Genomic DNA, 56,680 nt, shown 5'->3' on the forward strand with positions numbered 1-56,680 from the left:
CGCCCACGACAGGACCGCCTTCCGCCATTCAGGAATGCAAATCATCAACCCCTCCTTTTCAGGTACGACAAGTCTCGTCCGGCCGGGCTGCATGGCCCGCCGGTTGGTATCGCGCCGCCGCACGAAGGCGCGGCGCATGACGATGCACGCAAGGCCGCCGCGATGCCGGTCAGGCAGATGCGGCACATGCCGCGGCGGCAGACGAGCGCGCTCCCGCAGCGCCGTCATGCGGCACGGCGCCGTCGGAACGATCGAAACGGAAAGTAGCTTGTCGCTACGGTTCGCCGCTACACGGCGTGGTGACGAGGCAGGCACGCGACCTGCGTCGCGCCTGCATTCAGCGAAAAATCGGGAAACGGCAGTCCGGCTGGCCCCGCGGATAGGCGTCTCATGGTGTGGTCTCCATACGTACGCTTGATTCGTTATCGTGATGCGTCGTTTGTCGAGACTATGATCGGACCATTCCCACAAGTAAATGGATGCAGAGTTCCAAACGGATGAAACCGCGCGATCCTAACGTTCATACGGTATTTGACAGATTTTCAAACAGCCTTCATTTTATTTGCTCAGACAAATACACGGACCGTGGAACACGCGTTTGAACGACGGACGACAATCCGCGCCGAGCCAGGCCAGCCGGCCCTCGGCGGCCCGCACGCATGTTGCGGCGCACCTCATACGTCGATGATCGCGAGCGTGCCGTGGCTGCCGGGCAGCACCGCGTGGCGCGTGCCGGCGCGCGCGAGATACATCTGCCCGGCGCCGACCACGACCGTTTCCGCGTCGACCTCGAGCCTCAGCGTGCCGTCGAGCACCAGCAGCCCCTCGTTGTAGTCGTGCACTTCCGCTTCGTAAGGCTGCGCATCCATGCGCAGCACCTTGATCCGGGCCGGCCCGACTTCGCCGACGATCGTGGATTTCCATGCGGCGGCCTGCGCGTCCGCCACGGACTTGAAATCGATCAAAGACATGCGCCCCGCTCCGTATCACCGTGAAAGGCACGCATTATCGCGAGCGCCACGCGTGCCGTCCCGGTACGGCGCGAGGGACGGCAGGCAGCACAGTCGGCCCGCCCGTCGAGCGGCAACGCGCTCGCGGCCCGATTCGCGGAAAACCATCCGGATTATTCGCATCATTCAAATAAAACGCCAAATCGTTGAGCGATATCACCGCAATTCCCGCAAATCCGGCGCCAGTCCAGCCCAGCCTTTCCATCAGAATGCATTTCGATCTGCCGATTGCTAATATGGCGGTCCCGCGATCCCGCACTACCCTGCCGTTCGACATGACGCCCGTTCGCCATGCCGTCCCCGGTCCCGGCCGCTTCGCAGCGGCGGCGGCGCCGGGCACGCGCGGCGCCCGCCGTCGCGCCGGGCGGCCGTGCCATCCGTGAGCATGCAACCGATCCTTTCCGTCTCCGACCTCTCCAAGACTTACGCGTCCGGCTTCCAGGCGCTGAAGCACGTGACCCTCGACATCCGCCCCGGCGAGATCTTCGCGCTGCTCGGGCCGAACGGCGCCGGCAAGACGACGCTGATCGGCTCGATCTGCGGCATCGTCACGCCGACCGAAGGCCGCGTGACGGTCGGCGGCCACGACATCCGCGATCAATACCGCGCGGCCCGCGAAATGATCGGCCTCGTGCCGCAGGAGCTGACCACCGACGCGTTCGAAACCGTCTGGGCCACCGTGTCGTTCAGCCGCGGCCTGTTCGGCAAGGCGCCCGATCCCGCGTACATCGAGAAGACGCTGAAGGCGCTGTCGCTGTGGGACAAGCGCGACAACAAGCTGATGACGCTGTCGGGCGGCATGAAGCGCCGCGTGATGATCGCGAAGGCGCTGTCGCATGAGCCGCGCATCCTGTTCCTCGACGAACCCACGGCCGGCGTCGACGTCGAACTGCGCCGCGACATGTGGAAGCTCGTCGATTCGCTGCGCGAAAGCGGCGTGACGATCCTGCTGACCACGCACTACATCGAGGAAGCCGAAGAGATGGCCGACCGGATCGGCATCATCCTCGGTGGCGAGCTCGTGCTCGTCGAGGAAAAGCGCGAACTGATGCGCAAGCTCGGCAAGAAGCAGCTGACCGTGCAACTCGAGCAGCCGCTCGCGGAGGTGCCGCCCGCGCTCGCGCCGTTCGGTCTCGAACGCGCGGAAGACGGCGCCGCGCTCGTCTATACGTACGACTCGCAGCGCGACGACGCGAGCATCGCGAAGCTGATCAACGCGCTCGGCTCGGCCGGCATCGGCTTTCGCGACCTGCACACGACGCAGAGCTCGCTGGAGGACATTTTCGTCAGCCTGATCGACAACCGCCGCAACGGCGTGCAAGGAGCCTGACCCATGAACTGGCATGGAATCCGCGCGATCTACCGCGCAGAAATGGCCCGCACGCGCCGCACGCTGATGCAGAGCATCATCGCGCCGGTGATCTCGACGTCGCTGTATTTCGTCGTGTTCGGCTCCGCGATCGGCTCGCGCATCAGCGACGTGAACGGCATCGGCTACGGGTCGTTCATCGTGCCGGGCCTCGTGATGCTGTCGCTGCTGTCGCAGAGCATCTCGAACGCGTCGTTCGGCATCTACTTCCCGCGCTTCACCGGCACGATCTACGAGATCCTGTCCGCGCCCGTGTCGTACTGGGAGATCGTGATCGCGTACGTCGGCGCGGCCGCATCGAAGTCGATCCTGCTCGGCGTGATCATCCTCGCCACGGCCGGCCTGTTCGTGCCGCTGCACATCCTGCATCCGTTCTGGATGGTGCTGTTCCTGGTGCTGACGGCCGTCACGTTCAGCCTGTTCGGCTTCGTGATCGGCATCTGGGCCGACAGCTTCGAGAAACTGCAGCTCGTGCCGCTGCTGATCATCACGCCGCTCACCTTCTTGGGCGGCAGCTTCTACTCGGTCGACATGCTGCCGCCCGCGTGGCGCGTCGTCACGCTGTTCAACCCGATCGTCTACCTGATCAGCGGCTTTCGCTGGTCGTTCTACGGGATCGCCGACGTGCACGTGTGGATCAGCCTCGCCGCGACCGCACTGTTCCTCGTGATCCTGCTCGCGATCGTCGCGTGGATGTTCCGCACCGGCTACAAGCTGAAGAATTGACGCGAGCGGGCGTCGCGCGCCGCCCGCCGATGACGCATTTGGGCAAGCAGGCGGCGCTTTTCCTCCGATGCGGCAGTTTGTGGTCGCGTCTACTGAATACGAAGCATCGGGGCCCTGGAGCATGCGCTGCGCGGCCCCTTTTTCATTTCAGAGGACGCCATGCCCGCCGCCACCGCTCCCGCCTCCGCCGCCGCCCGGCTCGAACGCCTGCCGTTCTCCGGCTATCACAAGCGCATCTTCTTCATCATCGCGATCGCGTTCTTCTTCGATTCGGTCGACCTCGGCACGATGACGTTCGTGCTCGGCTCGATTCGCAAGGAGTTCGGGTTGTCGACCGCGGCCGCCGGCCTCGTCGCGAGCGCGAGCTTCTTCGGGATGGTGCTCGGCGCGGCCGTCGCCGGCCTGCTCGCCGACCGTTTCGGCCGTCGGCCGGTGTTCCAGTGGAGCATGGTGCTGTGGGGCGCCGCGTCGTACCTGTGCTCGACCGCGCAGAGCGTCGACGCGTTGATCGTCTATCGCGTGTTGCTCGGCATCGGGATGGGGATGGAGTTTCCGGTCGCGCAGACGCTGCTGTCCGAATTCGTGCCGACCGAGAAACGCGGCCGCCTGATCGCGCTGATGGACGGCTTCTGGCCGCTCGGCTTCATCACGGCCGGCATCGTCGCGTATTTCGTGCTGCCGCAGTTCGGCTGGCGCACCGTGTTCGCGCTGCTCGCGATTCCGGCCGCGTTCGTGCTCGTCGTACGCCGCATCGTGCCGGAATCGCCGCGCTGGCTCGAACATGCGGGCCGGCACGCGGAAGCCGACACGGTGATGCACTCGATCGAGGCGAAGGTGATGCGCTCGGCCGGCGTCACGACGCTGCCGCCGCCGTCGCGGCTCGCCGAGCCGGCCGCCGCACGCGGTCGCGGCGCGCTGCGCGAGATCTGGAGCGGCGTGTACCGTCGCCGCACGGTGATGGTGTGGCTGCTGTGGTTCTTCGCGCTGCTCGGCTTCTACGGCCTCACGTCGTGGCTCGGCGCGCTGCTGCAGCAGGCCGGCTTCGAAGTCACGAAATCGGTGTTCTACACGGTGCTGATCTCGCTCGGCGGCGTGCCGGGCTTCCTGTGCGCCGCGTGGCTCGTCGAACGCTGGGGCCGCAAGCCGACCTGCATCGCATCGCTGATCGGCGGCGGTGCGATGGCGTACGCATACGGCCAGAGCGCGCTGTACGGCGGCAGCACGACGCTGCTGATCGTCACGGGCCTCGCGATGCAGTTCTTCCTGTTCGGGATGTGGGCGGCGCTGTACACGTACACGCCCGAGCTGTACGGCACCGGCGCACGCGCGACCGGTTCGGGCTTCGCGTCGGCGATCGGTCGCGTCGGTTCGCTGATCGGGCCTTACGTGGTCGGCGTCGTGTTGCCGGTGTTCGGCCAGGGCGGCGTGTTCACGCTCGGCGCGCTGTCGTTCGTCGCGGCGGCCATCGCCGTGTGGACACTGGGAATCGAGACGAAGGGCCTCGCGCTGGAGCAACTGGCGGCAGGCGACGACGCGGGCGGCAACGGCCGGTATCCGGCGACGGCGGCGGACAAGGCGTCCTGATCACCGGCCTGGCCCGCGTACACGCTGCTGCTGTCGTCGGACATCCTGATGCGTTTCGGCGACGAGGAAACGGACGACCCGCTGCCGGCGATCGTCGATTCGATCGCACGCTCGGCCTACCTGCCGTCGCTCACGCACCTGGCGAGCGCGCTGGATCCACGCGCTCGATCTCGACATCGCCCTGCCGATGCACGGCCCGGTGATCGCGCACGACATCCCGCGCGTGCTCGCCGGCGCGCTCGCTCATCGCGAAGCCGCGCCGCGTAAGCCGCGGCGGCGGTCTTCCGGCGGCGCGACGGCCGGGGCCGGGGCCGGTCAGGCGCCGGCGACGATGAACTCTTCGGCCGCCTTGCGCTGAACTGCGGCCATCACCGCCAGTTCGCGCTTGCTGCGCGCGTCGCCGGACACGACGCCCGTCGCGTGCTTGGCCTTCGCACCCAGCGGGAAAAAGACGAACGACGCGCCGGCCGGGGCCGCCGGCTCCGCACGCAGGCGTTTGTTCAGGATCTTCAGGTACTTCTTCTTCGAGACTTCCTTAGCAGCCATGGCGCCCTCCGCGTAAACGTGGTGTGGACCAGCATACCAGTTTTGCCGAGGCGCTCCGTGACAGCGGCCGCGCGGATCGATCTGCTCTAAAATGGACCACGCTTACGCGACCTGCCGCACCGCCCGCGGCCGCATGTCCTCATCGGAGCGCTTCCATGCATGTCGAGTTGTTCGCGCAGCATCACGCTTGCCCCGGCTGGCAGGGCGACATGGCCCGACGCATTACCGCATTCGACTGGTCGGCCACCGGGCTGGGCCCGATCGACGGCTGGTCCGCCAGCCTCGTCGCGGCAGTCCGCGCCGTGCTTGCCTCGCCGCTGCCGCTGGTGATGCTGTGGGGCCGCCCCGGCTACATGATCTACAACGACGCGTATGCCGGGTTCGCCGGCGGCCGCCATCCGTATCTGCTCGGCCAGCCGGTCGAACTCGGCTGGCCCGAAGTCGCCGATTTCAACCGCAACGTGATGAACACCTGTCTCGCCGGCGGCACGCTGTCCTATCGCGACAAGGCGCTCGTGCTGCTGCGCAGCGGCCGCCCCGAAGACGTGTGGATGGATCTGCACTACAGCCCGCTGCCCGACGACGACGGCGCGCCGGGCGGCGTGCTCGCCGTCGTCGTCGAGACCACCGAGCGCGTGCTCGCCACGCGCCATCGCGATCGCGCGGAAGCGGCGCTGCAGGCATCCAATGCCGAGCTGCGCAACCTGACCGAAACGCTCGAACAGCGCGTGACCGACGCGATCGCCGAGCGCGCGGCGATCGAGGAACAGTTGCGTCACGCGCAGAAGATGGAAGCGATCGGCAGCCTGACCGGCGGCATCGCGCACGACTTCAACAACGTGCTGCAGGTGATCAGCGGCAACCTGCAGATCCTCTCCGTCGAACTCGGCGCGCATGCGAGCGCGCAGCCACGGATCGAGAACGCGAACAACGCCGTGCGGCGCGGCGCGCAACTGGCGTCGCACCTGCTCGCGTTCGCGCGACGCCAGCCGCTTGCGCCGACCACGCTGAACCCGTGCCGGCTGATCGACGGCATGCACGAGATGCTGCACCACGCGCTCGGCGAAGCGGTGCGAATCGTCCCCGCGCTGTCGCCCGACGTGGGCAACGTACTCGCCGACCGGCACCAGCTCGAAAACGCACTGCTGAACCTCGCGATCAACGCGCGCGATGCGATGCGCGGCGGCGGCACGCTGACGATCGCCGCATACAACAGCACGCAGCCCGGCCCCGCGGCCGGCACGCGCCGCGCGCCGATGCCGCCCGGCGAATACGTGACGTTCGAGATCGCCGACACGGGTGTCGGCATGACGGCCGACGTGCTCGAACGCGTCTTCGAACCCTTCTTCACGACCAAGCCGGACGGCGAAGGCACCGGGCTCGGGCTCAGCATGGTGTTCGGCTTCGTCAAGCAGAGCGGCGGCCACGTGTCGATCGACAGCACGCCCGGCCAGGGCACCACCGTGCGCCTCACGTTTCCGCGCTGCCACGAGGCGGCCGACGAGCCTGCCCGCACGCCGCAGCACGACGCGATGCGCGGCCGCGAAACGATCCTCGTCGTCGAGGACGATGCGGATGTCCGGCTGACGGTGGTCGACATGCTCGCGCAGCTCGGCTACAAGGTCATCACGGCGTCCGACGGCGAAGCCGCGCTGCGCGTGCTCGACAGCGAGACGCCGATCGATCTGCTGTTTACCGACGTGATCATGCCGGGCCGCGTGAAGGGCGGCGAACTCGGACGCCGCGCCGCGCTGCGCAAGCCGCCGTTGCCGGTGCTGTTCACCTCGGGCTACACACGCGACGAGATCTTCCATGCGGGGCGGCTCGACCCCGGCGTGATGCTGCTTGGCAAACCTTACCGGCGCGACGAACTCGCCGCGCGGATCCGCAGCGTGCTCGATGCGCAGGCCGACGCGGCCTGACGCATTGCCGACACGGCGCCCCTCGCCATTCCGATCGCCGCTGAATTTTTTTACCCGCGATGTCGATTCGCGTCGCCGTCGCGCGTCGTGTTGTCGTAACCGACCGTTTTGCCGTCGCACCGCCGGCAAACGTCCTATTCACGTTCAAGGAGATACGACAATGCGCGTCATGGTCATCGTCAAAGCCACCGCCGATTCGGAATCCGGCCAAATGCCCGACACCGAAATCATGGCCGAAATGGGCCGCTTCAATGAAGAACTCGTGAAAGCCGGCATCCTGCTTGCCGCCGACGGATTGCGCCCGAGCAGCCACGGCAAACGCGTGCACTTTTCCGGCAAGAGCCGCGCCGTCATCGACGGCCCGTTCGCCGAAACGAAGGAACTCGTCGCCGGCTACTGGCTGTGGCAAGTGAAATCGATGGAAGAAGCGGTCGAATGGGTGAAGCGCTGCCCGAACCCGATGCCCGGCGACTCCGACATCGAGATCCGCCCGCTGTTCGAGGCGGAAGATTTCGGCGACGCATTCACGCCGGAGTTGCAGGAGCAGGAGGCGCGGATGCGTGCGAAGGTCGACGCCCGGCAGAAGTCCTGAACCGCAAGCGCGCGGCGCACGCGAATCTCGCACGCGCCCGGACGAGCCCGTTGACGAAGCCCTGCCGAATAACGTATCGTTTTGTCACGTTACTCGGCAGGGCTTCGTCATGCATTCCCGTTTCGACCGTTTCCGCTCGACCGCGCTCGGCGCCCAGCTCGAAGCGCTGATCGAGCAGCCCGAGCGCTATCTCGAGTTCGCGGCGCTGTCGCGCGTCGGCGTCGCCGCGATCGGCGCGATCCAGGACGAGATCGCACGCAAATTCCCCGAAGTCGAAGCCGACACGACGGCCCGCCAGTTCTGCGGCGCAATGGTCGCCGACGTGATGCGTCGCCACGGCCATGAGGTCGTGCAGGCGCGCGGGCGGCTCGGCGGCGCGCTGTTCAGCTACGGCGCGGTGTTCGCCGCGCACCCGCAGCGGCTGCCGTTCGCCGACGTCGTCGCCGCGCTGGCCCGCATGCCCGCCCGGCTCGCCGCCCGTGCCGCGCATGTACCGGCGGCGCTGGCCACGCGCCGCCCGGCCGGCACCGGCTTCTCGCTCGTCGAACATGCGTGCCACCTGCGCGATCTCGATGCGGTGTTCGCCGCACGCATCGACGCCGTGCGCACGGCCGAGCTGCCCGTGATCGAATCCGTCGACGGCACCGCGCTCGCCGCGCAACGCGACTATCTCGCGCAGCCGCTCGATCTCGCCGTCGTGGCGTTCCGCAGCGGCCGCGCCGCGCTGTGCGCCACCGCGGCCGCGCTGGACCCATCGCAACTCGCACGCTGCGGGCTGCGCGACGGCATTCGCCGGATGTCGCTCGACGAACTCGTGCGCGAGTTGCTCGACCACGACCGCACGCACCTGCTCGAGCTCGACGAACTGCTCGCCGAACTCGAATTGCCGCCGCTTCCTTCCGCACACGCCGCATGATCCAGCCCACGCCCGTCGTCTTCATTCACGGCTTCATCGGCACGTTCGACGTGCGCGGATGGCACGGCCCGCATCTGTGCCCCGACCTGCTCGGCTACGGCGCGCATCGCGCCACGCCGCCCGACGCGATCTCGCTTGCCGCACAGGTCGAGCACGTGCGGCAAACCGTCGAGATGCACGTCGGCATGCAGCCGGTCGATGTCGTCGGCCATTCGGTCGGCGGCGCGATCGGGATGCTGTTCGCGCATGCGCACCCCGAACGCGTGCGGCGCATCGTCAACGTCGAAGGCAATTTCACGCTCGACGATGCGTTCTGGTCCGCATCGGTCGGGCGCATGACGCCCGACGAAGCCGACGCGATGCTCGACGGCCTGCGCGCGGCGCCGCTCGACTGGCTGCGCGGCGCGATCAACGCACCGTCGCCGAGTCAGCTCGACGACGCACGCCGCTGGCTCGCGCATCAGCCGGCATCGACGCTGCGCGCGATGGGCCGCTCGGTGGTCGAGACGACCGGCGACGCGGGTTACCTGCCGGCGCTCGCGCAAGTGTTCGAGCGTCATCCGGTCTGGCTGATCGCCGGCGAACGCTCGCGCGCGGGCTGGCACGTGCCCGAATACGCGCTCGCCCGCTGCGCCGGCTTCGACACGATCGCCGGCTGCGGCCACCTGATCGCGGCCGAGCGGCCCGATGCGTTGCGCGCCGCCCTCGCGCGCATCGTATGCAAGCCGGCCGCCTGACAACCCGTAGGATTCACCGAAATATGGTTGAAAGGCGCGGTTGCTAGAGTCGTCGCAACAGGGTTTTCCCGGCATCCGGCCGGACTGGGTCGACACATGCAAGGATCGATGCGCCTGGCACGTACCTTCTGGCTGCTTCTGCTGCTCGCCGTCACGCCCCCTGCGTTCGCATTCCATGCGCGGGTCGTCGCGATCCCGAGCGCCGCGATGAGCGAGACGCTCAAGGCCACCATCGTGCTGCCCGACGATTACGCGCGCGACAACCACGGCGAACGCTACCCCGTCGTGTATCTGCTGCACGGCTCGGGCGGCGACCATACCGACTGGACGTCGAACACGCACATCGCCGCGCTGGCCGACCGCTACCGCGTGATCCTCGTGATGCCCGACGGCGGACATGAAAGCTGGTACATCGACAGCCCGTTCGATTCGGGCAGCCGCTACGAGACCTTCATCGGCGACGAAGTCGTGTCCTACGTCGACCTGCATTTCCGCACGATCGCGACCCAGCACGCGCGCGCGATCACCGGGCTCAGCATGGGCGGCTTCGGCGCGCTGCGCATCGCGCTCGACCGGCCCGACACCTTCGGCGCGGTCGGCAGCATCAGCGGCGCGGTCGATCCGCGCTGCTGCACGGAGGAGCCGGGGATCGCCCACGTGTTCGGCGATCCCGACCGCCATCCGTCGTTCTGGAACCGCAACGTGATCGTCGAAAGCGCGCGGTCATTCGTGCGCGCGCATCTCGACCTGACGATCGATTGCGGCCGCGACGATGCCTTCGTCGGCTCGAACCGCACGCTGCACGAACGGCTCGTCGCGCTCGGCGTGCCGCACGACTATGCGGAGCGGCCAGGCGGCCATACGTGGGATTACTGGGCGAATGCGATCCGCTATCAGATGCGGTTCTTCGCGACGTCGTTCCAGCATCGCGGCTACGCGTTCGTGCCACGCCCGCCGCGCCGGGCATGACGCGCGCGGGCCGAGGCGCGGCTATCGCCCGAGACGGCAAAGCCTGACGTCGAAAGTCGAAACGGGATGACGAACCGGCATGCCGCGCAGCGCGCCCGGCAAGAAGATGAACGCGCGTCGCCCGACGCGCGCGGCAAACGAAAGCGGCGAGCCGGTCAGTTGTCGTGCGCGGTGTCCGCGCCGACGACGCGATCGAAGAATTCCTGTGCACGCGCCAGCTCGTCGAGCGCGCGATCGAGACGCGACATCGCGCGTGCGTATTCGGCCGACGAGCCGTCGTCGTCGCTTTCGCCGCGCACCGCGCGAAACGCCTGATCGACGTTGCGCGTCGCTTCGACGAAGCGTTGTGCGGCCCGTGCTTCCGGCGAACAGATGTGGGTCGACATCGACACTCCTCCCTCAGGATTGCAGTGTGAAGCACGCCGACGCTCAGTGTGCGTGGTACGCATGTCGGCGGCGTGAACCACGACCCGTCGCGTGTCGACGCATCGGCCGCCGCGCCGCGCGCTTCGTGCCGATTGTCCCTCCGCGCTCGCCGATCCGCTACGGCGAGATTGCAACAAATTCTTGCGCGAACGGCTACGCGCGTGGCGTCACGCGCGCCCGACGCGCGGATGCGCCAGCCCCGCGAACGCGGCCGCCTCGCCCGGCGACAGGTCGAACAGATCGCCGGTGAGATCGCGCGGATGCTCGGCCGCCGGCCGGTTGCGCAGGCGCGCGACGTGGGTGGGCGGCACATACGCGGCCGCCGTTTCGAGCGGCGGCACGTCGAACAGATCGCGCGTGACGCCGCGCACGGCTTCCGTCGGCGAACGGCCGCGCAAGCGCGCGACCAGCTCGACGAAGCGATCGAAATCGCCCGCGCGCGTGGCCTTGTTCACTTCCGCGAGATCGCGCGCCTTCAGCACGCACGGCTGCGCGAGCCGCACGAAATACGGTGCTTCGAGCTCGACCGACAGCGCGAGCGGATAGCTCTTGCCCGTCTGCTCCTTCGCCCGCCCGATGCAGTCGACCACGGCCGCCCCTTGCGCGGCGCCCAGCGGCTTGCCGGTGCTCACGCTGCGCAGGTGGTCGGGAAACACGCGCAACTGCGTGCCGACCGTCAGCGCGGTGGACGACGCGCACACGAGTGCGTAGTGCTGCTCGCGACGCCGGCCCGACGGCAACGTCGAGCGGCTGGCGATGAACGTATGCGGCGGCAACGGCCGCACCTGGCCGCTTGCGTCGACCCAAGCATTCCACAGCAGCGCGTCCTTGCGCTCGCCCGCGCGCGGACGCGACGCGACCGGCGAAAACAGCGCGAGCAGCGAACCCGTGCGATGCGCGGCGACTTGCGCGCTGCTGCCGAGCGGCTGGTTGATGCCCCACAGAAAACGCCCGCCCCCGAGCCGGCGCTCCCATTCCTTGCGGAGCACGACGGTCGGCAGTTCCTCGCCGGACTCGGTACCGATCTTGGTCCAGCAGAACGTGGGAGGGAGGTGTTTCAGTGTCATCAACTTTCTCGGGATACAGCCTCGCTGGTGACAGCAAGCCCATTCAACAGCCGTAACTGTATAGGTATAATGCATCGCATGGAAGCCCCGGACCAAGATTTTCCCGTTCAAGACCTGTTGCGCCGCCTGCTGGCAGATACACGCTCGTCCAGCGAAATCGCGCGACTTTCCGGGGTCAGCCAGCCCACCGTGTCGCGCCTTCGGCTGTCGAACGGGCGCCGGCTGCGCCGCAGCGCGCCATTCAACAAGCTATGCAGTTTCTACGGTGTCGACACGGAGCCGTCGCGCCGCCGGTACAACGACCTGCTGCGCGACGCGATCGTCGACGCGTGGGACGGCTCGGACGAGCACGGGCGCGCGCTGCTGGTCGTGATTCAGGGGCTGAAGGATTTGCAGGCGAAGGCGGATGACGGGTAATGGCGGCGACGGGCCCCGTCATTCATCGAGATTGAACGTGATCGGCACGCGCGCCCGGATCGGCGACGGCGCGCCGTTTTCTACATGCGTGGCGCAGCGGCTCGTGAGCCACGCATCGCGCAGCACCGCATCGAAGCGCGGATAGCCGCTGCCGGCGGCAGCGACACGCGCGGCGACGACGCGGCCTGCCGTCGTCCCGGCCGTGCCCCGTCAACCGTCGCACGTCACGCCGCATTGCGCGAGCGAATTCTCCCTGCTGCGAAAAACCAGCGGCCGTTCGTCGGGCGCCGCGCGCCGGCGCGCGAACTGCACGGCCTGTTCGACCTGGCCGTGATGGGCGGATTTCGCGCACACCGGATCGGCTTCGTTCGGATCGCCGGCCAGCAGGTACGCCTGGCAGCGGCAACCGCCGTGATCCGCATGCCGCTCGTCGCACGTGCGACACGGCTCGCGCATCCAGTCGTCGCCGCGAAACGCGTTGAACGCGTCGCTGTCGTACCAGATGTCCCGCAGCGAGCGGTCGCGCACGTTCGGCAACGCGAGCCCCGGCAGCGACCGCGCGGCATGGCACGGCAGCGCGGTGCCGTCCGGCGCGACGCCGAGGAACACCGAGCCCCAGCCGTTCATGCAGGCCTTCGGGCGGCGCTCGAAATAGTCGGGCACGACGAACAGGATCTTGCAGCGCTCGCCGATCAGCTTGCGATAGCGGTTGACCGTATCCTCGGCCTCGCGCACCTGCTCGACGGTCGGCATCAACTGGTCGCGATTGAGCATCGCCCAGCCGTAGTACTGCGTGTTCGCGAGTTCCAGGTAATCGGCGCCGAGATCGAGCGCCATCTCGATGATCTGCCCCACGTGCGGCAGGTTGTAGCGATGCAGCACGCAGTTGAGCACCATCGGATAGCCGTGCGCCTTGATCAGCCGCGCCACGTCGCGCTTCAGTTCGAACGTGCGCGTGCTGGTCAGGAAATCGTTCAGCTCGCGCGTCGAATCCTGCAGCGACAACTGGATGTGGTCGAGCCCGGCGGCCTTGAGCCGCTCGATGCGCGCGACGTTCAGCCCGATGCCCGACGTGATCAGGTTCGTATAGAAGCCGAGCCCGCGCGCATGCGCGACGAGCGTCTCGAGGTCGCCGCGCTGCAGCGGCTCGCCGCCCGAGAAGCCGATTTGCGCGGCGCCGAGCGCGCGCGCGTCGCTGATGACCGTGCGCCACGCGTCGGTGTCGAGTTCCGCGCCGTGCGTCGCGAAGTCGACCGGGTTGTAGCAGAACGCGCAATGCAGCGGGCAGCGGTACGTGAGTTCCGCGAGCAGCCACAGCGGCGCGGACGGACGGGGGGTGTCGGGCGTCATGTCAGTCCAGCCAGCCGCGCAGTCGCGCATGATCGAGAAAACGGTAGACGTCGGTCGCGAGATCCGACTGCATGAACAGGCGCTCGAGCTCGCCGATGATGTCGTCCAGTTCGCGCGTGCCGTCGCAGCGCGCGAGAATCTCGCCCGCGCTCGGGTTGAGCTTGACCATGCCCTCCGGATAGAGCAGCACGTACGCATCCTGGGCCGCCTCCCATTGCAGGCGGTACATGCCCCTGAGGCAGGGGCGCAGCGGCACGCCGCTGGCGGCTTCGATCGCGTTCATCACGGGTAGGCCTTTTCGACGGCGTCGAGCATCGACCACAGGATGTCGAGCTTGAATTGCAGAATGCCGAGCGCGCGCTGCTGCGCGTCCGGTGTCGTGAAATGCGCGAGCGTGACCGCGAGCCCATGCTCGACGTCGCGCTGCGCGAGCGGCACGCGGCTGCGGAAGTAGTGCAACCCGGCCGGCTCGATCCACGGGTAATGCGACGGCCAGCCGGCGAGCCGGTCGAGATGGATCTGCGGCGCGAACATCTCGGTCAGCGACGAGCACACGGCTTCCTGCCACGGCGCGCGCCGCGCGAAGTTCACGTACGCGTCCACCGCGAAACGCACGCCGGGCAGCACGTGTTCGAGCGACCACAGTTCGTCGCGCGTCAGGCCGCACGCTTCGCCGAGCCGCACCCACGCCTCGATGCCGCCTGCGTTGTCGCCCTGCCCGTCGTGGTCGATCAGCCGCTGGATCCAGCGGCGCCGCGTGTCGCGATCGGGACAGTTCGACAGAATCGCCGCATCCTTGAGCGGAATGCAGATCTGGTAGTAGAAGCGGTTCGCGACCCAGCCGCGGATCTGCGCGGGCGAACAGGCGCCGCTGTTGAGCCGCCGGTTGAACGGATGATGGATGTGATAGCGCGATTCGAGCGCACGCAAGCGCGCCTCGAATTCGGTCGCGGTCCAGGGCGTCGCGTGCAACGCCGTAGCGGGGATCGGTGCGTTCATCGTCAGACCTGGAATTGCATGCCGTCGTGCGCGACGTCGATGCCGTGCGCGCGCAGGTGCGCGTGCTCGACGGAATGCGGATCGAGAATCGGGTTCGTGTTGTTGATATGCGTGAGCACCTTGCGCGTTCGCGCAGGCAGCGTGTCGAGCCAGTCGATCATGCCGGGCTGCCCGTGTTCCGCGCACTGCGCGAGATGCCCCATGTCGGCCGCATGCTTGTGCGACAGGCCGAGATCGATCATCTCGGTCCCGGTCCAGAACGTGCCGTCCACCAGCACGAGATCGGCGCCGTCCATGGCCGCGCGTACCTCGTCGGTGACCGACGCGAGCCCCGGCGCATAGAACGCGCGCCGCCCGCTCGCGACGTCCTCGATCGACAGCGCGATGTTGTCGCCGGGTGCGGCCGACGCACGCCGCGGCGAATAAGGCGGCGGCTTGCTGTCGACCGCGATCGCGGTGAACCGGATCCCGCTCGCCGCCGGCACCGCGAACGGCTCGCCGGGCGCGATCGTATGCGCGGCGACGCCGCAGTAATGGCCGAGCAGCGGCACGAGCGGCAAGCCGGTCGACAGGTCGTCGAGCACCGGCGCGCTCGCGTAGAGCGGCAGCGGCGTCGAGCGCTCGCGCAGCATCAGCAGGCCCGTCACGTGATCGATCTGCGCGTCGCACAGCACGACGGCGGCGATGCCGCTGTCGCGGATCGCGCGTGCCGGTTGCAGGTCCGGATCCGCGCGCAACTGGGAAAGAATGTCGGGCGACGCATTGACGAGGACCCAGTCGATGCCGTCGTCGCTGACCGCGATCGACGACTGCGTGCGCGGCAGCACGTGGCCGCTTCCGCTGCGTGCACGGCGGCAGTTCGCGCAATTGCAGTTCCATTGCGGCAGCCCGCCGCCGGCTCCCGAGCCGAGTATCTTGATCTTCATGGGCGTCAGCTCCCGAGGCCGCCCGCGCCGACCACGGCGAAACGGGCGGCACGCACGGCGATCAGCGGTTGGCGATGTACATCGTGATTTCGAAGCCGAAGCGCAGGTCGGTGTAAGACGGTGTCGTCCACTGCATGGTGTGTCTCCTGTTGAGTTGATGAGTTGATGTGTTGCCGGATGAATCGAACGACCGCGGCAATCGAGCGGTCGGTTCCTCTTCAGCAAGGAGCGTGCCGAAGCGGTATTTCGGCGGCGCCGCGGCGGTAGACGGCCGTCGTCCGGGCATCGGCGCGGAAACCTTACGAATCGCCGACACGATTCGCGCGAATGCGGTCCGCCACCCCGGCGACGCGATGTCCGCGAGTGGTGACAGGTGTTGAATCGTTGAACACCGGTGTTGCAACTTGACACACCGGCTGTGACAGGTCGCGCACGGCGCGACGGCCGCGCGTCAGCTCTCTTCCGACGGATGGCGTCCCGCGTCGGCGGCCGGCATCTTCCGGTAGATCGTGTTGCGCGACACGCCGAGCGCGCGCGCCGCGGCGGACACGTTGCCGCCATGACGCGCGAGCGCGGCGGCGATCGCGGACGCGGCGACGTCCTGCAGGCGCGCGTCGGCGAGCGGCAACGCGTCCGCGACGCCAAGCCCGGCGCTCGCCGCGGCAAGCGAATCGGGCGCCGCCTGCACGGGCTGCGCATCGCCGCGCCGCAGGTCGTCGAAGAAGTCGTCCGGCAGGTGCTCGCGGCGGATTTCGCCGTCGTCGTCGACCATCGCGGCCGCCGTGCGCAGCAGGTTGCCGAGCTGGCGGAAGTTGCCCGGCCACGTGCAGCGCACGAACAACTCCATCACGTCCGGCGCGACCGACAGCGGCGGCCGGCCCGGGCCCGCGAACGCTTCCCGCTGCAGCATCTTCTGCACGACGACCGCGAGATCGGTGCGGTCGCGCAACGGCGGCAGGCGCACCACGAGGCCGTTCAGCCGGTAGTAGAGATCCTCGCGAAAACGGTTCTGCGCGATCATGTCGCGCAAATCGCGGTGCGTCGCGCAGATGATCGCGATGTCCACGGCGATCGTCTTCGTCGACCCGAGCGGGTTGACGAGGCGCTCCTGCAGCACGCGCAGCAGCCGCACCTGCAGCGGATACGGCATGTCGCCGATCTCGTCGAGGAACAGCGTGCCGCCGTTCGCCTGCAGCAGCTTGCCGATCGCGCCCTTGCGGCGCGCGCCGGTGAACGCGCCTTCCTCGTAACCGAACAGCTCGGACTCGATCAGCGTCTCCGGAATCGATGCGCAGTTGACCGCGACGAACGGCGCGTCGCGCCGCGGCGAGTCGTTGTGGATCGCCTGCGCGAGCAGCTCCTTGCCGGTGCCGGTCTCGCCGGTGATCAGGATCGGGATGTCCTTGCCGATCACCTTGCGCACCTTCGCGATCACGCACGCGACCTGCGCATCGCCGGTGTCGAGATAGTTGAGCCGCGACAGGCCGGCCGACGTGCCCGCCGCCGGCGCGGGCACCGCGTTCGCGCGCGCGGCCGGCGCCGCCGCGTCGTGCACGTCGGTCGGCCGGCTGCCTTCGGCGAGCGTCGCGCGGCGAAAGTGCACGCGCGCGCAGACCACCGCGCCGTTGCCGAGATTCAGCATCAGGTGCCGGTCGGTGCTCGCGCGCATGCGGTCGATCAGCTGCGCGCTGGTGACGTCGAACAGCGACGACAGCGTATGCGCGCGCAGCGCGGCGAGCGGCATGCCGAGCTGGAACTGCGCGCTGCGATTGGCCGACAGGAAGCGGCCGTCGGCCGTGAACGCGACGATCCCCTCCATCAGCGTGCCAAGGAACTCCGGGCGGCCATGGAACGACACCTGCAGCGTTTCCTGAAAGGTCGTCGTAAACAGATGATTCTCGATCATCTGCACCGACATCTTCGCGAGCGCCATCGTGTGCTGGTGATAGCTGCGGTGGTCGCCCGTCACGTCGAGCACGCCGATCGCGTCGCCGTACGGATCGAGGATCGGCACGCTCGAACAGGTCAGGAAGCGGTTCGCGGCCAGGAAGTGCTGGTCGCCGTGGACGACCATCGGACACAGCTCGGCCAGCGCCGTGCCGATCGCGTTGGTGCCCTGGCGACTCTCCGCCCAGTTCGCGCCGGGACGCAGCGCGACCTTCTCCGCGCGGCGCAGGAAATCGTCGTCGCCGATCGAATGCAGGATCAGCCCTTCCGCATCGGTCAGCACGATCATGCTCTGCGTGTTGACGATCTGCTCGTGCAGCGTCTCCATCACCGGCATCGCGTGCACGCACAGCACCCGGCTCTGCTCGCGCTTGAGCACCAGTGCCGCGTTCGACAGCACGTCGTAGTCGGGCCGTGCCGATACCTGCAGGCCGAACGTCTCCGAGCGCTCGTGGGCCTTCTGGATCGACGGCGCGGGCCAGCCAGCGGGATGCGCGGCCCGTGATCCGGCCGCCTGCTCTACGTCATCGCGCATTGTCTCCTCCGGGGGATCCTTCCGGTCAACTGCCGGACTCTTTGCCGTCGTTGCAAGCAAGCATCGGGCCACACCGGCGCCGTGGCATACATTGAAAGCTCGATGTAATGAATTGTCCGGGCGGAGCGTGTCGCGTCGCGCGACGGCCAGGCCTTCGTGATACCGTGATTTCCCGACGCGTGACTACCCGTGCGAATCCGGATCTTCGCGGCTGACGCGTTTCTGGCGCGCTTCTCGCTTTGTCGCAGGGCAAGCCCGGCCACCGCCACGCCGCCGATGATTCCCCCTCTCGTACCCTATCGACATGACGCGTCGCCCGACTCGATCCACATCGTCGCCCGCCATGCGGGTCTTGCCCGACACGCCCGCGCGCCGGCACCTGCACCGCGACGCGCAATCGATCGCATTCGCCGTCGCCGGCACTGAACAAGGCCACCCGGTCGTCGTGCTGCACGGCGGCCCCGGCAGCGGTAGCCAGGCCGGCATCCTGCGGCTGTTCGACCTCAGCCGCTTGCGCGTCGTGCTCGTCGACCAGCGCGGCGCGGGTGCGTCGGGGCCGCGCGGCGGCACGCGCCACAACACCACCGCCCGGCTGATCGCGGATCTGGAGGCGGTGCGCGAGCAGCTCGGCATTGCACGCTGGGGAGTCGTCGGCGGCTCGTGGGGCGCGGCGCTCGCGCTCGCATATGCGGGCACGCATCCGGCGCGGGTCTCGGGCGTCGTGCTGCGCGGCCTGTTCCTGACGTCGCGACGCGAAGTCCGCGAACTCTTCATGACGTCCCGCACACGTGCGCCGCGCGAGTGGCGGCGCCTGCATGCAGCGGCCGGCGGCGGCCGGCCAGATCGCCTGCTGTCGCGCTGCGCGCAGCGGTTGCGTCACGGCGCGAGCGCGGCCCGGCAGCGCGCGGTGGCGCTTGCGTGGCACGCATACGAAAGCGCGATCCTCGCATCAGTGCGAACGCGCCGCTCGCCCGCCCGCACGATCCGTTCAAACCAGACCGTTGGCCGTCTGATCGACAAATACCGGGTTCAGGCGCACTACCTGCGACATGACTGCTGGCTCGGCGAGCGCCGCGTGCTCGCGCTCGCGCGACGCGCCGCGCAAGCCGGCGTGCCGCTGTTCGCCGCGCACGGGAGGCACGATCCCGTGTGCCCGGTCGGCAACGTCGAACGTCTCGCGCGGGCCACACCCGAAGCGGAAATCGAACGCGTGCAGGCCGGGCATCTGGCAAGCGACCCGGCATTGGCGCGCAGCGTCGCACGCGCCGTCAATGCGATGTTCGCGACGGTGCCGCTCACGTGACGGCCCCGCGCTCGTTCCTGTCATGACGCGACGACACACGCAAGCGCGCCACACGCGATCGCGCGCCGCTCAATCCCACGCATAGCGCACGCCGACCCACGCACCGCGCGGCGCGCCCGGCCCGACGAACTGTTCGTTCACCGGACGGGCGCCGTCGAATGTATGGTTCGGCCCGTTGAAGAAATTCTGGCCGAGTGCGCCGAAGCTCGCGTAGCGCTTGTCGAGCAGGTTCGTCACGCTCGCGAACACCTCGAACCGCTTCGTGATCCGGTAACGCATGTCGAGATCGACCAGCACGTAGCCGGCAAGCCGGCCGTTCACGTCCCCGTTGTTCTCGTCGCCGCGTGCATACACGCCGCCGCGCCAGGTCACGTTCGCGCCGATGTCCCACGCGGGCGTCGCCGCGTAGTCGAGCCGCAGTTTCACCGTATGCGCGGGAATGCCGGGGATGCGGTCGCCCGGCTTGACCATCACGTTGCCGTTCGCGTCGGCCGTCGAATTCGCCGGGCTGTGTTCGGTCCACGACGATCGGTAGGTTGCGTCGACATAGCTGTACGACAGCCCGACACCGAGCGGGCCGACCCGCGTGCGGCCGGCGAGCTCGATACCCTGCCGCCGCGTATCGCCGACGTTGCGGAAGTAGCCCTGCGCGCTGGCCGGGCTGCTGATGAACTGGATATCGTCGGTCAGCGTCGTGCGGTAGGCCGCGGCGCTCCAGGTCGTCGCCGCGCCGATGCGGCCGCGCATGCCGGCCTCGAACGTCTTCGAGATTACCGGCTCGAGCGGCGGGTCGGCGATGAAGTCGTTCGGCAGCGAACACGGCGCGGCCGGGTCCGCGCACGCGAGCTCGATCGCGGTCGGCGAACGCATGCCTTCGTTGTACGTCGCATAGGCGGTCAAGCCCGGCACCGGGTTCCAGTTGAGTCCGACGGCCGGGTTGAAGCGCGAGAACACATGGCTGCCGTCGAGCAGCGGCTGCACGCCGCTCTCGTCGCCGATCCGCGCTTTCGACCAGTCGTAGCGGCCCGACAGCGTCAGCGTCCAGTGCGGCGTCAGCGACAGCGCATCGCTCAGGTACACACCGACGTTCGCATTGCGCGTCTTCGCGCTGGTCTGCGGAACGAAATCGCCGATGCCGATCGCCGCGCGCGCATCGGTAAACGATGCGTCCTGCGACGACGCGACGTAGCTCGAATTCGCGACATCGGCCGAGACGCCCGCGACCAGCCGGTTCGCCATCCCGCCGAGCTTGCCGAGCAGCGTGAGTTGCACGCTGCCGCCGTAGCTGTCGGTGACGATCGTCGATTGCGCATTGCTGCCCTGCACCGTGTCGATCGCGCCGTCCTCGTCCACCGATCCGTAGTCCGTATTGTTGTTGCTGCTCGTGTTGGTGTTGCGCAGGTGCCGGTAGTACGCGTTGCCGCTCAGCTCGACGTGCTCGCCGAAAAATCGCTCGCCCGACAGTGTCAGGTAGCCGGCGCTGTTGCGGTTACGGTCCGGATACGTATACGCCTGCTTCCGGTTGTCGAGGAACGAGCGCGGGATCGTCTGGGTGCCGGACAGCGTGTTGTCCGCGCCGCCCGCGGCAATCGACAGCGTCGTGTCCGCATCGGTGTAGCGCAGCTTGCCGAACGCCTGCCGCACACGGCTCGCGTTGTGGTCGGCCCAGCCGCCGTCGTTCGCGACGTTCGCGGTCGCGTAGTAGTCGAGGTTCGAGCCGATCGTGCCGCCCTGCTCGACGCTGGCGGTCTTGCGGCCCCATGAGCCGCCCGACACCTCCGCTTCGCCGCCCGGGTTCGACCTGCCGTTCTTCGTCGTGATCGCGAGCGCACCGCCGAGCGTGTTGAGCCCGTACACCGGGTTCGAGCCCGGAATCAGCTGCACGCGGTCGATCGCCTGCATGGGCAGGATGTCCCAGTTCACGACGTCGCCGAACGGCTCGTTCACGCGCACGCCGTCGACGAACACCGACACCCCCTGCGGCGTGCCGAGCAGCGGCGACGCGGTGAAGCCGCGATAGTTGACGTCCGCCTGATACGGGTTGCCCTGTGCGTCCGAGATCGTCACGCTCGGCAGGTTCGCGGCGAAGAAATCGGCGAGCGTCGCGCGGTGCTGCGCGTCGAGTTCCGCCGCGCGCACCGTCTGCACGTTCGCCGGCACCTTCGACAGCGGCGTGCCGATCCCGGGCAGCGGCGTCGTGCCGACGACGACCACCGCGGGCAGCACGACGGCCGGCGGCTCGGCCGGCGCGATCGTGCCGCCGTCCGCCGGCTGCTGCGCGCGCACGCTGCCGGGCGGCAAACCGAACAGCGCCAACGTGCCAACGGTCACGCCAACGCATCGCGCACGCCGGCCATGCCGCATCGCGCCGTACCACCCGGCGGCCTTTGGTCTCCTGATCATTCCGTTGTCTCCACACTTTTATTCCGCCGGCGCGTGCGATGCACCGCACGGCGACGGGTTGTCGCGAAGCCGGCGTGCGAGAACCGTGCCAGCACCGCGAGCACGAACGGTGCACGCCGCGCCGCGCATCACTCGGGTACGCGATGCGCGCGACCGGCGCGCCGCTGTCCGGCCGACTGCGCCACCTGTCATGTTTGGCAACACTTCACGCGCGACGGTGTACCTGAATGCAACACCTGCGTCGACGTCGCCGCGCACGCCGTCGCTCGACGCATCGCCTGCGATGCGCCGGTGTGCCGCACCGTACCGGCTTCCGGCCGCGATGGCATGCGACTTGCGTAACGGGCAGGGCACTCGGCCCGAAACCCCAACCGTGCCGGCGCGACGCAACGTTCGCGGCGGTGCGACCACAATGACCCAGGAGACAACCATGAAGAAACTCTCGGCTTCAGCGAGCCGGCTGGCGACGATCGGAATCGCGGTGGCGGCCGCCGTCGCGCTGAACCCCGGCCTCGTCGAAGCGGCCGCGGACTACCCGGCCGTGACCTACCAGCGCCTGACCGATGCACACGACGACCCGGGCTGGCTGACCTACTACCGCACCTACGACGGCCGCTCGCATTCTCCGCTCAAGCAGATCGACGCGTCGAACGCGAAGAATCTCAAGCAGGTGTGGGCGTACAAGTTCCCGGCCGACCTGAAGCAGGGCTTCGAGGCCACGCCGATCGTCAACGGCAACTATCTGTTCGTGACGACGCCGAAGGACAACGTCTACGCATTCGATGCGAAGACCGGCAAGCAGTTGTGGAAATACGAGCCGAAGCTCGGCGCGGCCTCGTTCAAGACCGCGTGCTGCGACGTCGTCAACCGCGGCGTCGCGCTGTACGGCAAGAACGTCTACATCGCGATGCTGAACGGCGAAGTCGCGGCGCTCGACGCGCAGACCGGCAATCTCGTGTGGAAGAAGCAGATGTTCGAGCCGGGCCTCGGCTACGCGTTCTCCCTCGCGCCGCTCGCGATCGACGGCGCGATCGTCGTCGGCACGTCCGGCGGCGAATACGGGATTCGCGGCTACATCGCCGCGCTGAATCCGGAGGACGGCTCGCAGGTCTGGAAACGCTACACGATCCCCGCCGCCGGCGAAAAGGGCGCGGAAACCTGGCCCGACGGCATGCAGAGCCATGGCGGCGGCGCCGCATGGCTCACCGGCACGTACGACGCCGCGTCGCGCACGCTGTACTGGGGGGTCGGCAACCCCGGCCCGTGGCTCGCGGCGCTGCGCCCGGGCGACAACCTGTATTCCGACTCGCTGCTCGCGCTCGATGCGAAGAGCGGCAACCTGAAGTGGCACTACCAGTACACGAACAACGACACGTGGGACTACGACGGCGTGAACGCGGCCGTCCTCGCGGACATCAAGTACAAGGGCAAGGACTACGACGCGATCATCCACGCCGACCGCAACGGCTTCTTCCACGCGATCGACCGCACGACCGGCAAGCTGATCTACGCGACGCCGTTCGTGAAGGCATTGTCGGTCACCGGCTACACGGAAGACGGCAAGCCGATCCAGGACGCGTCGAAGTTCCCGAAGGCCGGCACGACGATCGAGACGTGCCCGAGCTTCCTCGGCGGCAAGAACTGGTGGTCGATCTCGTACGACCAGGAACGCAACATCGCGGTCGTGCCGGCGCTGCATGCGTGCATGAGCCTGACCGGCAAGTCGGTCAGCTACATGGAAGGCCTGCCGTACCTCGGCGAAGGCTTCGAGATCAAGCCCGAACCGGGCAGCGAAGGCTACGGCGAGCTGACGGCCATCGACGTGAACACCGGCAAGAAGCTGTGGAGCCACTGGTCGAAGAAACCGTGGAACGGCGGCGTCGCGACCACCGCGAGCGGTCTCGCGTTCAGCGGCTCGCTCGACGGCCACCTGTACGCGTTCGACACGGCGACCGGCAAGGTGCTGTGGGAAAGCCCGCAACTGGCGAGCGGCATCATTTCGCAGCCGTCGGTGTACGAGGTCGACGGCAAGGAGTATGTCGCGGTGCTCGCCGGCTACGGCGGCGCGAACCCGATCTGGGGCGGCCCGATGGCCGACATCGCGAAGGACGTTCCGCGCGGCGGCACGCTCTACGTGTTCGCGCTGAACTGACCCGGCGCCACGCCCGAGTCGCGCCCGCATGCGCCCGATGCGGGCGCGACGCCCCACCCGCTTCAACCGGAAACACGACCATGAATACTCGTCTCACTTCCGTTGCCGTCGCCAGTCTGCTCGCCGTGGGCGTGGCGCTGACACCGGCAACCGCATCGGCCGGCGTGCGCATCTGCACGCTGCCTGGCAGCCCGACCACCACGCTCGATCGCGCCGTCGCGCGCGAAGTGTTCCGCACCGCGGGCATCGCCGCGACCTTCAACACACGTGGCGTCGACGACAACGGCGACGACGACGGCATCTCCGCCAGCGAACTGACGAAATCGCTCGAACGCGACTGCGACGTGATCGCCGGCTTCCCGCGTTCGGCCATCGCCGATGCGTCGGGATCGAAGATGACGTTCTCGCAGGGCTATCTGCGCTCCGGCTACGTCAGCGTGTCGCTGCGCGATGCGCCCGCGCCGTCCGGCGCGAAGGAAACGATCGCGGCCACCTACGGCAGCCCGTCGCAGCTGATCGCCGCGCAGCAGACGAATGCCCGCTTCGATCTCGAGAACACGAGCGAGAAAACGATCGGCGCGCTCGCCGCGGGCCGCGCGCAACGCGCGATCGTCTGGTATCCGAGCGTCGTCGCGTACGAGCGTGCGCATCCGAAACAACGGTTCCAGGTGGCGGCGACGTCGTCGCCGTACTCCGACTGGCAACTGTCGTTCGCGTTCGGGCCGGGCAAGGACGCGCTGCAAAAGCGCATCGACACCACGCTGTCGCAACTGAGCGGCAACGGCCGCCTCGCGTCGCTCACGCGCGGCTGGACGCTGCCCGACGGCATCGCGCAAGCCGCCGCCTCGCGCGTGCCCGGCCGGTTTCTCGACGGCGCGATCGCGTCCGCGCAGCGGCCCGGCTTCATCAAGGTGTCGACGAGCGAAGGCAGCGGCGTCCCGTCGTTCGACCAGGCTCAGGTGCAGCACGGCAAGAAGCTCTACGGCGATGCGTGCGCGAAATGCCACGGCGACCAGCTCGAGGGCAATACCGCACCCGCGCTGAGCGGGGAATCGTTCGCGCCCGAAGGCAAGTCGCACATCACGGTCGGCGGCATCTTCCTGTACATGTCGAGCAACATGCCGGCCGATCGCCCCGGCAAGATGACCGCACAGGAATACGAGGATCTGATGGCGTTCCTGCTTTATTCGAACGGCTACGACGCGTCGAAGAGCAAGCTGACCGCCGAGATCGCCAACGCGTCGAAGGCGCCGCTGATCGCCGGGCCGCGCAAGTAACCGCTCCACCCGCTTTCGTTTCGATCGACCGCCGCGCCGGGCAACATGCCCGGCGCGCGGGCCGGGCTTTTTCGTTCATTTCATTCAGGACCGCATCATGATCTCCCGTCATCGCAGAACCTTCTTTGTGCAGGCCGCCGGCCTGTGCGCCGCGCTCGCGGCCGGCACGCGCGCATTCGCCGCCGCTCCGCCCGTCGACGAAAACGACGCGACGGCGAAGACGCTCGGCTACCGCGCCAAGGCGACGACCGTCGACGCCGGCAAGTTCCCGAAGTACCAGGCCGGCCAGACGTGTGCGAACTGCCGCTTCTACAAGGCCGCCGCGGGCGAATCCTCGGGGACGTGCCCGATGTTCGCGGGCAAGACGGTTGCCGCGGAAGGCTGGTGCAACGTCTATGCCAAGCTCGCTTGACGCCGGGCCCGCTCGCGAACGCGACGGCGCGCCGTCGCCGTGTCGCGGCGCCCACGCCGACCGCGCCGCGCATCTGCATGCGCTGATCGCGCTGGGCATCGATCGCGGCTACGTGACGCACGGCGAAATCGCCGATGCGTTGCCCGACGACGCGGCCGACGGCGCAGATGTGGACGCCGCCGCGTCGATGCTGCGTGAGCTCGGCATCGACGTACGCGAGCATGCCGGCGCGCACACCGCATGGACGCTCGACCGTCATTTCGCGCAAGTGACGGAAGTCGCGTCGCCGCTCGCCGACGCATCGACGCCGCTCGCGGCCGACGATCTGCTCGCCGGCCGGACCAACGACCCGATCCGGCTCTATCTGCGGGAAATGAGCGCGACGCCGCTGCTCGAACGCGACGAAGAGATCGCGCTCGCGGTTCGTCTGGAAAGCGGCCGCGCGGCATGCATCGACGCGTTGAGCCGCGATCCGGCGGCACTCGCCGCCGTCGCGGCGATCGCGAACGACATCCGCGCCGGCAAGGTGGCGGCGTCGGTTTACGTGACGGGGTTTGCCGGCGATGCCGAATCGGCCGCAAGTGCGCCGACGACGTTACCCGACGATCCACGCATGGCCTCACCCGCGCCCGACGACGACGCAGGCCTTGCCCTCGACAGCCCCGCATGGCGCGATACGGTCGTCGAAGCACTCGAACGCGCCGGTGCACCGGCATCGGCGATGCAGCACGCATTGCACGCGGACGGCTTCGCGTCCACCGCTTACCGGGCGCTGCTGCGCGAGGCGGCCGCGTCGACCGGCCGCATCCGCTTCACCTCGCGCGCGATCGAGCGTATCAGGCAAGCGAACGGCGAGCGCGCGACTCAGGCGCGCACGCTCGAAAAACGGCTCGTCGACACGCTGGTCGCCACGGGCATCCCGCTCGATGCCGCGCGCCACGAACTCTTCGCGCCGTGCGACGACGTACGCGCATGGCTGCACACATGCAGCGCCGCGCATCCCGACTGCGCCGCCACCCTAGCCCGCCACGCACCGGCGCTGATCGACGCGCGCGGCGCGCTCGCTCGCCTCGCGGCGCAGTCTCCGTTGCCGCTCGACATCGCGATAGCGCTCGACGCGCGGCTCTCGCGGATCGAGCGCGCGATGCAGCCCGCGAGAACGAAGCTGTTCCAGAGCAATCTGCGGCTCGTCGTGTCGGTCGCCAAACGCTATGCCGACCGCGGCCTGCCGTTCGCCGATCTGATCCAGGAAGGCAATATCGGCCTGATGAAGGCCGTCGATCGCTACGATCACCGGCGCGGCTTCAAATTCTCGACGTATGCGACGTGGTGGATCCGGCAGGCGATCACGCATGCGCTCGCCGATCTGGGGCGCACGATCCGCGTGCCCGCACATACGGTCGATTCGCTCAACAAGCTGTCACGGCTCGCGCGCATCCATCGGCAACGGACCGGCGACGTCGCCGACGCACGAGCGCTCTCCACGCAGATGCGGCTGCCGGTCGACAAGGTGCGCGAGCTGATGAGCATCGTGCGCGAGCCGATCTCCGCCGACCTGCCGGTTTCGCCCGATCACGACCTCACGTTGTGCGACGTCACGATCGACGCCGACGCGCCGACGCCGGAAGAAGCCGCGAGCGCCGGTCAGTTGCGCGCGGCGGTTGCCGAGCTGATCGACAGCCTGCCGGTACGCGAAGCGTGGATTCTGCGCCTGCGGTACGGCATCGACGTCGACAACGAGTATTCGCTGCGCGAGATCGGCCGGCAACTGAACCTGTCGGCCGAACGCGTTCGTCAGCTCGAGGTATCGGCGCTCGAACGTATCCGGCAATTCAGGCACGCACCGGCACTTCGCTCGTTGCTCGCCTGACGCGGCGGTGCCGGACGACCACCTGCCGGCTCGCCCCGACTGCTCAGGACTGCAACACGACCTGCTGCATTTCTGAACGCCGCGCCGCATCGCGCTACCGTCCGCGATGCCGCCGCTTAGCCGGGAGCGGGCGCGACACGCCGGACCGTCGCGGCTTGCGCCGCATGCCCCCATCCGTCACGCGACTGGCACGCATGTTGCGTTTTCCCGAGCGCCGTCAGGAATCACATGAACGCATGGAGACACGCTTGTCCAAGATCGAATCGGTTCTTCACGAAACCCGTCAGTTCGCGCCGCCCGCGGCGCTCGAGAAGACGGCGACCATTTCCGGCATGCCGGCCTACCGCGCGCTCGTCGCCGAGGCCGACCAGGATTACGAAGGCTTCTGGGCGCGTCTCGCGCGCGAAGGCCTCACGTGGCACAAGCCGTTCACGAAGGTGCTCGACGAGCGCAACGCGCCGTTCTACACCTGGTTCGACGACGGCGAGCTGAACGCGTCGTACAACTGTCTCGACCGTCACGTCGAAGCCGGCCACGGCGAGCGCGTCGCGGTGATCTTCGAGGCCGACGACGGCACCGTCACCCGCGTCACCTATGCCGATCTCCTCGCGCGCGTGTCGCGCTTCGCCAATGCGCTGAAGAAACGCGGGATCGGCAAGGGCGATCGCGTCGTCATCTACATTCCGATGTCGATCGAAGGCATCGTCGCGATGCAGGCCTGCGCGCGCATCGGCGCGACCCACTCGGTCGTGTTCGGCGGCTTCTCCGCGAAATCGCTGAACGAGCGGCTCGTCGACGTCGGCGCGGTCGCGCTGATCACCGCCGACGAGCAGGCGCGCGGCGGCAAGACGCTGCCGCTCAAGAGCATCGCCGACGAGGCGATCGCGCTGGGCGGCTGCGAAGCGGTCAAGAGCGTGATCGTCTATCGCCGCACCGGCGGCAAGATCGACTGGCATGCAGACCGCGACCTGTGGATGCACGAGTTGGTGGACGGCGAATCCGACCGCTGCGAGCCGACCTGGGTCGGCGCCGAGCATCCGCTGTTCATCCTGTATACGTCGGGCTCGACCGGCAAGCCGAAGGGCGTGCAGCACAGCACGGGCGGCTACCTGCTGTGGGCCGCGCAGACAATGAAGTGGACCTTCGACTGGAAACCCGACGACGTGTTCTGGTGCACGGCCGACATCGGCTGGGTCACGGGCCACACGTACATCACCTATGGCCCGCTCGCATGCGGCGGCACGCAGGTCGTGTTCGAAGGCGTGCCGACGTATCCGGACGCCGGCCGTTTCTGGAAGATGATCGGCGATCACAAGGTCACCGTGTTCTACACCGCGCCGACCGCGATCCGTTCGCTGATCAAGGCGGCCGAAGCCGACGACAAGGTGCATCCGAAGAGCTATGACCTGTCGAGCCTGCGCATCATCGGCACGGTCGGCGAGCCGATCAATCCGGAAGCGTGGATGTGGTACCACAAGCACGTCGGCCACGAGCGCTGCCCGATCGTCGATACGTGGTGGCAGACCGAGACCGGCGGCCACATGATCACGCCGCTGCCGGGCGCCACGCCGACCGTGCCGGGTTCGTGCACGCTGCCGCTGCCGGGCATCACGGCCGCGGTGGTCGACGAGACGGGGCAGGACGTGCCGAACGGGCAAGGCGGCATTCTGGTCGTCAAGCGCCCGTGGCCCGCGATGATCCGCACGATCTGGGGCGATCCGGAGCGTTTCAAGAAGAGTTACTACCCGGAAGAGCTCGGCGGCACGCTCTATCTGGCCGGCGACGGCACCGTGCGCGACAAGGAGACCGGCTACTTCACGATCATGGGCCGGATCGACGACGTGCTGAACGTGTCGGGCCACCGGCTCGGCACGATGGAGATCGAGTCGGCGCTGGTGTCGCATGAACTCGTGGCCGAGGCGGCGGTGGTCGGCCGTCCGGACGATACGACGGGCGAGGCGGTCGTGGCGTTCGTGGTGCTGAAGCGTTCGCGCCCGGAAGGCGACGAAGCGGCGGCGCTCGCGAAGACGCTGCGCGACTGGGTCGGCAAGCAGATCGGGCCGATCGCGAAGCCGAAGGACATCCGCTTCGGCGACAACCTGCCGAAGACGCGCTCGGGCAAGATCATGCGGCGCCTGCTGCGCTCGCTCGCGAAGGGCGAGGCGATCACGCAGGACACGTCCACGCTCGAGAACCCGGCCATCCTCGAGCAGTTGAACCGTTCGATGTAACGCCGCCCGCCACGGCGGGCGCATCGCTTCACCGCGGCGTCGCAGCACGGCCGCTGGCCCGTTTCCCACGCCGGGCTCGCGGCCGCGTTCGCGCCGGCGAGAAGCATCGCCGTGCGTTCCCCGACGGCACGGCATGCAGGCGGCTCGCAGCGCTTCCGCCAACGAAGGTTTAATCAGTTGTGCGTATTACAACACTCACAAAACGGAGACAGACGATGAAGAGCAGGACATGGACGATTTGCGCGGCGCTGCTGGGCGCGGCGGCAAGCACGAGCAGTTTCGCGCAGAGCAGCGTCACGCTGTACGGCGACCTCGACGCCGCATTGCTCTATACGAGCCGCTCGTTGGATTCGGCGACCGGCGGCAACGCCGGACGCCAGTTCGCGCTGACCGACACGGGCATGACGCCGACCAACTTCGGCATCACGGGCACCGAGGATCTCGGCGGCGGGCTGCACGCGCGATTCAAGCTGGAAAGCGGCTTCAACATCACGGACGGCGCGTTCGGCCACTCGAACGGCAACTTCTTCGGCCGCCAGGCATGGGTCGGAATCGACGGCGGCTTCGGCGAAACGAAGGTCGGCCTGCAGTTCTCGCCGTTCGTGCTCGCGATCCTCGGATCGGATCCGCGCAACGTCTCGCACTTCGGCGCCGCGCTGGTTCCGTACGTCGACAACGTGCTCGTCACGGGCCTCTTCAATCCGAACGCGATTTCGTACACGAGCCCGACCATCGCCGGGCTGACGGCCAGCGCGATGTTCGGCTTCGGCGGCAAGGCCGGCGACTTCCAGGCGGGACGCCAGTATTCCGGCAGCCTCACCTATACGAACGGCGGTTTCATGCTCAACGCGGCGCTCTACGACGGCAACGGCGGTACGTCCCCGACGCCGGTGCCGAGCACGGTCGCGTTCGTCGGCCGCACGATCGGTGCCGCCTACACGTTCGGGCCGGTGACCGGCAAGGCGTCGTTCACGAGCTACAAGGTCGCCGGCTCGTTCAGCAATAACGTGTATAGCGCCGGCCTCGACTACCGCGTCACGCCGGCCCTCGACCTGAACACCGGCGCGTGGTACACGACCGACCGCAACGACTCGCACAATCATTCGCTGCTGGCCGCGATCGGCGCCGACTACAGCCTGTCGAAGCGAACCGGCCTGTATGCGCAGGTCGGCGTCGTCAACAACCACGGCGCGATGAATACCGGCCTCGGCATCACGGGCGGCGCGCTGTACGGGCTGCCGGGCACGACGGTCGGCGTCAACGCCGGCATTCACCACGTGTTCTGACGCAGCGCCTGTGGACGGGCGGCCGCCACGCGCCGCCCGTCCCTCGTCACGCCGCCGCGCGGCCGCGCGGCCGCCACGGCAAACGTGGCGCAAACGTGGTGCAAACGCGCCCCGCCCGGCGCCGGTCCGGCCGTCGGGGATGCCGATCTCGATGTTTACCCGACCTCAAGTCCGCGGCCGTGCAGCCGTCAAGTCAGGAACGCACGCCCACCATCCGCCGGGAACCCGGTGCGCATGTCCTCAAGGAGACCCACCAACGTGAACTTCTTCGGAATCGGCCGCGGCCGCCGTTCGTCGCGCGCGCTCGTCGGCGACATCGCCGAACAGGCCGGCAGGCTGGGCATCGAGATCTGCGACGTGTCGGGTCACGTCGAGGAAGTCGCGGCCCGCGTCGCCCGACAGGCGGAGGTGTGCCACACGCTGCGCGAATCGGCCGCCCTCACGCTGCGCGGCAACCACCGGATCGCCGAGGCCGCGCAGCAGGTGCGCGACGTCAGCGCCAATGCGTCGAATGCGGTCCGGCAGTCGCAGCAGACGATCGAGGCCTCGCTCGCCGACATTCACGGCCTCGTCGAGGGCGTCACCACGATCAGCGACCAGATGGGCGCGCTGCGCGACGCACTCGATCACGTGCGGGCCGTGTCCGAGGAAATCTCCGTCATCGCGCGCCAGACCCACCTGCTCGCGCTGAACGCCGCGATCGAGGCCGCGCGCGCCGGCGAGTCGGGCCGCAGCTTCGCGGTCGTCGCGGCCGAGGTCAAGAACCTGTCCGCGAAGACCGGGCAGGCGACGGCCCAGATCGAGACGACCCTCGCGCGGCTCGCCGAGCAGACCGAACACCTGCTCGCGGAAGGCACCGACAACGCCGCCCGCGCACATCGCGTGCGCGAGGGCACGCGCACGATCGGCGAGGTCGTGCACGCGACCGGTCACGCGATCACCGAACTCGCCGGCGAGGCCGAACAGATCGCGTCGCTGACGGACGAGATCGAGACGCAGTGCCATCGTCTCGACGAACAGGTGGGCGAGATGGCGTCCGGCGTCGAGAACTCGGCCCAGAACTTCTCGCAGGCCAAGGACCGGCTCGGCAATCTGCTCTCCGTCTCCGAGACGCTGATCGAGCTCACCGCCGCGACCGGTATCGAATCGCCCGACACGCGCCTGATCGACGCCGCGCGCAGCACGGCCGCCGCGATCGGCAAACTCTTCGAGGAGGCGGTCGGCCGCGGCGACATCACGCTCGACGCGCTCTTCGACACGCACTACGAACCGATTCCCGGCACCGACCCGCAGCAGTTCATGACGCGCTTCACGGCGTTTACCGATCGCGTGCTGCCGGCCTTCCAGGAGCCGGTGCTCGATCTCGACGAACGCATCGTCTATTGCGCGAGCTTCGACCGGCAGTGCTACCTGCCGACCCACAACCGGAAGTTCTCGCTGCCTCAGCGCTCGGACGCCGCGTGGAACGCGGCGAATTGCCGGAACCGCCGGATCTACACGGACCGCACGGCGCGCATGTCCGTGGCGCATGACAAGCCGTTCCTGTTGCAGACCTATCGGCGCGACATGGGCAACGGCCAGTTCGCGCTGATGAAGGACGTGTCCGCGCCGATCGTCGTCGGCGGACGGCCGTGGGGCGTGCTGAGAATCGGCTACAGCGTCTGAACCGGCGCGAGCGGGCCGCGCCTGCTTACTGCTCCAGCCCCACTCCCGGCGGCCGCTGATCGCTGCGGCCGTGATCGTCGACCACCCGCACCGTATAGCTGCCGGCCGTGCGCGGCCGCCAGAACAACGCGTCGCCGGTGCGCGGCGGCCGACGTACGCATCGTTGACGAACCCGTACAGCGCATGCGCGCTCGCATCGGCGGTCGCGTTGAACGCGATGCGCGTTTCGTCGGTGGTCTTCACGCGCTTCGCATACGGACTGCCGTGTAGCGGCGACGTGACGCGCGGCGGGTCGCCTTCGACCTGCCCGGCATCGCGGCAATCCGGATGCAGCACGCCCCGGTCGAAGCCGGGCGCATAGACGAACGGCTGGAGCCCGGAGCCCGGCGAGCGCCGCGCGAGCGTGCCATTCACCTGCCCGTCGATCGAGCGATCGAAGAAGTTCGCGGGGCCGACCCGCGCCTTCACGCCCATGTCGCGCGTATCGTTGCGCGCGGCGAGCGCCTGGTCGACCGCATGCGGCGCGTCGAACGGCAACGCGGACAGCGGCTTGAGCGACGCATCGCCCGGATGCGTCGTCAACCAGCGCGCATACAGCCGGTTACGCGACGCGGCCAGCGCACGGTCGATCGCGTCCTGCCCGCCGCGCACGTAGGTGATCCATGCGTCGCACGCGAGCCCGTACGGATTGAAACCCGGATGCCACCGGAACCAGCGGTCCTCGTGCAGCATCACGGCTTCGACCCGTTGCGGCCCACGCGGGCGCCGTCCACGATACGTCGCCGACCCGGCAGGCGGTCGGGTATCGGCTGGTCGCGGGCCGTCGCTACTCGACGGCTGCACGCGGTCGCGCCACGTTCGCTAGAATGCGCGGCTCGGCAGGATCGAATCGAAATGAAAGGAAACCGCTTGAAACTCCCGTTCGAATGGCAGATCGGGCTGCGCTACGCGCGCGGCGGCCGACGCTCGGCCGGCGACGGCTTCGTGTCGTTCATCGCCGGCGCCGCGATGGCCGGCATCGCGCTCGGCGTGGCCGCGCTGATCGTCGTGTTGTCGGTGATGAACGGCTTTCGCACCGAGGTGCGCGACCGGATGCTGTCGGTGCTCGCGCACGTGGAAATCTTCTCGCCGTCCGGCGCGATGCCCGACTGGCGACTGACCGCGCACGAATCGTTACAGAATGCGGCGGTGCGTGCCGTCGCACCCTACGTCGACGCGCAGGCGTTGCTGACGAACGCGGGCAACGTGACGGGCGTCGCACTGCGCGGCATCGATCCCGTGCTCGAACCGCGCGTGTCCGAGATCGCGCGCAAGCTGAAGACCGGGCGCCTCGACGCGCTCGCGCCGGGCGAGATGGGCATCGTGCTCGGCGCCGCGCTCGCCGATGCACTGCACGTGAAGATCGGCGACCGCATCACGTTCTTCGCGCCCGGCAACCGTGCGCGCCTGGGCGATGCGCTGCCGCGGTTCCGCCAGTTCAACGTGGTCGGCACGTTCGAGTCGGGCCACTATCAGTACGACAGCGCGCTCGCGTACATCCACATCCGCGATGCGCAGCAACTGTTCAACGTGCCCGCGCCGACCGGCATCCGGCTGCGCATCGACGATCTGCAGCGTGCGCCGGAGATCGCGCTGGCGCTGTCGCGTACGCTGTCGGGCGACCTGTATATCCGCGACTGGACGCGGCAGAACCGCACGTGGTTCGAGGCCGAGCGGCTGCAGAAACGCATGCTGTCGCTGATCCTGATGCTGATCGTCGCGGTCGCCGCGTTCAACCTCGTGTCGTCGCTCGTGATGACGGTCACGCAGAAGCAGGGCGACATCGCGATCCTGCGCACGCTCGGCGCGCCGCCCCGCTCGATCATGAAGATCTTCGCGATCCAGGGGATGACGATCGGCCTCGCCGGCACGCTGGCAGGCGTCGCGCTCGGCTGCGCGATCGCGGTGAGCATCCCGGTGGTGCTGCCGGCGATCGAGCAACTGCTCGGCATCCGCTTCCTGACGCCGTCCGTGTATTTCCTCAGCGCGCTGCCGTCGAAGCTGTCGGCGCTCGACGTGATCGAGATCGCGTCGGCCGCGTTCCTGATGTCGTGCGTCGCGACGCTGTACCCGAGCTGGCGCGCCGCACGGGTGCGGCCGGCCGAAGCGTTGCGCGACGAGTAGACGCAGCCGGCTCGATTGGCGCGGCGTTACGCGATCTCGTGGAAACCGACGCTGTTGCCGCCGTCCGGCGTGTAGCCGGCGAGCACGTCGAAGCCGACGTTGACGAGTTCCACGCGCATGCCGTAGGACTTGTTGCCGGACGCGTCGACGAAGATCGCCGTGCCCGACGATAGCTGGCGTGCGGCGTCCAGCAACGCGAGCGTGCCGCGCGCGCTGCCGGCCGACGGCGCGATCGTCAGCGTCGTGCCGTCCTGCGTGGTGAAGTGCCCGCCGGGCGGCACGGGCGGCGGGTTGTCCGCGACCGACCGGTCGAGCAGGCTCATGAAGTGAAAGCGCGTGTCGGCGCCCTGACTCGCCGCCGCGCGATCGCTGTCCGTGAACGTATCGCCTCGCACGGCCGCACCCTGCGCGGCGATATCGACGGCCTGCTCGTGAAACGCGCGCGTCGCGAGCACGAGGCCGGCGTTCGCATTCAGCGTCGACTCGATCCATGCGCGGTCGCTGTCGGTCAACGTCGTCGACACCACCTTGATCCGGCCGGCGTCGGTCATGAAATCGAATGGCGCATCGGCCAGGTCCGGCCGCTTCGCGACGATGTCCCGCAGGCTCGTCGCGAGCGCGTCGGTCACGCCGCGCAGCTTCATCGACAGGTCGCCCACCATCGACAACTGTTTCGTCAGCGCCGCCTGCTGCGCTTCCGGGTCGATTGCCCGGATGCCGATCGGCGCGTCTTGCGGTGCGCCGGACGCGGTCGCGTCCGTCGTCTGACGCCCGTCGAGCGCCGCCTGTGCCATTTGCGCGAGCGTAAGGCCGCCCGCCGCCGTGACCGGAATCGTCATTGCCCTCTCTCTCGTTTTCAGCGCGTTTTTCATTGTTTACGGACGGATGGCCGGGAAGTTGAGCGTGCATGCAACACACACGTCGAAACTTTGTTTGACCCGAACTAAAAAAGTTTGACACGGGCATTTCGCTGAGATAACTTTTGCGCAAGCTTCCGGAAAGCAATCCGGCCAGCGTGCCGACTCGCGTCGCGCTTTCCTGCCGTTGCAGCACCGCCGTTCGCAACATTCCCGCCTCATTGCATCGTGCCGTTCCGTTTCATTCGAAACCTGAAGGAATCCCGGGCATGCCCGCATTTGATTCGCAGTCCTGCATTCGCAGCGAACCGCCGCACTGACGATTTCCGTTCGGGGCGATGCACTCGCCTCGACGCCGGCCGGATGCGCGCCGCCTGACGCGCGCCGGCACCGGGCGAGACGCTCATCCATCTCGCCCGCCGTTTTTTGATGGTGCAGTTCCGCTTCATCCGACGCAGCACCCGGCCAGGCCGCAGGGGGCGTATCGCGAGCCAGCCGGTTCCAGACAAACACAAGAGACGAGGTCGATTCAATGAACATTCATCGAACCGGAGTGCGGCGCGCATGGCTGCCCGCGCTCGTGGCGGCCGCGACGCTCGCCGCGTGCGGCGGCGACGACGGCGGCAGCGTGGCGGGCGTGTCAGCGCTCGCGCAGGGCCAACAGGAGGGGGCCTCCGCCGCGGCCGACACGGCCAATACGCCATCGCTCGCGTCGCGCTTTTCGCCGTCCGGCGTGCCGTACGCGAATCCGGCGAGCGGCGGACGCTACAAGCCGGTGATCAGCAACGGCCAGGTGCAGCCGTCGCTGTCGGGCGGCACGATCGAGGAAAACGCGTGGGTCGACACGCCGGTCGATTCCGACGGCGACGGCACGCGCGACCGCATCCACGTACGCATCGTGCGGCCATCCGAAACCGCGAACGGCGCGCGCACGCCCGTCATCGTGCTCGCGAGCCCGTATTACGCCGGGCTCGCCGACAGCCCCAATCACGACGTCGACGTCGAACTCGACGGCACGCCGCATCCGGCCGCGACCGCCGGCGCGCCCGCATCGGCGTCCGCCCGCATCCTGGCCGCGGCGCCGCAATCGCGGATGCTGCAGCAGGTCGAGGCGGCTGCCGCCGGCCGCTCGTGGATCGAAAGCTATTTCGTGCCGCGCGGCTTCACGATCGTCTATGCGGATTCGCTCGGCACCGCCGGCTCGGACGGCTGCCCGACGATCCTGACGCGCGACGAATCGGTCGCGATGGCGTCGGTGATCCGCTGGCTCGGCCGCGATGCGACCGCGAAGGACGCGAACGGCAAGACGGTCGTCGCGAACTGGTCGACCGGCCACGTCGGCATGTACGGCGTGTCGTACGACGGCACGCTGCCGAAGATGGTCGCCAGCCTGCGCACGCGCGGGCTCGACGCGATCGTGCCGATCGCCGGGCTGTCGAACATGTACGGCTACTACCGCTCGGGCGGCCTCGTGCGCGCGCCGGAAGGCTATCAGGGCGAGGACGTCGACGTCTACATCAAGGCGCTGCTGACCAACGCGCATCCGGAGCGCTGCACGCACCTGATCGACGAAGCACTGCAGCAGGAAGACCGCAAGACCGGCGACTATTCGCCGTTCTGGGCCGCACGCGACATCCCGACCGGGTTCGCGGTCGCGCCGGCGCTCGTCGCGCAGGGCCTCACCGACGACAACGTGCGCGTCGACCAGTCGACGTCGTGGTATCTGGCGATGCGACGCCAGGGCGTGCCGACCCAGCTGTGGCTGCATCGCCTGAAGCACACCGATCCGACCCGCGTGCCGGGCATGGCCGACGCGTGGACCGCGGAGGTGAACCGCTGGTTCACGCGCTACCTGATCGGCTATGACAACGGCGTCGAGCAGGATCCGCGCGCGGTGATCGCGCAGGCGGACGGCACGCTGCTGAAGGAAGCCGACTGGGCCGCGCGGCGCGCCACGCCGGTCACGTACTTCGCGGGCGGCGACGGCGCCGGTACCGGCACGCTGCTGCGGCTGCCGAGCGGCGGCCCGCTCGCGCGCTTCACCGACGATGCGCGCATTCCCGCGCTCACGCTGGCGAACGCGCCGACCGGCGAAAACCGCAGCCGCTTCGAGACGGCCCCGCTGACAGCCGCCACGCGCATCTCCGGCACCGCGACCGCGCACGTCAGGCTGACCTTCACGGGCGTCGCGAACGTGACGGCGCTGCTGGTCGACCGCGCGCCGGACGGCACGGCGACGATCGTCACGCGCGCATGGACCGACCCGCGCAACCGGCTGTCCGAGTGGGTGTCGCAACCGGTGCTGCCCGGCATGCCGTACGACCTGAAGCTGACCTTCATGCCGCGCGACTACCGGCTGGAAGCCGGCCACCGGCTGGGGCTCGTCGTCCTCTCCAGCGACTACGAGGCGACGCTGCGACCGACGCCCGGCACGGGCCTGACGCTCGATCCGGCCGGCACGTCGGTGACGGTGCCGCTCGCGTCATCATCGACGGGCGCGTAGTCGTGCGCCGGCTGGCAGCCTGACGCTGCCGTCTCCCCCGCCCGCATCCGCGTCGATGCGGGCGGGGGCATCGCGGCAAGAAGGGAACACCTGCGCTAGGCTGCGGCAATCGAATGCCTACGGTGAGCCCCCATGATTCCTCTCAGCGCCAAAGCCATCGTCCGCGATGGCCGTTCCGTCCTGTTCCTGCGCAATCCCCGCGACGAGTGGGAGCTGCCGGGCGGCTGGCCCGAAGCGGGCGAATCGCTCGAAGACGCGGTCACCCGCGAAGTGCAGGAAGAATGCGGAATCGTCGCGTCGGCGATCCGCTACGTGGGCAGCCGCTCGTGCGAGGTCGTGCCGGGCAAGCGCGTACTGATCGTGTGCTTCCAGTGCGAGGTCGATCGCCATGACATCGTGCTGAGCGACGAGCACCACCAGTTCGGCTGGATCGATCTCGATGCCGACAAGCCGGCGAACCTGCCGGATTTCTACTGGACATTCTGCAAGCAGGCGGACTGATTCGACGCCGCCGCGCGGCGCTCACACCGGCGTCAACACCGGTTGCCCCGCGAAATGCCGCGCCGCGTTGTCGAGAAACTGCCGCACCGAACGATCGAGTGCCTCGGGCGACCAGCCGCCCATGTGCGGCGTGAGCACGACGCTGTCGAGATCCGTCAGCGCACGCGGCGGCTCCGGTTCGCCTTCGTACACGTCGAGCCCCGCGCCCGCGATGCGCCGTTCGCGCAACGCGTCCGCCAAAGCAGCGGTATCGACAACACTGCCGCGCGACACGTTGACGAGAAAGCCGCCGGGGCCGAGCGCGTCCAGCACGGTGCGATCGATCAGATGCCGCGTGCCCACGCCGCCCGGCGTCGCGACGATCAGGAAATCGGCCCACTGCGCGAGCGCGTCGACCCGGTGGAAATAGCGATACGGCACGGGCTTCTCCGACCGGTTGTGATAACCGATCTCGATGTCGAAGCCGGCCACGCGGCGCGCGCATTTCTCGCCGATCTTGCCGAGCCCGACGATGCCGAGCTTCTTGCCCGACACGTTCGGCGGCATCGACAGCCCGTCGCGCCATACGCCCGCGCGGGTCTTCGCATCGAGCTGCACGACGTTGCGCACCGCCGCGAGCAGCAGCGCGAACGCGTGATCGGCGACGCAATCGTCGTTGGTGCCGGCGCCCGTGACCACGACAATGCCGCGCGCCTTCGCATGCGCGACGTCGATGTGCTCGTAGCCCGCGCCGAGCGCGCTGACGAACGTAAGTTGCGGCAGCCGGTCGATCTCGGCGGCGGTCAGCCCGGTGCTGCCGTTGGTCAGCACCGCACGAATCGTGCTGCCGTGTTCGGCGATCGCGCGTTCGCGCGCATCGGGCGTCGGGGCATAACGCACGTCGAACGACGCGGCGATCTCGCGATGCGCGTCGCCGCGCAGCGCGATGAGGACCAGCAGCTCGGGCTTCATGTCAGCAAATGTCCGCAGGCGGGGAACGAATTTCAGTGTAACAAGCCCGCATGACGGATGCGGGTTATCCCCACACCGGCTGTGGACACGCCGCCGCACGCGGTTTGCCAAAGCCCGCTCAGTCAAGTAACTTTCGGCGTACGCCCCCGTCCTGGAGATTGGCCCCGATGAAGCTCGCCCTGCCCGCCCGGATCCTGGGCCTCGCGTTCGCCGCCGCCATCGTGGCGCCCGGCGCGCACGCCGACACGCCCGTCGTGGTGTCGTCGAAAATCGACACCGAAGGCAACCTGCTCGGCAACCTCATTTCGCAGGTGCTGAAGGCCCACGGCATTCCCGTCACCGAAAAGATCGCGCTCGGCACGACGCCGATCGTGCGCAAGGCGCTCACGAGCGGCGAGATCGACGTCTACCCCGAATACACGGGCAACGCCGCGTTCTTCTTCAACAAGGCCGACGACCCGGTGTGGAAGAACGCGAGCCAGGGCTACGACACCGCGAAAAAACTCGACTACGCGGCGAACCATCTCGTGTGGCTCGCCCCGGCGCCCGCGAACAACACGTGGGGCGTCGCGCTGCTTGCGCCCGTCGCTCAGTCGCAGCACCTGAAGACCTTCTCCGACTTCGGCAAGTGGGTGGCCGGCGGCGGCAAGGTGAAGCTCGCGGCCTCGGCCGAATTCGTGAACAGCGCATCGGCGCTGCCGTCGTTCGAGAAAGCGTACGGCTTCAAGCTGAAGCCCGAGCAGCTCGTCGTGCTGTCCGGCGGCGACACGGCCGCGACGATCAAGGCCGCCGCGAACCAGACCGACGGCGTGAACGCCGCGATGGTCTACGGCACCGACGGCGGCATCGCATCGAGCGGCCTCGCGGTGCTCGACGACGACAAGCACGTGCAGCCCGTCTACGCGCCGGCGCCGGTGATCCGCGAAGCCGCGCTGAAAGCGCATCCGCAGATTGCCGACTTGCTCAAGCCCGTGTTCGCGAGCCTCGACCTGAAGACGCTGCAATCGCTGAACGCCCGCATCCAGCTCAACGGCGAGCCGGCGGCCGGCGTCGCGAAAAGCTACCTGAAAGCGAAGGGTTTCGTGAAATGACGGAGCGCGCGGCCGCGTCCGCGCGGCGCGTCACGCTCGACAAGGTCGGCATCCTGATCGGCATCCTGACGATCGTCGCCGTGTTCGGCCTGTCGTTCGCGGTGCTGCGGCCGAACCGGATCGCGGCCGGCACCGGGCTGTCGGTGTTCGCCGCGCTGCCGGCGATGCAGGGCGCCGCGCTGGCCGCGCTGTGGACCGTCGGCGCGCTGTGGGCGATGACGGCGAGCCGCCCCGCGTGGCGGCTCGCCGCCGGCTGCGCGGGGCTCGCGACGCTCGCGTATGCGGTCGGCGCGGCCGCGACGCACGTCGTCGCGCCCGACGACATGCTGGCCCGCGTGTCGCCCGACGCCGGCGTCTGGCTGCTGCTGTTCGCGTGGGCCGTGCTCATCGCCGACGCGCTCGCGCGCCTCGCGTTCGGCCCGTGGCGGCGTCTTGCCGCGCTCGCCGTCGCGATCGCGGCGGTTGCCGTGCCGCTCGCGAGCGGCTGGTGGGACGGCCTCTCCGTGATGCGCGAATACGCGGTGCGCAGCGACGATTTCTGGCGCGAAGCGATCCGTCACGTGTCGCTCGCGGGCGGCTCGGTCGCCGCCGCGCTCGTGGCCGGCGTGCCGCTCGGCATCGCCTGTGCGCGCATCGCGGCGGTGCGCACCGTCGCGATGCCGGTGCTCAATATCGTGCAGACGATCCCCAGCATCGCGATGTACGGGCTGATGATGGCGCCGCTCGGCCTGCTCGCCGCGCACGTGCCGCTCGCGGCCGCGCTCGGCATTCGCGGGATCGGCGTCGCGCCGGCCGTGCTCGCGTTGTTCCTCTACTCACTGCTGCCGATCGCGTCGAGCGTCGTGGTCGGACTCGAACAGGTGCCGCCGCACGTGACCGAAGCGGCCCGCGCGATGGGCATGACGCGCGTGCAGCGGCTGCTGCGCGTCGACCTCGTGCTCGCGCTGCCGGTGATCCTGAGCGGCGTGCGCATCGTGCTCGTGCAGAACATCGGGCTGACCGCGGTTGCCGCGCTGATCGGCGGCGGCGGATTCGGCACCTTCATCTTCCAGGGGATCGGTCAATCGGCCGCCGATCTCGTGCTGCTCGGCGCGATCCCGACGATCGCGCTCGCACTGGCGGCCGCCGTCGTGTTCGAAGCCGCGACGTCGCTCGCGAAGGGACGTGCAGGATGATCGAGATCGAACGAGTCGGCAAACGCTTCGGCGACGTGGTCGCCGTCGACGACGTATCGCTGACGATGCAGCGCGGCACGATCACGGCGCTCGTCGGCGCATCGGGCAGCGGCAAGTCGACGCTGCTGCGCATGATCAACCGGCTGATCGCGCCGACCAGCGGCACGATCCGCATCGACGGCGTCGATACGGCGACGGTCGCACCCGAGCAACTTCGCCGCGGCATCGGCTATGCGATCCAGGGGCACGGGCTGTTTCCGCACTGGAGCGTCGCGCGCAACATCGCGACCGTGCCGCGCCTGCTCGGCTGGCCGGCCGAGCGCATCGCCGCGCGCGTGAACGAACTGCTCGACCTGTTCCACCTCGCGCCGGCCGAATTCGCCGGCAAGCTGCCGCACGAACTGTCGGGCGGCCAGCAGCAGCGCGTCGGGGTGGCGCGCGCCCTCGCCGCCGAGCCCGCGATGCTGCTGATGGACGAACCGTTCGGCGCGCTGGATCCGATCATCCGCAACAAGGCGCAGGACGACCTGTTCGCGCTGCAGCGCCGCCTCGGCATCACCGTGGTGATCGTCACGCACGATATCGAGGAAGCGCTGAAGCTCGGCGACACGATCGCGGTGATGGATGGCGGCCGGCTGCTGCAGGTCGCGTCGCCCGCCGAGATTCTCGGCCGGCCGGCAGCGGGGGTGGTCGAACAACTGGTCGCGGGCGTCGACCGGCCGCTGCGCCTGCTCGCGCTCACGCCGATCGACGCCGTGGCCGAAGCCGGCCACGCCGACGGCGAACCGATCGCCGCGACGCGCACACTGCGCGATGCGGTGTCCGAATTGTTGTGGCGCGGTGTCGACGCGCTGCCCGTCGACGATACGGCCACCGGCGACCGTCACGCACACGGCCCCCGTCGCATCACGCTCGACGCGATCCGCTCGCACGCGAGGCAGCCCGCATGACGACGCGCAGCAGCGTGGGGCCCAAGCGGCCGTCGCTTCCCGCGTACGTCGCCCGCGCGGCCGCGCTCGCGCTGCTGCTCGTGCTGTTGTTGCGCCCGGCCTGGCTGCAGGGTCTGTTCGCGCCGTTCGCGGACAACGGCGCTCCGGTGATCTACGATCGCGCGAGCCTGCTCGATCTCACGCTCGCGCACCTCGGCACGGTCGCGCTGTCGAGCCTGATCGGCACGATCGTCGCGGTCTCGGCCGGCATCGCGGTCACGCGTCCGTTCGGCGCCGATTTCCTGCCGGTCGCGCGCAGCGTCGTCGATATCGGCCAGACCTTCCCGCCGGTCGCCGTGCTCGCGCTCGCGGTGCCGGCAGTCGGCTTCGGATTGAAACCCGTGCTGATCGCGCTCGTGTTGTACGGGCTCCTGCCGGTTTTCGAAAGCACGATCGCGGGGCTCGAGGACGTGCCGCGCGACGTCGTCGACGCCGCACGCGGGATGGGGATGAGCGGGTGGCAGCAACTGGTGTCCGTCGAGCTGCCGCTCGCGTTCCCGGTGATCGTCAACGGCATCCGCCTCGCGGTCGTGATCAATCTCGGCACCGCGACGATCGGCTCGACCGTCGCAGCGCGCGGGCTCGGCGACGTGATCATCGCGGGCCTGCAGACATCGAACACCGCGTTCGTGCTGCAAGGCGGCGTGATCGTCGGCTTGCTCGCGGTGCTCGTCAGCGATGCGATCGGCGCGATTGCGCGGGTAGCGAGCGCGCGGCGCGCCTAGCAGCCGTTGCGCAATTTTCCGAAGGAGCAACCATGTCTGTCCTCGACACCGGCCCGTTTTTTCATGGCACGAAAGCGGATTTGCGGATCGGCGACTTGCTGACGGCAGGCTTCCGATCGAATTATCGGGACGACGTCGTGATGAATCACATTTATTTCACGGCCCTGCCCAAAGGCGCCGGCCTGGCCGCGGAAATGGCCAAGGGCGACGGCCGGCCGCGGGTCTATATCGTCGAGCCCACCGGCGAATTCGAAAACGACCCGAACGTCACGGACAAGAAATTCCCCGGCAATCCGACGCGCTCGTATCGAAGCACGTCGCCTTTGAAGATCGTCGGCGAACTCGATCGCTGGGAACCGTACGATCCCGAGTTCATCCAGCAGCTCAGAGCCCGCGTCGAAACCGGTATGGGCGAGATCATCAACTAGCGTTTCGTTCGCGCCGATTCGCAAATCGGGCCCGAACTGCCGCCGGCATGGGACACGCGAGCCGACGACATTGCCGCGATACCGCGGGGCGAATCGCAGGAGAGGACGGAAACGCCCGGTTCATCCGGACTCCGATGCGTGTCCGCGCAACGATCGGCGCGTCGATCGTCGCGAACGTGACAAGCCTACACGTCGCTTTCACTCGAACTCGCCCTCGACCACCGGCCGCGATTGGTCGATATACTATGCGCCTCCCATTTCCCCGCACTCGACCATGCGACGACGGTTCTTCTGGCTGATCGTGCTTTCGCTCGGCATTGCGCAGCACGCCGCGGCGCAGCAGGCGCCCGCCTTGCCTGCCTCTGCGCCCGAAGCAGCCGCATCCGCGCCAGGCGACGCATCCGCACCGCTCGCCAACGATCAGCCCAACGAAGCAAACCGCCGCATCACGTCCTACCTGACGAAGAAATTCGGCGTCGCGAAGGAACGCGCCGCGAAGCTCGCCGATATCGTGAGCGTCACTGCGACGAAATATTCGCTGCCGCCGGCACTCGTTTACGCGATTATTTCGATCGAATCGCGCTTCCAGGAAAAGGCGCGCGGCCAGCATGGCGCGACCGGGTTGATGCAGGTCGTACCGTCCGCGCACCGCGGCATGCTGCGCAACGTGAAGGATCTCACCGAGCCGAATGCGAACGTCGAGGTCGGCTCGCGCATTCTGTCGGGCTACGTGAAGGCGGCCGGCGGCAACGTGCAGGCCGGGTTGAAGAGCTACAGCGGCGGATCGAGTGCGTATGCGGCGAAAGTGATGCAGCGCGTCGATGCGTTCCGGTTCGTGCTCGAACCCGAGGACGATGCGAAAAGCGCGAATACCGGGAGCGATGCGAACAACGCGAAGGCACACATGGTGCCGGTCAGCGATCCGTCAGCGGCGCCCGCCGCGAACCGCAACGCGAAGTAAGTGCATGCAGGAACGTAAACGAGTGCGGCGGCGCATTCGCGCCGCCGCCCCATGGAATCGCCGGATCACCTCCCTCGTGCCTTGATCCGGCCCCCTCTGATCAAAGCTGCCCCGCCGCCCCCGTCCACCGCAGGTAATCTCCGCGCGTCCAGTCGAGCGACACGCCCACGCGCTTCGTCCCCGGCCGGATCTTCGGCTTGTACATCGACAGCGTCAGCGATTCCAGCGCCGGCCATTCGCGGAACGACAGCACCGCGAGATCGGCGACGAGCGTCTCCAGCAACCGCGTATGCGGCTTGTGCGCCAGAAACGACGCCACGCGCGCGCAGTACCCGTCGTAATCGATCCACTCGCCCTGCTCGCTCGGCTCGCAGCGATACCCGAGCCGCGCATCGATCACGATCGGCTGCGGCGCCTCGTGCTCGTGCGCGTGAATGCCGATCCGCGCGGGCACCTTCAGTTCGTCGACGAACACGCTCCAGCCGCGCCCGCGCAGGCGCGGCGCGTCGATCGCCACGAACGGTTCGTCGAACGGCTTCATGAGACGAGCGGCGCCGCGGCGTCGAGCATGATGCGCACGAAATAGTCGGCGAAGCTGCGACGCAGGACGATCTCGAACGTGTCGTCGCCGGTCGGGATCAGCGTGATCGGCGACTTGAAGTAGTGCGACTGCGCGCACTGGCCCGGCTTGAACACGCGCGGATGCAGGTCGAGCGGGCAGCCGCGCGCGATCACGTCGCGCACGCGTTCGCCGCTGATCTCGACGACCGTATAGCCGCTGCCGACGTCGACGGCCGCCGCGTACGAGCCCTGCACGGCCTCCGCCAGCTTCGCCTCGAGCACGCCGGCCTGAACCGGCCCGTTCGACCGCACGAGCCATTCGTCGGGGCCGAGCCACAGCACGTCGTACTCGGCGCCGCGCGCCACCGTGTTCGGCTGCGCGGGCGGCCGGCAGCCGACCACGCGCTCGAACGCGGCGACGAATGCCGGATCGTTCAACTCACCGCGCACGTTGACGAGATCGAGGAATGGCCGCTCGCGCAGCGTGAACTTCTTCGATGCGCGCGCCTGGTGCGCCTTCAGCACGTCGGCCGCGCCGACGAACGGCGATTCAAGCGTCACGCCACCCGCACCCGCCACCTGCGTCTGGTTTCTCGTTTCATTCCACATGCTGACGCACCCCTTCGGTATCGTAGAAAACCGGGCTCGAAATCTTCGCGGTGATGCGGCGGCCATTGGCCAGCGGAATCACGACGCTCTCGCCCATCTTGTTCAGGCCGCCCTTCACCACCGCGAGCGCGATCGAGCGCTTCAGGATCGGGCTGTAGTAGCTGGACGTCACGTGGCCGATCATCGGCGTCGGATCGACCGCCGACACCTGCGTGTCCTTCGCGACGATCTGCGCGCCTTCCGGCAGCACGAACTGTTCGTCTTCGGTCAGCAGGCCGACGAACTGCTTGCGGCCTTCCTTCGCGGTATCCGAACGCGACAGCGAACGCTTGCCGAGGAAGTCCTTCGACTTCGCGACGAGCCCGCCCATCCCGAGGTCGTACGGCGTGATCGAGCCGTCGGTGTCCTGGCCGACGATGATGTAGCCCTTCTCCGCGCGCAGCACGTGCATCGTTTCCGTGCCGTACGGCGTGATGTCGAACTCGGCGCCGGCCGCCATCAGCGCTTCCCACACCGCGCGGCCCGCATTCGCCGGCACGTTCACTTCGTAGGCGAGTTCGCCCGAGAAGCTGATCCGCATCACGCGCGCCTTCGCGCCGGCAACCGTGCCGTTGCGGTAGCTCATGAACGGGAACGCCTCATTGCCGAAGTCGATGTCCTGACACACCTTCTGCACGACCTTGCGGCTCTTCGGGCCGACCACCGCGAACGTCGCCCAGTGATCGGTGACGGACGCGAGCCGCACCTTCATGTCGGGCCATTCGGTCTGCAGCCAGCGCTCGAGCCACGTCAGCACGCGCGCCGCGCCGCCAGTGGTGGTCGTCATCATGAAATGCTGGTCGGCGAGGCGCACGGTCACGCCGTCGTCGAACACCATCCCGTTTTCGTCGAGCATCAGCCCGTAGCGGCACTTGCCGATCTCGAGCTTGTTCCACGGGTTCGTGTACATCCAGTTCAGCAGCTTCACCGCGTCCGGGCCCTGGATGTCGATCTTGCCGAGCGTCGACGCATCGAGAATGCCGACGCCGTTGCGCACCGCGAGGCATTCGCGCTTCACGGCCGCATGGAGATCCTCGCCGTTCTTCGGGAAATACCACGGCCGCTTCCAGTTGCCGACGTCCTCGAACATCGCGCCGTGCTCGACGTGCCATTCGTGCACGGCCGTCTTGCGGATCGGGTCGAGGAAGTCGCCCGTCTCGCGGCCCGCGAACGTGCCGAACGACACGGGCGTGTAGTTCGGGCGGAACGTCGTCGTGCCCGTTTCCGGAATCGTCTTGCCGAGCGCGCCCGCGAGGATCGCCATCCCGTTGATGTTGCCGAGCTTGCCCTGGTCGGTGCCGAAGCCCATCGCCGTGTAGCGCTTCACGTGCTCGACCGATTCGAAGCCTTCGCGCGCGGCGAGCAGGATGTCGGCGGCGGCAACGTCGTTCTGGAAGTCGACGAACTGCTTCGGCCCGCGCGCGGCCGCCTCGCGGCTGCCGACGAGCCACAACGGCTGCAGCGCGCCTTCGACGGTTTCCGCGACCTGCGGTGCGGCCGGACGCTGCGCGGCCGTGAAGCCCGCGGCCTTCGCCGCTTCGACGCCCGCATCCACCGCGAGCCGCAGCGCACGGGCGAGCCCGAATTCGCCGGCCGCCGCGCCGATGCTCGCTTCCGCCTGCACGGGCTTGCCCGGCAGGAAGCACGCCTTCTCGTCGTTCCAGCACGCCTTGCCGCCCGATTGCGCGAACAGGTGCAGCACCGGGCTGAAGCCGCCCGACATCGCGACGAGGTCGCACGGCAGCGTCTGCAGCTTGCCGCCGGTCTGGCCGTTCGAGTAGGACGCGACGTCGACCGACGATACGCGCCACTTGCCCGAAGCGGCCGTGACGACCGCGCCGCTCATCACCGTCACGCCCTGCCGCTTCGCAGCGGCCGGCAGCGCGCCGTTCGACGACGCGCGGGAATCGACGACCGTCACCTTCGCGCCGCACGCCTTCAGGTCGAGCGCGGTCTGATAGGCGCGGTCGTTGTTCGTGAACACGACCACGTTGCGGCCCGGCAACACGCCGAAGCGATGCACGTAGGTCGACACCGCGCCCGCCAGCATCACGCCCGGCAGGTCGTTGTTGCCGAACACGATCGGCCGCTCGTGCGCGCCGGTCGCGAGGATCACGCGTTTCGCGCGGACCTTCCACAGCAATTCGCGCGTGCCCTTGCGCATCGACACCGGCAGGTGATCGGTGAGGCGCTGCGTGACCGTCACGAGGTTATGGTCCTGATAGCCGAACGCGGTGCTGCGCGACAGGATCGTCACGTCGGGCAGCTTGCGCAGTTCGGCCTCGATCTTCTCGACCCATTGCAGCGCGGGCTTCGCGTCGATCTCCGCGCGGCACGACAGCAGGCTGCCGCCGAGTTCGCGCTGGTCGTCGACGAGAATCACGCGCGCGCCGGCCGTGGCGGCCGCATGCGCGGCGGCGAGGCCCGACGGGCCACCGCCGACCACGAGCACGTCGCAGTGCGCGTAGCATTTGTCGTAGCGATCGGCGTCGAGCACTTCGGGCGCCTTGCCGAGGCCGGCCGCTTCACGGATCTTCTCTTCGTACTTCGGCCACATGTTGCGCGGCCACATGAAGGTCTTGTAGTAGAACCCGGCCGGCATGAAGCGCGAGAACTTCTGGTTGATCGCATACTTGTCGTTCTCGAGCGTCGGCTCCGCGTTCACGCTGGTCGCGACGAGCCCCTGGTACAGCTCGATCTCGGTCGCGCGCGCGTTCGGCACCGTGTACGGGCCGGTTTCGAGCTGCACGACGGCATTCGGTTCCGCGACGTCCGCCGTCACGATCCCGCGCGGACGGTGGTACTTGAAACTGCGCGCGACGAAATGCACGCCGTTCGCGAGCAGCGCGGACGCGAGCGTGTCGCCCTGGAAGCCCTGGTACGTGCGGCCGTTGAACGTGAACGTCAACGGAATCGCGCGATTGATGCGGCCACCGGTGCCGAGGCGGTCTTTCTGGCTCATTTGCTCGTGCCCTCTTCGTGTGCGTTGCCGGCAGCTGCGCCACTGCTGGCAGCCCCACCGAACTTTTCGTAGCCCTTGATATCGTAGGTCACCGTGTCGCGCGTGACCTTGAACCAGCGGCGGCAGCCCTGCGTGTGCAGCCATTGCTCCTTGTGGAGCCCGCGCTTGTTCTCGCGCATGAACACGTATTCGCCCCATTCGCGGTCGGTCATGGTCTCGTTCGCCACCGGGCGCACGATGTCGGCTTCACCGCCGCACGTGAACTCGGATTCGGCGCGCGGCCCGCACCACGGACATTCGATCAGCAACATGTTTCTTTCTCCTCAGTGCGGTTAGTGCGCGACGGCAGCAGCGCCGTGCTCGTCGATGAGATGCCCCGTGTAGAAGCGGTCGAGCGCGAACGGTGCGTTCAGCGGATGCGGTTCGTCGCGGGCGATCGTGTGCGCGAACACCCAGCCCGAGCCGGGCGTCGCCTTGAAGCCGCCGGTGCCCCAGCCGCAGTTGAAATAGAGGCCCTTCACGTCGGTCTTGGTGATGATCGGGCACGCGTCCGGCGACACGTCGACGATGCCGCCCCACTGGCGGTTCATCCGCACGCGCGAGAACACCGGGAACATCTCGACGATCGCCTGCAGCGTGCTTTCGATGATGTGGAAGCTGCCGCGCTGGCCGAAGCCCGTGTACTGGTCGATACCGGCGCCGATCACGAGGTCGCCCTTGTCGGACTGGCTGATGTACGCGTGCACCGCGTTCGACATGATCACCGAGTTGACGACCGGCTTGATCGGCTCCGACACCAGCGCCTGCAGCGGATGGCTTTCGATCGGCAGACGCACGCCGGCCATGTCGGCGAGCGTCGTCGTGTTGCCGGCGGCGACCACCGCGACCTTCTTCGCCTTGATGAAGCCCTTCACCGTGTCGACGCCGACCACCGCGCCGCCTTCGCGGCGAATGCCCGTGACCTGGCAGTTCTGGATGATGTCCACGCCGGCGCGGTCCGCGCCGCGTGCGAAGCCCCAGGCCACCGCGTCGTGACGCGCGACACCCGCACGGCGCTGGATCGATGCGCCGAGCACCGGGTAGCGGCTGTTCAGGTTGATGGTCGGCTCGATTTCCTTGATCTGCGCGGGCGTCAGGAATTCGGCATCGACGCCGTTCAGCCGGTTCGCGTTCACGCGGCGCTCGGTGTCGCGCACGTCCTGCAGCGTGTGGGCGAGGTTCATCACGCCGCGCTGGCTGAACATCACGTTGTAGTTCAGGTCCTGCGACAGCCCTTCCCACAGCTTCATCGCCTTCTCGTACAGCGCGGCCGATTCGTCCCACAGATAGTTCGAGCGCACGATCGTCGTGTTGCGCGCGGTGTTGCCGCCGCCGATCCAGCCCTTCTCGAGGATCGCGACGTTCGTGATCCCGTGTTCCTTCGCGAGGTAGTACGCGGTCGCGAGGCCGTGGCCGCCGCCGCCGACGATCACGACGTCGTATTCCTTCTTCGGCTCCGGGCTCTTCCACTGCTTCTCCCAGTTCTCGTGATACGAGAGGCCGTTGCGGAACAGGCTGAATATCGAGTAGCGGCTCATGTTTGGATCCTTCGTTAGCATTCGATGACGTTCACGGCGAGGCCGCCGCGCGACGTTTCCTTGTATTTCGTCTTCATGTCGGCGCCGGTTTCGCGCATCGTCTTGATCACGGAATCGAGCGATACGTAGTGCTGGCCATTGCCCTTGAGCGCCATGCGCGACGCGTTCAACGCCTTGATCGCGCCCATCGCGTTGCGCTCGATGCACGGAATCTGCACGAGCCCGCCGACCGGGTCGCAGGTCATCCCGAGGTTGTGCTCCATGCCGATCTCGGCCGCGTTCTCGACCTGGTCGGGCGTGCCGCCCATCACGGCGGCGAGCGCGGCGGCGGCCATCGAGCACGCGACGCCCACTTCGCCCTGGCAGCCGACTTCCGCGCCGGAGATCGACGCGGTTTCCTTGTAGATGATCCCGATCGCCGCGGCCGTCAGCAGGAATTCGACGATGCCGGCTTCGTTCGAGCCCGGCACGAACTTCACGTAGTAGTGCAGCACCGCGGGGATCACGCCGGCCGCGCCGTTGGTCGGCGCGGTGACGACCCGGCCGCCGGCCGCGTTCTCTTCGTTCACGGCCATCGCATACAGGTTGACCCAGTCGAGCATCGACAGCGGATCGCGCAGCGACTCTTCCGAACGCGCGCGCAGGCGGCCATTCAACTCGGCCGCGCGACGCTTCACGCGCATCGGGCCCGGCAGGTCGCCCTCGACCTTGCAGCCGCGCTCGACGCAGGCGGCCATCGTGCGCCAGATCGCGAGCAACCCGGCGCGCACTTCGTCGGCGGGGCGCAGCGCGCATTCGTTGCGCAGCATCAGTTCGGCGATCGACAGCCCGTGTTCGCGGCACTGGCGCATCAGGTCGTCGCCGGTGCGGAACGGATACGGTACGTCGACCGCCGCCCGTACGCCGTTCACGCGATCGCCGTCCCGGTTCACGACGAAGCCGCCGCCGACCGAGTAATACTCCTTCTCGACGAGCAACTGGCCGTGTTCGTCGAACGCCTGGAAGCGCATCCCGTTCGGGTGCACGATGCTCGTGCCGCTCATCAGCTTGCGAAAGAAGCCGATGTGCTCCTTTTCCTCGAAGCGCACCGTCTGCTTGCCGAGCAGCGACAGCGTCTTCTCCGCGCGGATCGCGGCGAGCCGCGGCTCGATCAGGTCCGGATCGATCGTGTCGGGCAGGTGGCCCTCGAGGCCGAGCAGCACGGCCTTGTCGGTGCCGTGGCCCTTGCCGGTCGCGCCGAGCGAGCCGTACAGCTCGACCCGCACGCGGCGCACGAAGCCGAGCAGGTTCGCGTCCTCGACGTGCGACGCGAAGCGGCACGCGGCGATCATCGGGCCGACCGTATGCGAACTGGACGGGCCGATGCCGATCTTGAACAGGTCGAACGCGCTGACGTTCATCTGGCTTCCTTTGGGTTGCATGCGTGAAATGTCGTTGGGCCCCAGTACATCAAAGCGTAAAATCGGCCGATAGAACAAAAACGGCATCGGCGTGGGATAGCGCCGCCAAGCGCCGCGCCGGCCGGCCCGAAAGTGCGTTTTGGCGATGGTTCGCGACGAAAAACCACAAGTCCGGCCGCGGCCGATCGGCGACGCTGGCTGCATCCGCGCCGCCCCGGCAGCCGTAACCCGCAAACCGAGTGAAACGAGTGAGACCGCCTGCCCGGCGTGACGAGATTGGCCGCGATGACCCCCGACGTACCCGCTTCCCCCCTCGCAGAACCCGCGCCGCGGCGCATCCGCTTCGGCATCGTGCTGCTGCCGAACTTCACGCTGACGGCCTTCTCCGGCTTCGTCGACATGCTGCGGCTGTCGGCCGACGACGGCGACTACAGCAAGCCGGTGCGCTGCGCGTGGAGCGTGATCGGCGAGACGCTCGCGCCGGTGCGCGCGAGTTGCGGGATCCAGATCACGCCGTGGGAGACGTTCGACGCGGCCGAGCCGTTCGACTATGTGGTGGTGGTCGGCGGGCTGCTGCATTCGGGGCCGCAGGCCGGCCCTGAAACGCTCGATTTCGTCCGCCGCGCGGCGGCGGACGGCGCGACGGTCGTCGGCATCTGCACCGGCGTGTTCACGTTGATGCGCGCCGGCGTGCTCGACGGCTACCGCACCTGCGTGAGCTGGTTCCATTACTGGGATTTCATCGAGCGCTTTCCGTCCGCCGACCCCGACCTGCTGATCGCCGACCGGCTGTTCGTGATCGACCGGCGCCGGATCACGTGCTCGGGCGGCCGCGCGTCGATCGACGTCGCCGCCGCGATCCTGCTGCGCCATTTCGATCATGCGACCGTGCAGAAGGCGCTGCGCATCCTGCTGGTCGGCGAGATGCAGAAAGGCAATGCGCCGCAGCCGCATCCGCCGGGCCTCGAGCCGGCGACGCATCCGAAGGTCAAGCGCGCGATTCTTCTGATGGAACAGCACGTCGGGCGGGCGCTGCCGCTCGAGGAACTCGCGTGCAAGCTCGACCTGTCGACGCGGCAGCTCGAACGGCTGTTCAAGGCGGAGACCGGCAAGAGTCCGCAGGCCTTCGCGAAACAGGTGCGGCTGCGTACCGCCGCGTGGCTGCTGACGAGTTCGGACCGCACGGTCGCCGATATCGCGTCGAGCTGCGGATTCGCCGATGCGTCGCACCTCGGGCGCGAATTCCGCAAGCAGTTCGGCGTGCCGCCGGCGACGTATCGCGAGCGCGGCGGCGACGTGGCTGAAGTCGCCGCGACGCCCGACGGGTCGGCCGATCCGGTCGAGGACATCGCCGACTGAACGCCCCCGGGCGCGCATCCGCCTCCCCCGTCGATTGCGGATCGACACACGTTCACATCGGTTTCGCCGCTTTTGGAACCGGTTCCAGTCAACTTAGCCGACGTTCGCCGCCGTAAAACGAGGGTTATCCCGGATGCTGATGCCCGCTCAAATTTGTATGATGACCACATCACCTTACAAACCTGAGCATCATGTTCGAGAAAATTCCCGCCCGGGCGATGAGCGACCATGTCGCGCAGCAACTGCTCAAGCAGATCGAAGTGGGCAGCTTCTCGGCCACCGGCAAGCTGCCGACCGAGGCCGTGCTCGCGCAGGAATTCGGCGTGAGCCGCACCGTGATCCGCGAGGCGATCTCGCGGCTGAAGAACGAAGGCGTGGTCGAGCCGCGCCAGGGCAGCGGCGTGTTCGTAAACCAGCACGGCGCGATCCGGCCGCTGCGGATCGACTACGCGGAAGCCGTCGAGGCGAGCTCGCTGCCGCATCTGCTCGCGGTACGCCGCGCGATCGAGGCTGAAGTCGCGGCCGAAGCCGCGCTGCACCACACCGCCGACGACATGGCCGACATCGACGACGCGCTGCGCAAGATCGACGAAGCGGTGGCCGAAGGGCGCGACGGCGTCGCGGAAGACGTCGCGTTCCACCGCACGATCGCGGCCGTCACCGGCAACCCGTATTTCCTGAAGACGCTGCAGTTCCTGAACCAGTACCTCGAAGCCGGCGTGAAGGTCACGCGGCGCAACGAAGCGACGCGCGAGGACTTCTCGCGCCAGGTGCGCGACGAACACGCGGCGATCGCCGACGCGATCCGCGCGCGCGACCCGATGGCCGCCCGCAACGCGGCGCGCACGCACATGTACAACGCCGCCCGCCGTCTCGCGGAAGCCGGCATCTGCTGAAAGCCGGCGGCGCGGCCGTTCCCGGCAGCGCCGCCGTCACGAACCTCCCCGAATCGATCAAGGTTGACCATGTCACGAAATGTTGGAGTCATCGGCCTCGGCGCGATGGGCCTCGGCGTCGCACGCTCGCTGCTGCGCGCCGGGCTGCGCGTGCACGCATGCGACGTGCGCGACACCGTGCTGCAGGCGTTCGCCGCCGAAGGCGGCATCGCGTGCGCGACGCCGGCCGAACTCGGCGCGCAGTGCGACGTCGTCGTCACGCTCGTCGTCAATGCCGCGCAAACGGAAACGGTGCTGTTCGGCGAACACGGCGCGGTCGCGGCGATGAAGCCGGGCGGCGTCGTGATCGCGAGCGCGACCGTCGCACCCGAATTCGCGGTCGCGCTCGGCGCACGCATCGAGGCTGCGGGCCTGCAGATGCTCGACGCGCCCGTGTCGGGCGGCGCGGCGCGCGCGGCCTCCGGCGAGATGACGATGATGACGTCGGGCCCGGCCGCCGCGTATGCCGGCTGCGAGGACGTGCTCGCCGCGATCGCCGGCAAGGTGTACCGCCTGGGCGACGCGCACGGCATCGGCTCGAAAGTGAAGATCATCAATCAGTTGCTGGCCGGCGTGCATATCGCGGCGGCCGCCGAGGCGATGGCGCTGGGCCTGCGCGAAGGCGTCGATGCCGACGCGCTGTACGACGTGATCACGCACAGCGCCGGCAATTCGTGGATGTTCGAGAACCGTGTGCCGCACATCCTGAACGGCGACTACACGCCGCTGTCGGCCGTCGACATCTTCGTAAAGGATCTCGGCCTCGTGCTCGATACCGCGCGCCGCAGCAAATTCCCGCTGCCGCTATCGGCCACCGCGCACCAGATGTTCATGAGCGCGTCGAGCGCCGGCCACGGCGGCGAGGACGATTCCGCCGTGATCAAGACTTTCCCCGGCATCACGCTGCCGCCCGCCCGCTGATTCGAACGACGCTTTTGCCATGACCGCTTCCGCTTCCCGTCCCCTGCTCGGCTGCATCGCCGACGATTTCACCGGCGCGACCGATCTCGCGAACATGCTCGTCAAGAGCGGCATGCGCACCGTGCAGACGATCGGCGTGCCCGCCGACGGCGCCGCTGCCGACACGATCGTCGACGCCGACGCGATCGTCGTCGCGCTGAAGTCGCGCACGATTCCCGCCGCCGACGCCGTCGCGCAATCGCTCGCCGCGTACGAATGGTTGCGCGCGCAAGGGTGCCGCCAGTTCTTCTTCAAGTACTGCTCGACGTTCGATTCGACCGACGCGGGCAACATCGGGCCGGTGGCCGACGCGCTGCTCGACGCGGCCGGCGGCGACTTCACGGTCGCGTGCCCGGCATTCCCCGAGAACGGCCGCACGATCTATCGCGGCCACCTGTTCGTCGGCGACGTGCTGCTGAACGAATCGGGGATGGAGAATCATCCGCTCACGCCGATGAAGGACGCGAACCTCGTGCGCGTGCTGCAACGGCAGACGCAGTCGCCGGTCGGCCTGATCCGCTACGACACGATCGCGCTCGGCGCGGCCGCCGTGCGCGCGCGGATCGACCAGCTGCGCGCGGAAGGCGCCCGTTTCGCGATCGCCGACGCGCTGTCGGACCGCGATCTCTACGTACTCGGCGAAGCGTGCGCAGGCCTGCCGCTCGTCACCGGCGGCTCGGGCATCGCGCTCGGCCTGCCCGCGAATTTCCGCCGCGCGGAGCAACTGCCCGAGCGCGACAACGCGGCGTCGCTGCCGCGCATCGACGGCCTGTCGGCGGTGCTCGCCGGCAGCGCGTCGAAAGCCACCAACGCACAGGTCGCCGCGTGGCGTGCGACGCGGCCGAGCTTCCGCATCGATCCGCTCGCGGCCTCGCGCGGCGAGCCCGTCGTGGAGCAGGCGCTCGCGTTTGCGCGCGCGCACCTGCCGCAGCCCGTGCTGATCTACGCAACGGCCACGCCCGACGAAGTGAAAGCCGTGCAGCAGGCGCTCGGCGTCGACGCGGCCGGCCATCTCGTCGAAAGCACGCTCGCGGCGATCGCCCGCGGGCTGCGCGAACTCGGCGTGCGCAAGTTCGTCGTCGCGGGCGGCGAAACGTCCGGCGCGGTCGTGCAGGCGCTCGACGTGAAGTCGCTGCAGATCGGCGCGCAGATCGATCCGGGCGTGCCGGCCACGGCCACCGTCGACGCGCAGCCGCTCGGCCTCGCGCTGAAATCCGGCAACTTCGGCACGACCGACTTTTTCGACAAGGCGCTGCGCGCGCTGGACGGAGCCGCACGATGAGCGACGAAGCCAAAC

General features: G+C 68.3%; 51 protein-coding genes (2 of these 51 only partly in view). 31 read left to right on the forward strand and 20 right to left on the reverse strand.

Annotated elements, in window-relative coordinates; translation table 11 throughout:
* Both DFS13_RS25855 and DFS13_RS25860 read right to left on the reverse strand, forming a co-directional pair.
* Positions 1-45: the 5' portion of a DUF2957 domain-containing protein gene (locus tag DFS13_RS25855; RefSeq protein ID WP_111442262.1), read on the reverse strand. Its footprint begins 1,554 nt before the window's first position; only the first 45 of its 1,599 coding nucleotides appear in the window; the start codon lies at positions 43-45; the stop codon falls past the left edge of the window.
* A 629-nt stretch (positions 46-674) separates the two neighbouring features.
* Positions 675-971, reverse strand: coding sequence for a cupin domain-containing protein (locus tag DFS13_RS25860; RefSeq protein WP_048985133.1), 297 nt, complete (start codon positions 969-971; stop codon positions 675-677).
* Between the two features lie 424 nt (positions 972-1,395).
* Between DFS13_RS25860 and DFS13_RS25870 the strand changes: the two genes are divergently transcribed.
* From DFS13_RS25870 to DFS13_RS25880, 3 genes are all read left to right on the forward strand, one after another.
* Positions 1,396-2,340, forward strand: a complete 945-nt coding sequence (locus DFS13_RS25870; RefSeq protein WP_006481959.1) for an ABC transporter ATP-binding protein — start codon at positions 1,396-1,398, stop codon at positions 2,338-2,340.
* A gap of 3 nt (positions 2,341-2,343) precedes the next feature.
* On the forward strand, positions 2,344-3,105 hold the full coding sequence (locus DFS13_RS25875) for an ABC transporter permease (RefSeq protein ID WP_006481964.1): 762 nt from the start codon (positions 2,344-2,346) through the stop codon (positions 3,103-3,105).
* A 159-nt stretch (positions 3,106-3,264) separates the two neighbouring features.
* Entirely contained in the window at positions 3,265-4,689 is a 1,425-nt protein-coding gene (locus DFS13_RS25880) for an MFS transporter (protein WP_111442263.1), read from the forward strand.
* Positions 4,690-5,004: 315 nt separating this feature from the next.
* On the opposite strand, the gene DFS13_RS25890 is transcribed toward DFS13_RS25880, so the two are convergent.
* Complete coding sequence (locus tag DFS13_RS25890) at positions 5,005-5,235, reverse strand: hypothetical protein (RefSeq protein ID WP_006481962.1); 231 nt, start codon at positions 5,233-5,235, stop codon at positions 5,005-5,007.
* Positions 5,236-5,390: 155 nt separating this feature from the next.
* On the opposite strand from DFS13_RS25890, the gene DFS13_RS25895 reads away from it, so the two are divergent.
* From DFS13_RS25895 to DFS13_RS25915, 5 genes are all read left to right on the forward strand, one after another.
* A complete protein-coding gene (locus DFS13_RS25895) occupies positions 5,391-7,157 on the forward strand; it encodes an ATP-binding protein (RefSeq protein WP_006481958.1) in 1,767 nt (588 codons plus the stop codon).
* Between the two features lie 160 nt (positions 7,158-7,317).
* The gene (locus tag DFS13_RS25900) at positions 7,318-7,749 is read left to right on the forward strand and encodes a YciI family protein (RefSeq protein ID WP_111442264.1); all 432 of its coding nucleotides are present in this window, start codon (positions 7,318-7,320) and stop codon (positions 7,747-7,749) included.
* A gap of 109 nt (positions 7,750-7,858) precedes the next feature.
* Entirely contained in the window at positions 7,859-8,665 is an 807-nt protein-coding gene (locus DFS13_RS25905; protein ID WP_058903473.1) for a DinB family protein, read from the forward strand.
* Positions 8,662-9,402: an alpha/beta fold hydrolase gene (locus DFS13_RS25910; protein ID WP_058903474.1), complete on the forward strand. Its 741-nt coding sequence runs from the start codon at positions 8,662-8,664 to the stop codon at positions 9,400-9,402. Before DFS13_RS25905 ends, DFS13_RS25910 begins: the two co-directional genes overlap by 4 nt.
* A gap of 108 nt (positions 9,403-9,510) precedes the next feature.
* Entirely contained in the window at positions 9,511-10,371 is an 861-nt protein-coding gene (locus DFS13_RS25915; RefSeq protein ID WP_006498721.1) for an alpha/beta hydrolase family protein, read from the forward strand.
* Between the two features lie 155 nt (positions 10,372-10,526).
* On the opposite strand, the gene DFS13_RS25920 is transcribed toward DFS13_RS25915, so the two are convergent.
* Both DFS13_RS25920 and DFS13_RS25925 read right to left on the reverse strand, forming a co-directional pair.
* The gene (locus tag DFS13_RS25920; RefSeq protein WP_006498720.1) at positions 10,527-10,757 is read right to left on the reverse strand and encodes a hypothetical protein; all 231 of its coding nucleotides are present in this window, start codon (positions 10,755-10,757) and stop codon (positions 10,527-10,529) included.
* 207 nt (positions 10,758-10,964) lie between these two features.
* Positions 10,965-11,864: a hypothetical protein gene (locus DFS13_RS25925; RefSeq protein WP_048985141.1), complete on the reverse strand. Its 900-nt coding sequence runs from the start codon at positions 11,862-11,864 to the stop codon at positions 10,965-10,967.
* 78 nt (positions 11,865-11,942) lie between these two features.
* On the opposite strand from DFS13_RS25925, the gene DFS13_RS25930 reads away from it, so the two are divergent.
* Positions 11,943-12,281: a helix-turn-helix transcriptional regulator gene (locus tag DFS13_RS25930; protein WP_006493567.1), complete on the forward strand. Its 339-nt coding sequence runs from the start codon at positions 11,943-11,945 to the stop codon at positions 12,279-12,281.
* A 210-nt stretch (positions 12,282-12,491) separates the two neighbouring features.
* Here the strand turns inward: DFS13_RS25930 and pqqE are convergent, their stop codons facing one another.
* The 6 genes from pqqE to DFS13_RS25965 all read right to left on the reverse strand — a co-directional run bounded on the left by pqqE (position 12,492) and on the right by DFS13_RS25965 (position 18,038).
* A complete protein-coding gene (pqqE, locus tag DFS13_RS25935) occupies positions 12,492-13,631 on the reverse strand; it encodes a pyrroloquinoline quinone biosynthesis protein PqqE (protein WP_111442265.1) in 1,140 nt (379 codons plus the stop codon).
* 1 nt (position 13,632) lies between these two features.
* Positions 13,633-13,914: a pyrroloquinoline quinone biosynthesis peptide chaperone PqqD gene (gene pqqD, locus DFS13_RS25940; protein WP_006480620.1), complete on the reverse strand. Its 282-nt coding sequence runs from the start codon at positions 13,912-13,914 to the stop codon at positions 13,633-13,635.
* Positions 13,914-14,630 (reverse strand): pyrroloquinoline-quinone synthase PqqC, encoded by a 717-nt coding sequence (gene pqqC, locus DFS13_RS25945; protein WP_043206078.1) that lies wholly within the window; start codon positions 14,628-14,630, stop codon positions 13,914-13,916. Before pqqC ends, pqqD begins: the two co-directional genes overlap by 1 nt.
* A gap of 2 nt (positions 14,631-14,632) precedes the next feature.
* Positions 14,633-15,556, reverse strand: a complete 924-nt coding sequence (gene pqqB / locus DFS13_RS25950; RefSeq protein ID WP_006498717.1) for a pyrroloquinoline quinone biosynthesis protein PqqB — start codon at positions 15,554-15,556, stop codon at positions 14,633-14,635.
* Between the two features lie 61 nt (positions 15,557-15,617).
* Positions 15,618-15,692, reverse strand: a complete 75-nt coding sequence (gene pqqA, locus DFS13_RS25955) for a pyrroloquinoline quinone precursor peptide PqqA (protein ID WP_006485436.1) — start codon at positions 15,690-15,692, stop codon at positions 15,618-15,620.
* Positions 15,693-16,007: 315 nt separating this feature from the next.
* On the reverse strand, positions 16,008-18,038 hold the full coding sequence (locus tag DFS13_RS25965) for a sigma-54-dependent Fis family transcriptional regulator (RefSeq protein ID WP_111442266.1): 2,031 nt from the start codon (positions 18,036-18,038) through the stop codon (positions 16,008-16,010).
* Between the two features lie 304 nt (positions 18,039-18,342).
* Between DFS13_RS25965 and DFS13_RS25970 the strand changes: the two genes are divergently transcribed.
* Positions 18,343-19,341, forward strand: a complete 999-nt coding sequence (locus tag DFS13_RS25970; protein WP_111442267.1) for an alpha/beta fold hydrolase — start codon at positions 18,343-18,345, stop codon at positions 19,339-19,341.
* Positions 19,342-19,410: 69 nt separating this feature from the next.
* On the opposite strand, the gene DFS13_RS25975 is transcribed toward DFS13_RS25970, so the two are convergent.
* Positions 19,411-21,744, reverse strand: coding sequence for a TonB-dependent receptor (locus DFS13_RS25975; RefSeq protein ID WP_111442268.1), 2,334 nt, complete (start codon positions 21,742-21,744; stop codon positions 19,411-19,413).
* A 430-nt stretch (positions 21,745-22,174) separates the two neighbouring features.
* On the opposite strand from DFS13_RS25975, the gene DFS13_RS25980 reads away from it, so the two are divergent.
* From DFS13_RS25980 to DFS13_RS26020, 8 genes are all read left to right on the forward strand, one after another.
* Positions 22,175-23,896: a methanol/ethanol family PQQ-dependent dehydrogenase gene (locus DFS13_RS25980; protein ID WP_111442269.1), complete on the forward strand. Its 1,722-nt coding sequence runs from the start codon at positions 22,175-22,177 to the stop codon at positions 23,894-23,896.
* A gap of 80 nt (positions 23,897-23,976) precedes the next feature.
* Positions 23,977-25,173: a c-type cytochrome gene (locus tag DFS13_RS25985; RefSeq protein ID WP_077021309.1), complete on the forward strand. Its 1,197-nt coding sequence runs from the start codon at positions 23,977-23,979 to the stop codon at positions 25,171-25,173.
* A 97-nt stretch (positions 25,174-25,270) separates the two neighbouring features.
* Complete coding sequence (locus DFS13_RS25990; RefSeq protein ID WP_006486122.1) at positions 25,271-25,585, forward strand: high-potential iron-sulfur protein; 315 nt, start codon at positions 25,271-25,273, stop codon at positions 25,583-25,585.
* A complete protein-coding gene (locus DFS13_RS25995; RefSeq protein ID WP_111442270.1) occupies positions 25,569-27,455 on the forward strand; it encodes a sigma-70 family RNA polymerase sigma factor in 1,887 nt (628 codons plus the stop codon). Before DFS13_RS25990 ends, DFS13_RS25995 begins: the two co-directional genes overlap by 17 nt.
* A 248-nt stretch (positions 27,456-27,703) precedes the next feature.
* Positions 27,704-29,686, forward strand: a complete 1,983-nt coding sequence (gene acs, locus DFS13_RS26000) for an acetate--CoA ligase (RefSeq protein WP_109342832.1) — start codon at positions 27,704-27,706, stop codon at positions 29,684-29,686.
* Positions 29,687-29,901: 215 nt separating this feature from the next.
* Complete coding sequence (locus DFS13_RS26005; protein WP_006486121.1) at positions 29,902-30,972, forward strand: porin; 1,071 nt, start codon at positions 29,902-29,904, stop codon at positions 30,970-30,972.
* 258 nt (positions 30,973-31,230) lie between these two features.
* Positions 31,231-32,637, forward strand: coding sequence for a methyl-accepting chemotaxis protein (locus DFS13_RS26010; protein ID WP_111442271.1), 1,407 nt, complete (start codon positions 31,231-31,233; stop codon positions 32,635-32,637).
* Between the two features lie 894 nt (positions 32,638-33,531).
* On the forward strand, positions 33,532-34,800 hold the full coding sequence (locus DFS13_RS26020) for a lipoprotein-releasing ABC transporter permease subunit (RefSeq protein WP_080332001.1): 1,269 nt from the start codon (positions 33,532-33,534) through the stop codon (positions 34,798-34,800).
* 26 nt (positions 34,801-34,826) lie between these two features.
* On the opposite strand, the gene DFS13_RS26025 is transcribed toward DFS13_RS26020, so the two are convergent.
* Positions 34,827-35,639 carry a hypothetical protein gene (locus DFS13_RS26025; protein WP_181461626.1) on the reverse strand — a complete coding sequence of 271 codons (813 nt, stop codon included), beginning with the start codon at positions 35,637-35,639 and terminating at the stop codon, positions 34,827-34,829.
* A gap of 550 nt (positions 35,640-36,189) precedes the next feature.
* Here DFS13_RS26025 and DFS13_RS26030 point away from each other — a divergent pair.
* Positions 36,190-38,160 (forward strand): Xaa-Pro dipeptidyl-peptidase, encoded by a 1,971-nt coding sequence (locus tag DFS13_RS26030; RefSeq protein ID WP_111442273.1) that lies wholly within the window; start codon positions 36,190-36,192, stop codon positions 38,158-38,160.
* A 132-nt stretch (positions 38,161-38,292) separates the two neighbouring features.
* The gene (locus tag DFS13_RS26035) at positions 38,293-38,661 is read left to right on the forward strand and encodes an NUDIX domain-containing protein (RefSeq protein WP_006496832.1); all 369 of its coding nucleotides are present in this window, start codon (positions 38,293-38,295) and stop codon (positions 38,659-38,661) included.
* A gap of 21 nt (positions 38,662-38,682) precedes the next feature.
* On the opposite strand, the gene DFS13_RS26040 is transcribed toward DFS13_RS26035, so the two are convergent.
* Positions 38,683-39,612: a 2-hydroxyacid dehydrogenase gene (locus DFS13_RS26040; RefSeq protein ID WP_111442274.1), complete on the reverse strand. Its 930-nt coding sequence runs from the start codon at positions 39,610-39,612 to the stop codon at positions 38,683-38,685.
* Between the two features lie 167 nt (positions 39,613-39,779).
* Here DFS13_RS26040 and DFS13_RS26045 point away from each other — a divergent pair, with 167 nt between their 5' ends.
* The 6 genes from DFS13_RS26045 (at position 39,780) to DFS13_RS26070 (ending at position 44,981) form a co-directional block, all read left to right on the forward strand.
* Complete coding sequence (locus tag DFS13_RS26045; RefSeq protein WP_006493662.1) at positions 39,780-40,703, forward strand: ABC transporter substrate-binding protein; 924 nt, start codon at positions 39,780-39,782, stop codon at positions 40,701-40,703.
* Positions 40,700-41,878 carry an ABC transporter permease gene (locus DFS13_RS26050; protein WP_012493541.1) on the forward strand — a complete coding sequence of 393 codons (1,179 nt, stop codon included), beginning with the start codon at positions 40,700-40,702 and terminating at the stop codon, positions 41,876-41,878. Before DFS13_RS26045 ends, DFS13_RS26050 begins: the two co-directional genes overlap by 4 nt.
* On the forward strand, positions 41,875-42,828 hold the full coding sequence (locus DFS13_RS26055) for an ABC transporter ATP-binding protein (protein ID WP_059720695.1): 954 nt from the start codon (positions 41,875-41,877) through the stop codon (positions 42,826-42,828). The genes DFS13_RS26050 and DFS13_RS26055 overlap by 4 nt, the downstream gene beginning before the upstream one ends.
* Entirely contained in the window at positions 42,825-43,592 is a 768-nt protein-coding gene (locus DFS13_RS26060) for an ABC transporter permease (RefSeq protein WP_006489111.1), read from the forward strand. The genes DFS13_RS26055 and DFS13_RS26060 overlap by 4 nt, the downstream gene beginning before the upstream one ends.
* Positions 43,593-43,624: 32 nt before the next feature.
* Complete coding sequence (gene arr, locus DFS13_RS26065; RefSeq protein WP_006489117.1) at positions 43,625-44,020, forward strand: NAD(+)--rifampin ADP-ribosyltransferase; 396 nt, start codon at positions 43,625-43,627, stop codon at positions 44,018-44,020.
* A gap of 274 nt (positions 44,021-44,294) precedes the next feature.
* A complete protein-coding gene (locus DFS13_RS26070; protein ID WP_077056648.1) occupies positions 44,295-44,981 on the forward strand; it encodes a lytic transglycosylase domain-containing protein in 687 nt (228 codons plus the stop codon).
* Positions 44,982-45,081: 100 nt separating this feature from the next.
* Here DFS13_RS26070 and DFS13_RS26075 read toward each other — a convergent pair whose 3' ends face one another.
* Genes DFS13_RS26075 through DFS13_RS26100 form a run of 6 tightly spaced genes read right to left on the reverse strand, consistent with a single transcriptional unit; the run spans position 45,082 to position 52,129 of the window.
* Positions 45,082-45,522: a dihydroneopterin aldolase gene (locus DFS13_RS26075; protein ID WP_006489139.1), complete on the reverse strand. Its 441-nt coding sequence runs from the start codon at positions 45,520-45,522 to the stop codon at positions 45,082-45,084.
* Positions 45,519-46,151 (reverse strand): sarcosine oxidase subunit gamma, encoded by a 633-nt coding sequence (locus DFS13_RS26080; protein ID WP_006489116.1) that lies wholly within the window; start codon positions 46,149-46,151, stop codon positions 45,519-45,521. Before DFS13_RS26080 ends, DFS13_RS26075 begins: the two co-directional genes overlap by 4 nt.
* Positions 46,141-49,152: a sarcosine oxidase subunit alpha family protein gene (locus DFS13_RS26085; RefSeq protein ID WP_006496826.1), complete on the reverse strand. Its 3,012-nt coding sequence runs from the start codon at positions 49,150-49,152 to the stop codon at positions 46,141-46,143. Before DFS13_RS26085 ends, DFS13_RS26080 begins: the two co-directional genes overlap by 11 nt.
* Positions 49,149-49,463, reverse strand: coding sequence for a sarcosine oxidase subunit delta (locus DFS13_RS26090; RefSeq protein WP_006496825.1), 315 nt, complete (start codon positions 49,461-49,463; stop codon positions 49,149-49,151). Before DFS13_RS26090 ends, DFS13_RS26085 begins: the two co-directional genes overlap by 4 nt.
* Before the next feature lie 21 nt (positions 49,464-49,484).
* A complete protein-coding gene (locus tag DFS13_RS26095) occupies positions 49,485-50,729 on the reverse strand; it encodes a sarcosine oxidase subunit beta family protein (RefSeq protein ID WP_006480591.1) in 1,245 nt (414 codons plus the stop codon).
* Between the two features lie 14 nt (positions 50,730-50,743).
* Complete coding sequence (locus tag DFS13_RS26100; RefSeq protein ID WP_006489136.1) at positions 50,744-52,129, reverse strand: L-serine ammonia-lyase; 1,386 nt, start codon at positions 52,127-52,129, stop codon at positions 50,744-50,746.
* A 285-nt stretch (positions 52,130-52,414) separates the two neighbouring features.
* Between DFS13_RS26100 and DFS13_RS26105 the strand changes: the two genes are divergently transcribed.
* The 5 genes from DFS13_RS26105 to DFS13_RS26125 form a co-directional block, all read left to right on the forward strand.
* Complete coding sequence (locus DFS13_RS26105; protein WP_006489138.1) at positions 52,415-53,488, forward strand: GlxA family transcriptional regulator; 1,074 nt, start codon at positions 52,415-52,417, stop codon at positions 53,486-53,488.
* 191 nt (positions 53,489-53,679) lie between these two features.
* The gene (locus DFS13_RS26110; protein ID WP_006489135.1) at positions 53,680-54,384 is read left to right on the forward strand and encodes a FadR/GntR family transcriptional regulator; all 705 of its coding nucleotides are present in this window, start codon (positions 53,680-53,682) and stop codon (positions 54,382-54,384) included.
* Positions 54,385-54,453: 69 nt separating this feature from the next.
* Positions 54,454-55,344, forward strand: a complete 891-nt coding sequence (gene ltnD, locus DFS13_RS26115; protein ID WP_006489132.1) for an L-threonate dehydrogenase — start codon at positions 54,454-54,456, stop codon at positions 55,342-55,344.
* 19 nt (positions 55,345-55,363) lie between these two features.
* On the forward strand, positions 55,364-56,665 hold the full coding sequence (gene otnK / locus DFS13_RS26120; RefSeq protein ID WP_006496823.1) for a 3-oxo-tetronate kinase: 1,302 nt from the start codon (positions 55,364-55,366) through the stop codon (positions 56,663-56,665).
* Positions 56,662-56,680, forward strand: the start of a protein-coding gene (locus tag DFS13_RS26125) for an aldolase (RefSeq protein ID WP_006489112.1). The gene runs 620 nt beyond the window's last position; only the first 19 of its 639 coding nucleotides appear in the window; the start codon lies at positions 56,662-56,664; the stop codon falls past the right edge of the window. The genes otnK and DFS13_RS26125 overlap by 4 nt, the downstream gene beginning before the upstream one ends.

The sequence above is a fragment of the Burkholderia sp. 28_3 genome (assembly GCF_003253915.1).
Taxonomy (GTDB): Bacteria; Pseudomonadota; Gammaproteobacteria; order Burkholderiales; family Burkholderiaceae; genus Burkholderia; species Burkholderia cenocepacia.

Excerpts from the sequence above, each read along its gene's own strand:
- DFS13_RS25860 (WP_048985133.1), bottom strand. The coding sequence starts at position 971 with ATGTCTTTGATCGATTTCAAGTCCGTGGCGGACGCGCAGGCCGCCGCA.
- DFS13_RS25870 (WP_006481959.1), top strand. The coding sequence starts at position 1,396 with ATGCAACCGATCCTTTCCGTCTCCGACCTCTCCAAGACTTACGCGTCC.
- DFS13_RS25875 (WP_006481964.1), top strand. The coding sequence starts at position 2,344 with ATGAACTGGCATGGAATCCGCGCGATCTACCGCGCAGAAATGGCCCGC.
- DFS13_RS25880 (WP_111442263.1), top strand. The coding sequence starts at position 3,265 with ATGCCCGCCGCCACCGCTCCCGCCTCCGCCGCCGCCCGGCTCGAACGC.
- DFS13_RS25890 (WP_006481962.1), bottom strand. The coding sequence starts at position 5,235 with ATGGCTGCTAAGGAAGTCTCGAAGAAGAAGTACCTGAAGATCCTGAAC.
- DFS13_RS25895 (WP_006481958.1), top strand. The coding sequence starts at position 5,391 with ATGCATGTCGAGTTGTTCGCGCAGCATCACGCTTGCCCCGGCTGGCAG.
- DFS13_RS25900 (WP_111442264.1), top strand. The coding sequence starts at position 7,318 with ATGCGCGTCATGGTCATCGTCAAAGCCACCGCCGATTCGGAATCCGGC.
- DFS13_RS25905 (WP_058903473.1), top strand. The coding sequence starts at position 7,859 with ATGCATTCCCGTTTCGACCGTTTCCGCTCGACCGCGCTCGGCGCCCAG.
- DFS13_RS25910 (WP_058903474.1), top strand. The coding sequence starts at position 8,662 with ATGATCCAGCCCACGCCCGTCGTCTTCATTCACGGCTTCATCGGCACG.
- DFS13_RS25915 (WP_006498721.1), top strand. The coding sequence starts at position 9,511 with ATGCGCCTGGCACGTACCTTCTGGCTGCTTCTGCTGCTCGCCGTCACG.
- DFS13_RS25920 (WP_006498720.1), bottom strand. The coding sequence starts at position 10,757 with ATGTCGACCCACATCTGTTCGCCGGAAGCACGGGCCGCACAACGCTTC.
- DFS13_RS25925 (WP_048985141.1), bottom strand. The coding sequence starts at position 11,864 with ATGACACTGAAACACCTCCCTCCCACGTTCTGCTGGACCAAGATCGGT.
- DFS13_RS25930 (WP_006493567.1), top strand. The coding sequence starts at position 11,943 with ATGGAAGCCCCGGACCAAGATTTTCCCGTTCAAGACCTGTTGCGCCGC.
- pqqE (WP_111442265.1), bottom strand. The coding sequence starts at position 13,631 with ATGACGCCCGACACCCCCCGTCCGTCCGCGCCGCTGTGGCTGCTCGCG.
- pqqD (WP_006480620.1), bottom strand. The coding sequence starts at position 13,914 with ATGAACGCGATCGAAGCCGCCAGCGGCGTGCCGCTGCGCCCCTGCCTC.
- pqqC (WP_043206078.1), bottom strand. The coding sequence starts at position 14,630 with ATGAACGCACCGATCCCCGCTACGGCGTTGCACGCGACGCCCTGGACC.
- pqqB (WP_006498717.1), bottom strand. The coding sequence starts at position 15,556 with ATGAAGATCAAGATACTCGGCTCGGGAGCCGGCGGCGGGCTGCCGCAA.
- DFS13_RS25965 (WP_111442266.1), bottom strand. The coding sequence starts at position 18,038 with ATGCGCGATGACGTAGAGCAGGCGGCCGGATCACGGGCCGCGCATCCC.
- DFS13_RS25970 (WP_111442267.1), top strand. The coding sequence starts at position 18,343 with ATGACGCGTCGCCCGACTCGATCCACATCGTCGCCCGCCATGCGGGTC.
- DFS13_RS25975 (WP_111442268.1), bottom strand. The coding sequence starts at position 21,744 with ATGATCAGGAGACCAAAGGCCGCCGGGTGGTACGGCGCGATGCGGCAT.
- DFS13_RS25980 (WP_111442269.1), top strand. The coding sequence starts at position 22,175 with ATGAAGAAACTCTCGGCTTCAGCGAGCCGGCTGGCGACGATCGGAATC.
- DFS13_RS25985 (WP_077021309.1), top strand. The coding sequence starts at position 23,977 with ATGAATACTCGTCTCACTTCCGTTGCCGTCGCCAGTCTGCTCGCCGTG.
- DFS13_RS25990 (WP_006486122.1), top strand. The coding sequence starts at position 25,271 with ATGATCTCCCGTCATCGCAGAACCTTCTTTGTGCAGGCCGCCGGCCTG.
- DFS13_RS25995 (WP_111442270.1), top strand. The coding sequence starts at position 25,569 with ATGCCAAGCTCGCTTGACGCCGGGCCCGCTCGCGAACGCGACGGCGCG.
- DFS13_RS26005 (WP_006486121.1), top strand. The coding sequence starts at position 29,902 with ATGAAGAGCAGGACATGGACGATTTGCGCGGCGCTGCTGGGCGCGGCG.
- DFS13_RS26020 (WP_080332001.1), top strand. The coding sequence starts at position 33,532 with ATGAAAGGAAACCGCTTGAAACTCCCGTTCGAATGGCAGATCGGGCTG.
- DFS13_RS26025 (WP_181461626.1), bottom strand. The coding sequence starts at position 35,639 with ATGACGATTCCGGTCACGGCGGCGGGCGGCCTTACGCTCGCGCAAATG.
- DFS13_RS26030 (WP_111442273.1), top strand. The coding sequence starts at position 36,190 with ATGAACATTCATCGAACCGGAGTGCGGCGCGCATGGCTGCCCGCGCTC.
- DFS13_RS26035 (WP_006496832.1), top strand. The coding sequence starts at position 38,293 with ATGATTCCTCTCAGCGCCAAAGCCATCGTCCGCGATGGCCGTTCCGTC.
- DFS13_RS26040 (WP_111442274.1), bottom strand. The coding sequence starts at position 39,612 with ATGAAGCCCGAGCTGCTGGTCCTCATCGCGCTGCGCGGCGACGCGCAT.
- DFS13_RS26045 (WP_006493662.1), top strand. The coding sequence starts at position 39,780 with ATGAAGCTCGCCCTGCCCGCCCGGATCCTGGGCCTCGCGTTCGCCGCC.
- DFS13_RS26050 (WP_012493541.1), top strand. The coding sequence starts at position 40,700 with ATGACGGAGCGCGCGGCCGCGTCCGCGCGGCGCGTCACGCTCGACAAG.
- DFS13_RS26055 (WP_059720695.1), top strand. The coding sequence starts at position 41,875 with ATGATCGAGATCGAACGAGTCGGCAAACGCTTCGGCGACGTGGTCGCC.
- DFS13_RS26060 (WP_006489111.1), top strand. The coding sequence starts at position 42,825 with ATGACGACGCGCAGCAGCGTGGGGCCCAAGCGGCCGTCGCTTCCCGCG.
- arr (WP_006489117.1), top strand. The coding sequence starts at position 43,625 with ATGTCTGTCCTCGACACCGGCCCGTTTTTTCATGGCACGAAAGCGGAT.
- DFS13_RS26070 (WP_077056648.1), top strand. The coding sequence starts at position 44,295 with ATGCGACGACGGTTCTTCTGGCTGATCGTGCTTTCGCTCGGCATTGCG.
- DFS13_RS26075 (WP_006489139.1), bottom strand. The coding sequence starts at position 45,522 with ATGAAGCCGTTCGACGAACCGTTCGTGGCGATCGACGCGCCGCGCCTG.
- DFS13_RS26080 (WP_006489116.1), bottom strand. The coding sequence starts at position 46,151 with ATGTGGAATGAAACGAGAAACCAGACGCAGGTGGCGGGTGCGGGTGGC.
- DFS13_RS26085 (WP_006496826.1), bottom strand. The coding sequence starts at position 49,152 with ATGAGCCAGAAAGACCGCCTCGGCACCGGTGGCCGCATCAATCGCGCG.
- DFS13_RS26090 (WP_006496825.1), bottom strand. The coding sequence starts at position 49,463 with ATGTTGCTGATCGAATGTCCGTGGTGCGGGCCGCGCGCCGAATCCGAG.
- DFS13_RS26095 (WP_006480591.1), bottom strand. The coding sequence starts at position 50,729 with ATGAGCCGCTACTCGATATTCAGCCTGTTCCGCAACGGCCTCTCGTAT.
- DFS13_RS26100 (WP_006489136.1), bottom strand. The coding sequence starts at position 52,129 with ATGAACGTCAGCGCGTTCGACCTGTTCAAGATCGGCATCGGCCCGTCC.
- DFS13_RS26105 (WP_006489138.1), top strand. The coding sequence starts at position 52,415 with ATGACCCCCGACGTACCCGCTTCCCCCCTCGCAGAACCCGCGCCGCGG.
- DFS13_RS26110 (WP_006489135.1), top strand. The coding sequence starts at position 53,680 with ATGTTCGAGAAAATTCCCGCCCGGGCGATGAGCGACCATGTCGCGCAG.
- ltnD (WP_006489132.1), top strand. The coding sequence starts at position 54,454 with ATGTCACGAAATGTTGGAGTCATCGGCCTCGGCGCGATGGGCCTCGGC.
- otnK (WP_006496823.1), top strand. The coding sequence starts at position 55,364 with ATGACCGCTTCCGCTTCCCGTCCCCTGCTCGGCTGCATCGCCGACGAT.